This window comes from Streptomyces sp. 796.1, from assembly GCF_047525675.1.
GTDB lineage: Bacteria > Actinomycetota > Actinomycetes > Streptomycetales > Streptomycetaceae > Streptomyces.
Genome location: NZ_JBLIWA010000106.1, coordinates 146,134 through 196,832 on the forward strand (window position 1 = coordinate 146,134; position 50,699 = coordinate 196,832).

The 50,699-nt window shown below is 74.3% G+C and carries 46 protein-coding genes and 2 pseudogenes (1 of these 48 running past the window's edge); 32 read left to right on the forward strand and 16 right to left on the reverse strand.

The window, feature by feature from the left end:
* The 4 genes from ACMA1D_RS32385 to ACMA1D_RS32400 all read left to right on the forward strand — a co-directional run.
* On the forward strand, positions 1-105 hold the final stretch of the coding sequence (locus ACMA1D_RS32385; RefSeq protein ID WP_414727543.1) for an ATP-dependent Clp protease proteolytic subunit. The gene continues 531 nt to the left of window position 1, outside the view; 105 of the gene's 636 nt are visible here — the last part of the coding sequence; the start codon falls outside the window, past its left edge; it ends in the stop codon at positions 103-105.
* 6 nt (positions 106-111) lie between these two features.
* Positions 112-420: a hypothetical protein gene (locus tag ACMA1D_RS32390; protein ID WP_414727544.1), complete on the forward strand. Its 309-nt coding sequence runs from the start codon at positions 112-114 to the stop codon at positions 418-420.
* 476 nt (positions 421-896) lie between these two features.
* Positions 897-1,382 carry a C40 family peptidase gene (locus ACMA1D_RS32395; RefSeq protein WP_414727545.1) on the forward strand — a complete coding sequence of 162 codons (486 nt, stop codon included), beginning with the start codon at positions 897-899 and terminating at the stop codon, positions 1,380-1,382.
* 552 nt (positions 1,383-1,934) lie between these two features.
* On the forward strand, positions 1,935-2,915 hold the full coding sequence (locus tag ACMA1D_RS32400) for an arsenic resistance protein (RefSeq protein ID WP_414727589.1): 981 nt from the start codon (positions 1,935-1,937) through the stop codon (positions 2,913-2,915).
* 154 nt (positions 2,916-3,069) lie between these two features.
* Here the strand turns inward: ACMA1D_RS32400 and ACMA1D_RS32405 are convergent, their stop codons facing one another.
* A complete protein-coding gene (locus tag ACMA1D_RS32405) occupies positions 3,070-4,239 on the reverse strand; it encodes an 8-amino-7-oxononanoate synthase (RefSeq protein WP_414727546.1) in 1,170 nt (389 codons plus the stop codon).
* 146 nt (positions 4,240-4,385) lie between these two features.
* On the opposite strand from ACMA1D_RS32405, the gene bioB reads away from it, so the two are divergent.
* The 3 genes from bioB (at position 4,386) to bioD (ending at position 7,802) form a co-directional block, all read left to right on the forward strand.
* Positions 4,386-5,663, forward strand: coding sequence for a biotin synthase BioB (bioB, locus tag ACMA1D_RS32410; protein WP_414727547.1), 1,278 nt, complete (start codon positions 4,386-4,388; stop codon positions 5,661-5,663).
* On the forward strand, positions 5,656-6,975 hold the full coding sequence (locus ACMA1D_RS32415) for an adenosylmethionine--8-amino-7-oxononanoate transaminase (protein ID WP_414727548.1): 1,320 nt from the start codon (positions 5,656-5,658) through the stop codon (positions 6,973-6,975). The genes bioB and ACMA1D_RS32415 overlap by 8 nt, the downstream gene beginning before the upstream one ends.
* Positions 6,976-7,079: 104 nt before the next feature.
* Positions 7,080-7,802, forward strand: coding sequence for a dethiobiotin synthase (bioD, locus tag ACMA1D_RS32420; RefSeq protein WP_414727549.1), 723 nt, complete (start codon positions 7,080-7,082; stop codon positions 7,800-7,802).
* Positions 7,803-7,878: 76 nt separating this feature from the next.
* On the opposite strand, the gene ACMA1D_RS32425 is transcribed toward bioD, so the two are convergent.
* Positions 7,879-8,655 carry a glycosyltransferase family 2 protein gene (locus ACMA1D_RS32425; protein ID WP_414727550.1) on the reverse strand — a complete coding sequence of 259 codons (777 nt, stop codon included), beginning with the start codon at positions 8,653-8,655 and terminating at the stop codon, positions 7,879-7,881.
* 188 nt (positions 8,656-8,843) lie between these two features.
* Positions 8,844-9,782 (reverse strand): oxidoreductase, encoded by a 939-nt coding sequence (locus ACMA1D_RS32430; RefSeq protein ID WP_414727551.1) that lies wholly within the window; start codon positions 9,780-9,782, stop codon positions 8,844-8,846.
* A gap of 80 nt (positions 9,783-9,862) precedes the next feature.
* Here ACMA1D_RS32430 and ACMA1D_RS32435 point away from each other — a divergent pair, with 80 nt between their 5' ends.
* Positions 9,863-10,489, forward strand: a complete 627-nt coding sequence (locus tag ACMA1D_RS32435) for a TetR family transcriptional regulator (protein ID WP_414727552.1) — start codon at positions 9,863-9,865, stop codon at positions 10,487-10,489.
* A gap of 226 nt (positions 10,490-10,715) precedes the next feature.
* Here the strand turns inward: ACMA1D_RS32435 and ACMA1D_RS32440 are convergent, their stop codons facing one another.
* The 3 genes from ACMA1D_RS32440 to ACMA1D_RS32450 all read right to left on the reverse strand — a co-directional run bounded on the left by ACMA1D_RS32440 (position 10,716) and on the right by ACMA1D_RS32450 (position 12,480).
* Entirely contained in the window at positions 10,716-11,501 is a 786-nt protein-coding gene (locus ACMA1D_RS32440; RefSeq protein WP_414727553.1) for a thioesterase II family protein, read from the reverse strand.
* A gap of 386 nt (positions 11,502-11,887) precedes the next feature.
* On the reverse strand, positions 11,888-12,226 hold the full coding sequence (locus ACMA1D_RS32445) for a fic family toxin-antitoxin system, toxin component (RefSeq protein WP_414727590.1): 339 nt from the start codon (positions 12,224-12,226) through the stop codon (positions 11,888-11,890).
* 29 nt (positions 12,227-12,255) lie between these two features.
* The gene (locus ACMA1D_RS32450) at positions 12,256-12,480 is read right to left on the reverse strand and encodes an antitoxin (protein ID WP_414727554.1); all 225 of its coding nucleotides are present in this window, start codon (positions 12,478-12,480) and stop codon (positions 12,256-12,258) included.
* 272 nt (positions 12,481-12,752) lie between these two features.
* Between ACMA1D_RS32450 and ACMA1D_RS32455 the strand changes: the two genes are divergently transcribed.
* The 3 genes and pseudogenes from ACMA1D_RS32455 (at position 12,753) to ACMA1D_RS32465 (ending at position 16,657) form a co-directional block, all read left to right on the forward strand.
* Complete coding sequence (locus ACMA1D_RS32455; RefSeq protein ID WP_414727555.1) at positions 12,753-13,643, forward strand: LLM class F420-dependent oxidoreductase; 891 nt, start codon at positions 12,753-12,755, stop codon at positions 13,641-13,643.
* Between the two features lie 339 nt (positions 13,644-13,982).
* Positions 13,983-15,311: pseudogene (locus ACMA1D_RS32460) on the forward strand (hemolysin family protein); the annotation flags it as partial.
* Between the two features lie 326 nt (positions 15,312-15,637).
* Positions 15,638-16,657: a hemolysin family protein gene (locus tag ACMA1D_RS32465; RefSeq protein WP_414727556.1), complete on the forward strand. Its 1,020-nt coding sequence runs from the start codon at positions 15,638-15,640 to the stop codon at positions 16,655-16,657.
* 198 nt (positions 16,658-16,855) lie between these two features.
* Here ACMA1D_RS32465 and ACMA1D_RS32470 read toward each other — a convergent pair whose 3' ends face one another.
* Positions 16,856-17,299, reverse strand: coding sequence for a MazG-like family protein (locus ACMA1D_RS32470; protein WP_414727557.1), 444 nt, complete (start codon positions 17,297-17,299; stop codon positions 16,856-16,858).
* 139 nt (positions 17,300-17,438) lie between these two features.
* Between ACMA1D_RS32470 and ACMA1D_RS32475 the strand changes: the two genes are divergently transcribed.
* The 3 genes from ACMA1D_RS32475 to mug all read left to right on the forward strand — a co-directional run bounded on the left by ACMA1D_RS32475 (position 17,439) and on the right by mug (position 20,369).
* A complete protein-coding gene (locus tag ACMA1D_RS32475) occupies positions 17,439-18,296 on the forward strand; it encodes an SGNH/GDSL hydrolase family protein (RefSeq protein WP_414727591.1) in 858 nt (285 codons plus the stop codon).
* A gap of 91 nt (positions 18,297-18,387) precedes the next feature.
* On the forward strand, positions 18,388-19,821 hold the full coding sequence (gene purB / locus ACMA1D_RS32480; RefSeq protein WP_414727558.1) for an adenylosuccinate lyase: 1,434 nt from the start codon (positions 18,388-18,390) through the stop codon (positions 19,819-19,821).
* A complete protein-coding gene (gene mug / locus ACMA1D_RS32485) occupies positions 19,818-20,369 on the forward strand; it encodes a G/U mismatch-specific DNA glycosylase (protein ID WP_414727592.1) in 552 nt (183 codons plus the stop codon). Before purB ends, mug begins: the two co-directional genes overlap by 4 nt.
* Positions 20,370-20,426: 57 nt before the next feature.
* Here the strand turns inward: mug and ACMA1D_RS32490 are convergent, their stop codons facing one another.
* Entirely contained in the window at positions 20,427-20,762 is a 336-nt protein-coding gene (locus ACMA1D_RS32490; protein ID WP_414727559.1) for a hypothetical protein, read from the reverse strand.
* A gap of 14 nt (positions 20,763-20,776) precedes the next feature.
* Between ACMA1D_RS32490 and ACMA1D_RS32495 the strand changes: the two are divergent.
* Together ACMA1D_RS32495 and ACMA1D_RS32500 are read left to right on the forward strand one after the other, a co-directional pair.
* Positions 20,777-20,896 (forward strand): annotated as a pseudogene (locus tag ACMA1D_RS32495) (LuxR C-terminal-related transcriptional regulator); the annotation flags it as partial.
* 185 nt (positions 20,897-21,081) lie between these two features.
* Positions 21,082-22,239 carry an ROK family protein gene (locus tag ACMA1D_RS32500; RefSeq protein WP_414727560.1) on the forward strand — a complete coding sequence of 386 codons (1,158 nt, stop codon included), beginning with the start codon at positions 21,082-21,084 and terminating at the stop codon, positions 22,237-22,239.
* Positions 22,240-22,827: 588 nt separating this feature from the next.
* Here the strand turns inward: ACMA1D_RS32500 and ACMA1D_RS32505 are convergent.
* On the reverse strand, positions 22,828-23,604 hold the full coding sequence (locus ACMA1D_RS32505; RefSeq protein ID WP_414727561.1) for a GntR family transcriptional regulator: 777 nt from the start codon (positions 23,602-23,604) through the stop codon (positions 22,828-22,830).
* A gap of 413 nt (positions 23,605-24,017) precedes the next feature.
* Here ACMA1D_RS32505 and ACMA1D_RS32510 point away from each other — a divergent pair, with 413 nt between their 5' ends.
* Together ACMA1D_RS32510 and ACMA1D_RS32515 are read left to right on the forward strand one after the other, a co-directional pair.
* The gene (locus ACMA1D_RS32510) at positions 24,018-24,764 is read left to right on the forward strand and encodes an SDR family oxidoreductase (RefSeq protein ID WP_414727562.1); all 747 of its coding nucleotides are present in this window, start codon (positions 24,018-24,020) and stop codon (positions 24,762-24,764) included.
* 211 nt (positions 24,765-24,975) lie between these two features.
* Positions 24,976-25,842 carry an alpha/beta fold hydrolase gene (locus ACMA1D_RS32515; protein ID WP_414727563.1) on the forward strand — a complete coding sequence of 289 codons (867 nt, stop codon included), beginning with the start codon at positions 24,976-24,978 and terminating at the stop codon, positions 25,840-25,842.
* 75 nt (positions 25,843-25,917) lie between these two features.
* On the opposite strand, the gene ACMA1D_RS32520 is transcribed toward ACMA1D_RS32515, so the two are convergent.
* The gene (locus ACMA1D_RS32520) at positions 25,918-26,985 is read right to left on the reverse strand and encodes an EamA family transporter (RefSeq protein WP_414727564.1); all 1,068 of its coding nucleotides are present in this window, start codon (positions 26,983-26,985) and stop codon (positions 25,918-25,920) included.
* Positions 26,986-27,191: 206 nt separating this feature from the next.
* Between ACMA1D_RS32520 and ACMA1D_RS32525 the strand changes: the two genes are divergently transcribed.
* The 5 genes from ACMA1D_RS32525 (at position 27,192) to ACMA1D_RS32545 (ending at position 35,116) form a co-directional block, all read left to right on the forward strand.
* Positions 27,192-28,805, forward strand: coding sequence for a PLP-dependent aminotransferase family protein (locus tag ACMA1D_RS32525; protein ID WP_414727565.1), 1,614 nt, complete (start codon positions 27,192-27,194; stop codon positions 28,803-28,805).
* A 417-nt stretch (positions 28,806-29,222) separates the two neighbouring features.
* Positions 29,223-30,797 (forward strand): alkaline phosphatase D family protein, encoded by a 1,575-nt coding sequence (locus ACMA1D_RS32530; RefSeq protein ID WP_414727566.1) that lies wholly within the window; start codon positions 29,223-29,225, stop codon positions 30,795-30,797.
* A 175-nt stretch (positions 30,798-30,972) separates the two neighbouring features.
* Complete coding sequence (locus tag ACMA1D_RS32535; protein ID WP_414727567.1) at positions 30,973-32,262, forward strand: N-acetyltransferase family protein; 1,290 nt, start codon at positions 30,973-30,975, stop codon at positions 32,260-32,262.
* A gap of 423 nt (positions 32,263-32,685) precedes the next feature.
* The gene (locus tag ACMA1D_RS32540) at positions 32,686-34,368 is read left to right on the forward strand and encodes a DUF885 domain-containing protein (RefSeq protein ID WP_414727568.1); all 1,683 of its coding nucleotides are present in this window, start codon (positions 32,686-32,688) and stop codon (positions 34,366-34,368) included.
* Positions 34,369-34,783: 415 nt separating this feature from the next.
* The gene (locus tag ACMA1D_RS32545) at positions 34,784-35,116 is read left to right on the forward strand and encodes a hypothetical protein (protein ID WP_414727569.1); all 333 of its coding nucleotides are present in this window, start codon (positions 34,784-34,786) and stop codon (positions 35,114-35,116) included.
* A gap of 79 nt (positions 35,117-35,195) precedes the next feature.
* Here the strand turns inward: ACMA1D_RS32545 and ACMA1D_RS32550 are convergent, their stop codons facing one another.
* The 3 genes from ACMA1D_RS32550 to ACMA1D_RS32560 form a co-directional block, all read right to left on the reverse strand.
* Positions 35,196-38,213: an AAA family ATPase gene (locus ACMA1D_RS32550; RefSeq protein ID WP_414727570.1), complete on the reverse strand. Its 3,018-nt coding sequence runs from the start codon at positions 38,211-38,213 to the stop codon at positions 35,196-35,198.
* Positions 38,210-39,493: an exonuclease SbcCD subunit D gene (locus ACMA1D_RS32555; protein WP_414727571.1), complete on the reverse strand. Its 1,284-nt coding sequence runs from the start codon at positions 39,491-39,493 to the stop codon at positions 38,210-38,212. Before ACMA1D_RS32555 ends, ACMA1D_RS32550 begins: the two co-directional genes overlap by 4 nt.
* Positions 39,494-39,721: 228 nt before the next feature.
* A complete protein-coding gene (locus tag ACMA1D_RS32560; RefSeq protein WP_414727572.1) occupies positions 39,722-40,360 on the reverse strand; it encodes a YigZ family protein in 639 nt (212 codons plus the stop codon).
* A 158-nt stretch (positions 40,361-40,518) separates the two neighbouring features.
* On the opposite strand from ACMA1D_RS32560, the gene ACMA1D_RS32565 reads away from it, so the two are divergent.
* A complete protein-coding gene (locus ACMA1D_RS32565; RefSeq protein ID WP_414727573.1) occupies positions 40,519-40,938 on the forward strand; it encodes a CoA-binding protein in 420 nt (139 codons plus the stop codon).
* A 67-nt stretch (positions 40,939-41,005) separates the two neighbouring features.
* On the opposite strand, the gene ACMA1D_RS32570 is transcribed toward ACMA1D_RS32565, so the two are convergent.
* Positions 41,006-41,566 (reverse strand): YbaK/EbsC family protein, encoded by a 561-nt coding sequence (locus ACMA1D_RS32570; protein WP_414727574.1) that lies wholly within the window; start codon positions 41,564-41,566, stop codon positions 41,006-41,008.
* 398 nt (positions 41,567-41,964) lie between these two features.
* Here ACMA1D_RS32570 and ACMA1D_RS32575 point away from each other — a divergent pair, with 398 nt between their 5' ends.
* Both ACMA1D_RS32575 and ACMA1D_RS32580 read left to right on the forward strand, forming a co-directional pair.
* Complete coding sequence (locus ACMA1D_RS32575) at positions 41,965-42,768, forward strand: VOC family protein (RefSeq protein ID WP_414727575.1); 804 nt, start codon at positions 41,965-41,967, stop codon at positions 42,766-42,768.
* Positions 42,769-42,965: 197 nt separating this feature from the next.
* On the forward strand, positions 42,966-43,538 hold the full coding sequence (locus ACMA1D_RS32580; RefSeq protein WP_414727576.1) for a gamma carbonic anhydrase family protein: 573 nt from the start codon (positions 42,966-42,968) through the stop codon (positions 43,536-43,538).
* 339 nt (positions 43,539-43,877) lie between these two features.
* On the opposite strand, the gene ACMA1D_RS32585 is transcribed toward ACMA1D_RS32580, so the two are convergent.
* Positions 43,878-44,309, reverse strand: coding sequence for a MauE/DoxX family redox-associated membrane protein (locus ACMA1D_RS32585; RefSeq protein WP_414727577.1), 432 nt, complete (start codon positions 44,307-44,309; stop codon positions 43,878-43,880).
* Positions 44,310-44,392: 83 nt separating this feature from the next.
* Here ACMA1D_RS32585 and ACMA1D_RS32590 point away from each other — a divergent pair, with 83 nt between their 5' ends.
* The gene (locus ACMA1D_RS32590) at positions 44,393-45,151 is read left to right on the forward strand and encodes a TetR/AcrR family transcriptional regulator (RefSeq protein ID WP_414727578.1); all 759 of its coding nucleotides are present in this window, start codon (positions 44,393-44,395) and stop codon (positions 45,149-45,151) included.
* Positions 45,152-45,364: 213 nt separating this feature from the next.
* Here the strand turns inward: ACMA1D_RS32590 and ACMA1D_RS32595 are convergent, their stop codons facing one another.
* Positions 45,365-46,351, reverse strand: a complete 987-nt coding sequence (locus ACMA1D_RS32595) for an NADPH:quinone reductase (RefSeq protein ID WP_414727579.1) — start codon at positions 46,349-46,351, stop codon at positions 45,365-45,367.
* Between the two features lie 122 nt (positions 46,352-46,473).
* Here ACMA1D_RS32595 and ACMA1D_RS32600 point away from each other — a divergent pair, with 122 nt between their 5' ends.
* From ACMA1D_RS32600 to ACMA1D_RS32620, 5 genes are all read left to right on the forward strand, one after another.
* Positions 46,474-46,914, forward strand: coding sequence for a GNAT family N-acetyltransferase (locus tag ACMA1D_RS32600; protein ID WP_414727580.1), 441 nt, complete (start codon positions 46,474-46,476; stop codon positions 46,912-46,914).
* Between the two features lie 305 nt (positions 46,915-47,219).
* Positions 47,220-47,762 (forward strand): SRPBCC family protein, encoded by a 543-nt coding sequence (locus ACMA1D_RS32605; protein ID WP_414727581.1) that lies wholly within the window; start codon positions 47,220-47,222, stop codon positions 47,760-47,762.
* A 257-nt stretch (positions 47,763-48,019) separates the two neighbouring features.
* A complete protein-coding gene (locus ACMA1D_RS32610) occupies positions 48,020-48,508 on the forward strand; it encodes an Rrf2 family transcriptional regulator (protein WP_349996955.1) in 489 nt (162 codons plus the stop codon).
* Positions 48,509-48,654: 146 nt separating this feature from the next.
* Complete coding sequence (locus ACMA1D_RS32615; protein WP_414727582.1) at positions 48,655-49,896, forward strand: MFS transporter; 1,242 nt, start codon at positions 48,655-48,657, stop codon at positions 49,894-49,896.
* A 395-nt stretch (positions 49,897-50,291) separates the two neighbouring features.
* The coding region (locus ACMA1D_RS32620) for a thiamine pyrophosphate-binding protein (RefSeq protein ID WP_414727583.1) at positions 50,292-50,699 on the forward strand (408 nt) is incomplete at its 3' end.

The following is a 50,699-nucleotide window of genomic DNA, read 5'->3' on the forward strand; positions in this document are numbered from 1 at the left end:
GAGCGCGACAAGATCTTCGACGCCCAGGGCGCACTGGAGTACGGGATCGTGGACCGACTGACCCGCAGCCGCAAGCGCACCGCCGTTCCGCTCGGCCTGCGGTGACCCGCGGTGCTACCACCTCCGCTGCCACCGCTGCCCGCGCTGACCCGCGCCGAGGCGGACTTCGTCGACGGCTACCTGGCGGTCGTGGACCTGCTGGGCCGGATCAACCCGGTCCACGGCCATGACACCTACGGCGCACTGCGGGCCGCCCAGGCCCTGGCATCCCGGGCCGACGCGCTGCGGGACGCGCTGGCGCTGATGCACGAGCGGGGCGAGAGCACCGTGCACGCCGCCACGTTGGCCCGGGCGCTGCGGGTGCTGGACGGCGAGCGGCGCACGGCGCGCGTCATGGTGCCGCCGGAGCCCACGCCCTGATCGACGGCGAGGCCGCCACCGGAGGCACACCACCGTGCCCCACTTGGGCTCCCCCGTTCGGCCCAGCACACGGGGCCGCCGCCCGCCGCCCCGAGTTGCGCGGCGCCCGCACCTCGGGTCCGTACCGGCCAGCACCGGTCCCGGCCTGCGCCCCGCTCCGCGCCCCGGTCCGCGCGCCGGGGGCGGGGTGCGGCCGGCTCTGTCGGCATGACGAAGCACCACAATGGCGCATATGTGACGAGGTTCACATAGCGTCGTTTCGGCTCGGAATCGTCCATGCCGTGCGTGACGATCTGGGACGACAAGCCCCCGCCGACAGCGACGGGGCGGCCCGGGCGGGCGCCTGATCCCGCCACCGCGCCGGGCACCTGGTCGACGGTTACGCTCCGGCGGGAGTGGAGGTAGACCCGGGCCGCCCCGGCGGGCCGGGCCCCGCAACTCCGGCTCCTCCACCGGCGGCTGGCGAAGGGTTGCGCATGACTACGCGCACAGGAGTCACCGTCCCGCCCCTGTTCTCCCGGATCGGCACCGCCTCGGCGCTGACCGCCGCCGCGGTCGGTACGAGCCTGTTGGCACCGTGGACGCCGTCGGCCGAAGCTGCCTCAACCGGGGTGAAGGCCCTGCACGTCGCGGCCTCCAAGAAGGGCTCCCCGTACAAGTGGGGCGCCACCGGACCCCACCGCTTCGACTGTTCGGGGCTGACCCAGTACGCGTTCAAGCGGGCGGGCAAGAAACTGCCGCGCACCGCCGCCGCGCAGTACAACAAGGTCAGACGCGTCCCCACCACCACCCGCACCCGCGGCGACCTGGTCTTCTTCCGGTCCGGACGGTCCGCGAAGTCCGTCTACCACGTGGGCATCTACGCCGGTCACGGCCGCATCTGGCACGCGCCCAAGACCGGCACCGTGGTGCGCCTGGAACGCATCTGGAGCAAGCGCGTCAGCTACGGGCGGGTCCACTAGCCGTACGGCGGGCGAGTCCACCGGCCGCGGGGCACCGGCCGCGCGGCGGGTGCCACTACCGCGTGCTGGTAACGATCGACGGCGGCCGGCGAGCTGGTCTCCCCGTTCGAGACGGACACCATCGTGGCGCTGTCCCGGGGCCCTCTGGTGGCCACCCACTACGGCCTGTACGACACGGTCTCCGGCATCAGCATGACCCTGGGCAACCTGACCCCGGGGTGCCCTGTGGGACGCCGCCCACCCGGGCGCGACCTGGCTGGAGCGTGCTGGCGGCCACCGGGACCGGCTGCGCCGCGCCCGTGGCGGCCCTCTCCTCCCACCTTCCCGCCCTTGCTCGTACACCCTCCTGCCCCTTGTCGCCCCTTTGTTCCGCTTGCTCCGCGCCGCGTACGAGCGTGCCCGCGTGGCGTGGCGGTCGCGGCCTCGCGCCGGCGCGTACCGGCTGACCTGCGTGCTTGGGCAACGGTTTACCGTCTACTCGTGGGCGGACAGGCCCATCACCCGCATGGAGGAGTCCGCCCGTTGCCTGCGTCATCCGCACTGGTCGATGCCATGGAACGGCATCAGATCGCCCTCTACTTGGGCGCGCTGGCCGCCGGTGCGGCGGTCGGTTGGGCCGCGCCCGGGGCCGGGCCCGCGCTGGAGCACGCCATCAACCCCCTCCTGGCGGCGCTGTTGTACGTGACCTTCCTCCAGGTGCCGGCCGCGCACCTGGTGCGGTCGCTGCGGGAGGGCAGGTTCCTGGCGGCCGTGCTGGTGCTCAACTTCGTCCTGGTGCCGCTCGTGGTGGCCGTGCTGTTCGTCCTCCTCCCCGGTGGCCGGGCCGTCCGCATGGGGTTCTTGCTGGTGCTGCTCGCGCCGTGCATCGACTACGTGATCGTCTTCAGCGGTCTGGCCGGCGGCAGCAACCAACGGCTGTTGGCGGCCAGTCCGCTCCTGCTGCTGGTGCAGATGGTGCTGCTGCCCGGATACCTGTTCCTGTTCCTGGGCTCGGAGTTGGCCGATGCCGTGGAGGTCGGCCCGTTCGTCGAGGCGTTCTGCGTGCTGATCGTCATCCCGCTCGCGCTGGCCTGGCTCACGCAGGGGTGGGCCGCCCGGCGGGAGGCGGGGCGCCGGACGGTGGACCGGGCGAACGCGCTGATGGTGCCGTTGATGTGCGCCACCCTGGCGGTCGTGGTCGGCTCCCAGTTGCCCAAGCTGGACGACCACCTGGGCGACGTGGCCCGGGTGGTCCCGCTGTACGCGGTCTTCCTGGTGGCAATGGCCTTCGTCGGCCTCGCCGTCACCCGCGCGTTCGGCCTGGACGTGCCCGCCGGGCGGGCCGTCGTCTTCTCCGGCGCGACCCGCAACTCCCTGGTCGTGCTGCCGCTGGCGCTGGCCCTGCCCGAGGATCTGACCCTCGCGGCGACCGTGGTGGTCACCCAGACCCTGGTCGAACTGGTCGGCATGGTGGTCTACGTACGGGCCGTGCCTCGGCTGTTGCCCACTCCGCAGCCGGTGCCGGGGCCGCACCGGCCGGCGGGCACCGGCTGAACCTGCCGGCTCTGCGCCACCGAGGGGCGGGCGGCGGCTACCGGCGGCGGGCCACCGGCGACCCGCGCCCGGCACCGCCTGGCCCCCTGCCGTAGGTCGTCTGGCTCAGGCCCACCCGGCTCACGCCGTCCGGCCCCGCGCGCAGCCGCCCCGCTCAGGCCGTCGCCGCGAGGGTGGCGATCACCGTGCCCACCTGTTCGTCGGTGAGGTCGGCGCGGGCCGTCAGTCGCAGGCGGGAGACGCCGTCGGGGACCGAGGGCGGCCGGAAGCAGCCGACCACCAGACCCGCGTCGCGGCAGCGCGCGGCCCAGGCCAGCGCGCGGTCGGGCGACGGGGCACGGACCGAGACCACGGCGGCGTCAGGTCGCACCGCCGCGAGCCCTTCGGCCGCCAGGCCCGTATGCAGCGCGCGGGCCACGGCGCGGACCCGCTCGGCGCGCTCGGGCTCGGCGCGCAGCAGCCGCAGGGCGGCCAGTGCGGCGCCGGCGGCGGCCGGGTTGAGCCCGGTGTCGAAGATGAAGGTGCGGGCCGCGTTGACGAGGTGTTCGATGACGCGGGCCGGGCCGAGGACCGCGCCGCCCTGGGCGCCGAGCGACTTGGAGAGGGTGACGGTGGCGACCACGTCGGGCGCGCCCGCCACGTCCGCGGTGTGCGGGGAGCCCTGCCCGGCCTGGCCTATGACGCCGAGGCCGTGCGCGTCGTCGATGAGCAGGCCGGCCCCGCGGCGGCGGCAGACGGTGGCGAGTGCGGGCAGCGGCGCGGCGTCCCCGTCGACGGAGAACAGCGCGTCGGTGACGACCAGCTTCGACGCGTGGGCTCCCGGCTCCTGGTCCAGGAGTTTGTCGACCGCCTCCGGGTCGGCGTGCGGCGCGATGCGGGTGTCGGCCCGGGAGAGCCGGCAGCCGTCGATGAGCGAGGCGTGGTTGTCGGCGTCGGAGACGATGAGCGAGGCACGGGAGGTGAGTGCGGTGACGGCCGCGAGGTTGGCCGCGTAACCGGACGAGAACACCAGGGCCGCCTCGAAGCCGCAGAAGGCGGCCAACTCCGCTTCCAGTTCGGCGTGCAGTTCGGTCGTCCCGGTGACCAGGCGCGACCCGGTGGAACCGGCCCCCCAGCGGCGGGCCGCGTCCGCCGCCGCCGCCGTGACCTGCGGGTGTCGGGCCAGGCCGAGGTAGTCGTTGCTGGCCAGGTCGAGCAGGGGCGAGGTCGCCGGGCGCGGGCGCAGGGTGCGTACGAGACCGGCTCGCTCGCGCTGTGCGCGCTGCGCGTCGAGCCAGTCGAACGCGGCGCCTCCGGCTGCGGTGGGGCGGACGTGTTCAGGCATGGGCCATCCCTGGGTTCTGTGGGGTTAGCAAAGAACGTATCCGGCCGTGCCCGGAGGCAGGGTGTGGTGATCCACACACCTCCAACCGACGTCGTTGTGCGTTCTCTCCTTGGACGCGGGCGGTGCCATGAGACAGGATCAGCGCCATGGATCTGCTGAAGACGCTGGTGGACAAGGGGTTGCGGCGCGAGCTGCCGACCCGGGACGAGGCGCTGGCCGTACTGACCACCTCCGATGACGAACTGCTGGACGTGGTGGCCGCGGCCGGTCGGGTGCGCCGTGCCTGGTTCGGGCGTCGGGTGAAGCTCAACTACCTGGTCAACCTCAAGTCGGGACTGTGCCCCGAGGACTGCTCGTACTGCTCACAGCGGCTCGGGTCGAAGGCCGAGATCCTCAAGTACACCTGGCTCAAGCCCGATGAGGCGTCGCAGGCCGCGGCGGCCGGGGTGGCCGGCGGTGCCAAGCGGGTGTGTCTGGTCGCCAGTGGCCGCGGCCCCACCGACCGGGACGTGGACCGGGTGTCCCAGACCATCGCCGCCATCAAGGAGCAGAACGAGGGCGTCGAGGTCTGCGCCTGCCTCGGGTTGCTCTCGGACGGGCAGGCGGAGCGGCTGCGGGCGGCCGGCGCCGACGCGTACAACCACAACCTGAACACCTCCGAGGCCACGTACGGCGAGATCACCTCCACGCACACCTACGCGGACCGGGTGGAGACCGTGCAGCAGGCGCAGGGGGCGGGGCTCTCGGCCTGTTCCGGGCTGATCGCCGGCATGGGTGAGAGCGACGCCGACCTGGTGGACGTGGTCTTCTCGCTGCGCGAGCTCGACCCGGACTCGGTGCCGGTCAACTTCCTCATCCCGTTCGAGGGGACGCCGCTGGCCAAGGAGTGGAACCTCACCCCGCAGCGCTGCCTGCGCATCCTGGCGATGGTGCGGTTCGTCTGCCCCGACGTGGAGGTCCGGCTGGCCGGTGGGCGCGAGGTGCACCTGCGGACGATGCAGCCGCTCGCGCTGCACCTGGTCAACTCCATCTTCCTCGGCGACTACCTGACCAGTGAGGGCCAGGCGGGCAAGGACGACCTGGCGATGATCGCCGACGCCGGGTTCGAGGTGGAGGGCGCGGGGACGACCACGCTCCCGCAGCACCGGGCCGACGCGCTGGCCGCCGCGGGGTGCGGCTCGCACGCCGAAGCGGGAGCCGGCGCCGGTGGTTGCGGGGGGCACACCGGCGGTGGCTGCGGGCCGTGCGGCGAGGGCGCGGCACCGGCCGAAGCGGCGACCGAAGCAGCGACCGAGCCCGCTGCCGCGACCGTCGCCGCAGCGGGAGGACCGGCCGACGGCACGGACGCCGCGGGCCCCTCGCGCCCCGATCTGGTCGCGGTGCGCCGCCGCGGCGCGGGCACGGACCTGCCGCCCAATGCCTGAGCCGATGAGCCCCGCACGGCTGCTTGAGCTCGATCGGCAGCACGTGTGGCACCCGTACGGTCCGATGCCGGGCCGGCAGCGCCCGCTCCTGGTGGAGTCGGCGGCCGGAGTCAGGCTGCGGCTCGCCGAGCCGGCCGAGGGGGTCAGCGAGCTGGTCGACGGGATGTCCTCGTGGTGGTCGGCCATCCACGGCTACAACCACCCGGTGCTGAACGAGGCCGCCCACGCCCAACTGGGGCGGATGAGCCACGTCATGTTCGGCGGGCTGACCCACGAGCCGGCCATCCGGCTGGCGACCAAGCTGGTGGAGATCACCCCCGAGCCGCTCCAGCACGTCTTCCTGGCCGACTCCGGTTCGGTGTCGGTCGAGGTCGCCATCAAGATGTGCCTCCAGTACTGGCGCTCGGTCGGCAAGCCGGCCAAGCAACGGCTGTTGACCTGGCGCGGCGGCTACCACGGCGACACCTGGCAGCCGATGTCGGTGTGCGACCCGGACGGCGGGATGCACAGCATGTGGCAGGGGGTCCTGCAACAGCAGGTCTTCGCCGAGCAGCCGCCCGCCGGCTTCGACGCCGAGCCCGACCCGGCGTACGTACGGGAGTTGGGCGAGCTGATCGCCCGGCACGCCCACGAGTTGGCGGCGGTCATCGTGGAGCCCGTGGTGCAGAACGCGGGCGGCATGCGCTTCCACTCGCCCGGCTACCTGCGGGCGCTGCGGCGGGCCTGTGACGAGCACGGGGTGTTGCTGGTCTTCGACGAGATCGCCACCGGCTTCGGCCGCACCGGCGCGCTGTTCGCGGCCGAGCACGCCGATGTCGCCCCCGACGTGCTGTGCGTGGGCAAGGCGATCACCAGCGGCTACCTCACCCTGGCCGCCGCCCTGTGCACCAGCGAGGTGGCGCGCGGCATATCCGAGGGCGAGTTGCCGGTACTGGCCCACGGCCCCACCTTCATGGGCAACCCGCTGGCCACCGCCGTCGCCTGCGCCAACATCGACCTGTTGCTGTCCTACGACTGGCAGGGCGAGGTGAAGCGGATCGAGGCGGGGCTGCGGGACGGGCTCAGCGCTGCGGCCCCGCTGCCCGGCGTGGCGTCGGTGCGGGTGCTCGGCGCGATCGGCGCGATCCAGTTGGAGCGCCCGCTGGACGAGGCTCGGATGGCTGCGGCCTCGCGGGCGGCGATCCGCAACGGCGTGTGGCTGCGGCCGTTCCGCGACCTCATCTACACGATGCCGCCGTACATCACCGGCGACGACGACCTGGCCCGCATCACGTCGGCGATGGTCGCCGCCGCCCGCGCCAGCGAGAGCTGACCCGCTCCGGGGGGGGGGGGGGGGGGGGGGGGGGGGGGGGGGGGGGGGGCGCCCCCACCACCGGAACCCCTGCACGAGACCCGAGACACCTTGAGGACACCACGATGAGCACCGTGATCGTCACCGGTACGGACACGGAGATCGGCAAGACCGTGACGACGGCAGCGGTGGCGGCCGTCGCCCTGGCGCAGGGCCGCCGGGTGGCCGTCCTCAAACCGGCGCAGACCGGCGTCGCCCCGGACGAGCCCGGCGACGTGGCCGAGGTGCGCCGGCTGGCCGGCGACGCGGTGACCGGCAGCGAACTGGCCCGCTTCCCCGACCCGCTGGCCCCGGCCACTGCGGCACGTCGAGCGGGGCGCGCCCCGGTGCGCCCGCGCGAGGTGGAACGGGCGGCCCGGGCCCTGGCCACCACGCACGACCTGGTCCTGATCGAGGGCGCCGGCGGCCTGCTCGTACGGTTCGACGAGGCCGGTTCCACACTGGCGGACGTGGCCCAACTGCTGGACGCCCCGGTGCTGGTGGTGGCCCGGGCGGGACTGGGCACGCTGAACGCCGCGGCCCTGACCGCGGAGGCGCTGCGCACCCGCGGCCTGAGGTGCCTGGGCATCGTGTTCGGCAGCTTCCCGCCCGAACCCGACCTGGCCACCCGCTGCAACCTGGCCGACATGCCCGAGGTCACGGACGCGCCCCTGATCGGCGCCATTCCCGAGGGGGCCGGCGCGCTGCCCCCGGCGCGCTTCCGGTCGGCGGCGGCCGACTGGCTGGCCCCGGCACTGGCCGGCACGTGGGACGCGACGGCCTTCGCGGGCTCTCTGCACGAGGGGTGAGGGACGGGGGTTGCGACGGTTCGAAGCCTGGAACGCCGAACCGTCGCACGGCCCGCGCCCCCGGTCACGTCCTCCGTCAGATGCGCGAGTTGCGCAGCGACTGCCACACCGCGCCGGCCAGGGCCCGCGTCGCCCGCGGGCCCGACAGGTGCTCGTGTTCGCGGTACAGGGCCCAGTTGTACTTCACGAGGGACAGCTTGTTGGAGGACAGCGACCCCGGCCGCTGGGCGCGGTACACCGCCAGGGGCTCGTCGAGGCCCCTCGCGTCGGCGCCGTCCCGCATGATCGACAGCCACAGGGCGTAGTCCTGGCGCTTGCGCATCTCGGGCATCAGCCTCGTGCCGAGGACCTTGCGGTCGTACATGGCCGTGAGGGCACCGATGTGGTCGCGGACCAGCATCGCGCGGTAGTCCACGTGTTCCCGCGCCACGCGGATCACCCGGCCGTTCGGCACCCAGTCGGTGCTTTCGCCGTCGTGGTCGGCGTCCATCTTGAAGTACGAGGTGAACGTCAGGGGCGCGGTGCCCTCGGCGGCGAACGCGAGCTGCTTCTCGGTCTTCTCCGGGAGCCACATGTCGTCGCTGTCCAGGAAGGCGATGTAGTCGCCGCGGGCCCGTTCCATCGCGAGGTTGCGGGCCCGGCCCGCGCCACCGCGCTCGGGTGCCGACTCCGGCAGCACGCGCTCGTCCTGCTCGGCGAACTCACGCAGCAGGTCCATGGAGCCATCGGCCGACTGGTCGTCGGTGACCAGCAGCTCCACGTCGCTATGGGTCTGGGTGAGCACCGATCGGACGGCCGCACCGAGGGTGGTTGCCGAGTTGTACACGGGCATCACGACGGACACCAAGGGCACAGCGCTTCTCCTTGCCAGATCAGATACGAAGGTCCATTCAAGCACCGTGATCGGGTAGGAGTCGCCACCCCGGTGGTCGTCGCTGGTCAGGGCCGTGCGGGAGGCCCGTGGGGCGTCCGCGCCGCCGGGGCGGAGCACCCCATCACCTGCGGGTACGGCGTGCGCGCGTACCGCGTCCGGTGCGGGCGTCAGCCGGTGGCCGCGGGCAGTCCGTACCGCACGTCCGTCAGCTCTTCGGACCGTTCCCACAGGCGGCGGCCGGTCTCCGGGTCGAGGGACGCGGCCGACGGGGTGACCGTGGTGGGCGCTCCGCGCAGTTCGGCCGGTCCTGCCGGGCCGATGAACTGGCCGCCCGTCGCCTCGGGCGCGGTCGCCGCGTAGAGCTGCGGCAGTGCGCCCCGCTCGGGGCGCTGGGCGAGGAGCGGGTTGCCGATGCCGCCGAGCAGCACCCGCCACAGCCGGACCGCGGACCGGGTCTGGAGGTTGGTCGCGGTGTAGCCCGGGTGGGCCAGCACGCTGCGCACCGGGCTGCCTGCCGCCGTCAGCCTGCGGTGCAGTTCCTGCCCGAAGACCGCGTTGGCGAACTTCGACTGGTTGTAGAACGCCATCGGCGCGTAGCCGCGCTCGCCGGTGAGGTCGTCGAAGCGCAGATGTCCCTTGTGGTGGTTGATGGAGCTCACGGTGACCACCCGGGGGTCGGTTCCCGCGCCGAGCAGGTCGAGCAGGAGGCCGGTCAGCGCGAAGTGGCCGAGGTGGTTGCAGGCGAACTGCACCTCGTGGCCCTGCGGGCTGAGGGTCCTGGGTGGCGCCATGACGCCGGCGTTGTTGATGAGGACGTCGACGCGCTGGTGGTCGGCGCGCAGTCGGTCGGCGAACGCGTGGACCGATGCCAGGTCGGCGAGGTCGACGGTGCGCACCTCAAGGCTGGCCGCGGGCAGTTCGGCGGTGAGGTCGGCGACCGCCCGGCGGCCCTTCGCCGCGTCGCGCACGGCGAGTACGACGTGGCCGCCACGGCGGGCCAACGCCCGGGTCGTGGCCAGCCCGAGGCCGCTGTTGGCTCCGGTGACGACGAAGACGCGGGCGCTCTGGTCGGGGATCTCTTCGGCGGTCCAGTGCTGCTGCTTCATGCGGCACACACTGCCTTTGGTGTCACCAGGTGTCAAGCTGTCACCCGGTGACACGCGAGGCGCGGAGTTACCATGTGCGGGTGAATCCCCGCCCGGACGTGACCTTGGCCCAGCGCAAGCGACAGCTCGTCGCGGACGAGTTGACCGAGGCAGCGATGCGGCTGCTGGTGCGAGACGGCTTCGACGCGGTCACCATCGACGAGATCGCGACCGCCGCCGGCGTGTCCAAGCGGACCTTCTTCCGGTACTTCGCGTCGAAGGAAGACGTGGTGGTCCAGTTCCTCGCGGACATGGGCGACGACATCCGCACCGCACTCGCCGCCCGCCCCGCCGCCGAGCCGCCGTCGGTGGCCCTGCTGCACGCCGTGCGGGTTCCCCTCGCCGCCTGCGGCGATCACGTCGACCGGGCGCTGAGCGTGGTGCGGCTGATCCTGCACACCCCGGCCCTGCTCGCCCGCTTCCTGGAGCGCCAGGCGCAGTGGCGCGACGGGCTGACGGCGGAGCTCGCCGACCGGACGGGCCTGGACCCGGAGGTGGAGCTGTATCCGCGGATGGCCGCGGGGATGGCGCTGACCGCCTTCGACGCCGTCCTGCACCGCTGGTGCGCCAGCGACGGCCACGACGATCCCACCGAACTCATCGACCGCGCCTTCGCGGTCATCGCCCCGGCCCTGGATCCGGCGCCACCGCCGCCGTCCGGCGGCTGACGACCCGCCGCGGGCCCTGCTCGACCGCCCACAGGTCGCGTACGGGGAGAGCTGCGGCCCCGGGCGCGCAAGGCCGCGAGGACGGGTGGACCCGGCGCACTCGGGACAGACGAACGCCGGGCAGACGGACGCCGGGCGGCGACCCGGGTGCAAGACCCCGGTCGCCGCCCGGCGTTCCCCCTCCGACCAGGTCGGCGGGGTGGGTGGGACGCCTGCGGTACGCGGCTCAGCCGACGGCCGCGTGCGTGAAGGCTGCCACGTCATCGGCGATGGCCGCCGCCACCTGCTCCTGCTGCGGGGTGAGGAAGAAGTGGCCGCCGGGGAAGCTGCGGAAGGTGAAGCCGCCGTCGGTGAGCGGGGCCCACGCCTTGGCTTCCTCGATGCTGACCCGCGGGTCGGCGTCGCCGGTCAGCACGCTGATCGGGCAGTGCAGCGCCGGCGCACCGCCGTCCACCTCGCAGCGGTAGGTCTCGATGGCCGTGTAGTCGGCCCGGATCGACGGCAGCACCATCCGCAGCAGTTCCTCGTCGGCCAGCAGCCCCGAGTCGGTGCCGCTGAGCGCGCGGATCTCCGCGATCAGGCCGTCGTCGTCGCGCTGGTGCACCTTCTCGTCGCGGAAGGTCGTCGGCGCCCGGCGGCCGGACGCGATCAGGCCGCGGAGCTGCGGGTTGCCCTCCCGCTCAAGCCGGCGCGCCAACTCGAAGCCGAGCACGGCGCCCATGCTGTGCCCGAAGAGCACCACCGGGCGGTCGAGCCAGGGCGTCAGCGCCTCGTACAGCGCGTCGACGAGTTCGGGCACGCTGGTCAACGGCGGTTCAGCGCGCCGGTCCTGGCGCCCCGGGTACTGCACCGACAGCACCTCGGTGGTGGCCGCGAGCGCCTTGGAGAACGGGAAGAAGAAGGAAGCCGAGCCCCCTGCGTGCGGCAGGAGCACCAGGCGGTGCGGGCTGTCGGCTACGGGATGGAAGCGGCGGACCCACGGGTCGTCGGTCCTGGACTCGGTGGTGCTCATGGCTACCCTCGTTCCTTCGTCGTGCTGCGTACCGTGTCGATGGCGCCCGTCGACGCGCCGGTGGTCCGACGGGCACACCCCATCTCATCAGGCATCTCCGCAACAGGACAGCTCGGCCATGACCTTGACGCGGTGTCGGCAACGGGCTCCGCCGCCGGTACGGCCGCGCTCGGCGCCACGGCGCGCGGCCCCGGGGCCCGCCCGCACCGACACGCATCCCAACACGTTCACCCGACCGTGCGGGGCGCGCCAACCCCTGTCCCCCCACGCGCCACCCGTAACGCCGGCTCCTCGCCCCCCTCACGACCGGGCCCCCGCGGCGGAGAGCAGGCAGCGGGCGGGGCAGTCGCGCCGGCCGGGCAGGCGCGTGCGGCGCGCTGCGGTGGTCAGCGGCTCCAGGTGCGGAGTTCGGCGGCGACGTCGTGGACGCTCGCCGTGCCGCCCTTGATCAGCCGGGCCAGGTCGCGGACCTGCTCGGGCGAGACGGTGAGGGTGACGCCGCTGGCGACGAGGTAGGCGTACCCGACGGCGCTGGCGAACAGCGCGTTGGACCGTTCGAGCGCGGGCACCTGGAGCAGCAGGTGCAGCAGGGCCGCCGCCCGTTCCTCGGCGTCGCGGTAGACGGGGACGCCGAAGATCTCCGCCTGGTGCCGGCCGACGGCGGCCACCAGCGCGCCCCAGTCGGTGACGGCCGGGTCCCCCGGCGTGTGCTCCTCGGCGACCATCAGCAACCAGGCGAGGTCGACGGTGACGTTCAACGGCTCGGGTGCTCGCGGTCGAGCTCTTCGGCGAAGGTGCTTCGGTACTGCTTCATGAAGTCGGCGGCGGCCTCGACGAAGGTGTGTCCCACCTCGCCGGTGTCCTTGCGGACCAGGTCCTCGATGTAGCGGTTGACGCTCATGCCCCGTTGCAGGGCGCGCGCCCTGGCCGCCTCGGCGGTCGCCTCGTCCACACGCACGTTCAACTGTGTCTTGGCCACGCTTCACGCTAGCGCGCGGGCGCTAGCGGGGACAACCGGTGGCGGGCCCTCCTCCCCCGGCCGGACCGGGCGCTCCCTCCCGCACCGACCGGTCGGGCTGCGGTGGGGCGGGCGGCGCCTGACAGCGGTACGGAGGGGGCAGGCCGGCGGTACGGGGCGGCGGGAGCAGGTTGTACGAGCCCAGGCAGGTCGGCCGCACGGGGGGGGCGGGCCGGTCCGCGGAGGGGCGGGCGGGGTAGCTTTCCCTCATCTGCGATCAAGGAGGCTTGGCCATGTCCCGTCCCTTCCGGTTCGGCGTCAACATGCTTGCGATCGAGACTGGTGAGGCGTGGCGCGCTCAGTGCCGGCGCGCCGAGGAGTTGGGCTACGACGTACTGCTGGTCCCGGACCACCTCGGCATGCCCGCCCCGTTCCCCGCCCTGATAGCGGCGGCCGAGGCCACCGAGCGCCCGCGCGTGGGCACCTTCGTACTGAACGCCGGCTTCTGGAACCCCGCGTTGCTGGCGCGCGAGGTGGCCACCTGTGACCAGCTCACCGGCGGCCGTCTCGAACTCGGCCTCGGCGCCGGCTACGTCAAGGACGAGCACGACAGCGCCGGACTGCCCTGGGGCACCCCGCGGGAGCGCGTCGACCACCTGGAACGTACGGTGACCGAGTTGGAGCGGCTGCTCGCCGACGCCGAGCACCAGCCCCGGGCCGCCCAGTCCCCCAGGCCGCCGGTGCTGCTCGGCGGCAACGGGGACCGGATGCTGCGGCTGGCCGCGCGCCACGCCGACGTCGCCGCGTTCACTGGCGCCCACCAGGCGCCCGACTCCCCCACCGGCACCCTGACCATGATCACCGCGGACGCGCTGGCGGAGCGGGTGGCCGCCTACCTGTCCTTCGCCGCCGACCGCACGACGCCCGCCGAGCTGAACTACCTCGTCCAGCGCGTGGTCATCACCGAGGACCGGCGGGCGGTCGCGGAGGAGTTCAGCCAGTACACCAACGGCCTCTCGGCCGACCAGGTACTCGAACACCCCGCCCTGCTGGCCGGCACGGTGACCGAGATCGCCGACCAGATTCGCGCCCACCGCGAGCGGTTCGGCTTCACCTACTTCACCGTCCTCCACCCGTACCTGGAGGAGTTCGGCACGGTGATCGCGGAGCTGCGCGAGCACTGAGCGGAGCTGCGCGAGCACTGAGCCGATGCCGGACGGCGGCGCGCGACCTGGACGTTCGGGGTGCCGCCGCCGCCCGGCCCTGCTCGGCCGACCGGCCCCTCCTCCCGGCCCCGGCCCCACTCGGCCGGCCGCTCCCCTCCCGAGGGTGCCGGGGTGCCGCGCAGCAGCCAGAGGCGGGCCCCGCACCCCGCTTTGCTGATCCTTTACGATGGGTGTTCGATCCTGTCCGTGTAGAACTTCCAGCGAAAGGTGTGAGCGTCCGCCCATGGGCGAGCCTCCCAGTAGCCGCTATCGCGCGATTCCTCCGCTCCTGTCCGACCATGGGACGGAGGTGACCCCATGATGGAAGTGCTGCTCCTGGCCGTGGCGCTGTTGCTGTCGCTGGCCTGTGGGGCCTTCGTCGCCGCGGAGTTCTCGCTCACCACCGTCGAGCGGGCCGAGTTGGAACGGGCCGTCGACCGGGGCGAGCGGGGCGCGGAGAGTGCGCTCAAGGCGGTGCGCAGCCTCACCTTCCAGCTCTCCGGGGCCCAGCTCGGCATCACCGTCACCAACCTGATCGTCGGCATGCTCGCCAAGCCGTCGATCGCCGCCCTGCTCGGTGGGCCGCTGGAGGCCGTCGGAGTGCCCTCGTCGGCCGTCGGGTCGATCGCTCTGGTGGCCGGGACCGTGCTGTCGACGCTGGTGCTGATGGTGGTCGGCGAGCTCGTTCCCAAGAACTGGGCCATCTCCAAGCCGCTGCCGGTGGCCAAGCGCGTCGCCACCCCGCAGCGCGCCTTCAGCGCCGCCTTCCGGCCGCTGATCTCCCACCTCAACAACACGGCCAACCGTGCGGTGCGCCGCCTCGGCCTGGAACCGGCCGAGGAATTGGCCTCCGCCCGCGGCCCGCAGGAGCTCGTGGCGCTGGCCCGGCACTCCGCCCGTGCGGGCGCGCTCGACCGGGACACCGCCGAGCTCTTCGTCCGCACCCTGAACCTGGCCGAGCTCTCCGCGGAGAACGTCATGACGCCGCGGGTGCAGGTGATGGCGCTCGACGCGCAGGCCACCGCCGAGGACGTCGCCAACGCCACCCGGGCCACCGGGCTCTCCCGCTTCCCGGTCTACCGCGGCAGCCTGGACACGGTCGTCGGCGTCGCCCACATCAAGGACGTGCTCGCCATCCCGGCCGAGCAGCGCCCCCGCCACCCGGTGTCCAAGCTGCTGCGCGAGCCGCTGCTGGTGCCGGAGTCGCTGACCGTGGACCGGCTGCTGGACCGGCTGTCGGGCAAGCGCACCATGGCCGTCGTCATCGACGAGTACGGCGGTACGGCCGGCGTGGTCACCCTGGAGGACATCGTCGAAGAGGTCGTCGGCGAGGTGCGCGACGAGCACGACCCGCTGGAGACCCCCGACCTGGCCCCGCGCGGCACCGACGAGACGGGCCGGGCACTGTACGACGCGGACGGCGCCGCCCGGATCGACCAGCTCAGGTCGATCGGCCTGCGCGCGCCGGACGGCCCGTACGAGACGCTGGCCGGTCTGGTCGCCACCGAGCTCGGCCGCATCCCGGCGCTGGGAGACGAGCTTGAGGTGGCGGGCTGGCAGCTCACGGTGACGGACGCCGCCGGGCGCCGGGCCGCGGGCCTGCGGCTGCGGGCCCCGCTCGCCGACCCCGACGAGGACGAGGAGGCGGCCGAGCACCACGGGCAGCACCGCGGCGGGCGCGCCCACGGCCGTGGCCGGCGCCGTCCCGGTGGCCACCACCGGGACGAGGCCGCCGCTGCCGATCAGGCCCCGGGCGCGGCGGGCGACCCCGCGCCACAATCCGCCGGGGGGCCGGCCGCCGGCGACCGCACCGGGGGCGGTGCCGCAAACGGCTCCGCCCCCGGTGTCGGCACCGGCACCGAATCCGAGCCCGGCACCGGCCCCAGCACCGCCCCCGACAGCGACCGGCGGTCAGCCGATGACCGGTCCGGTCCCGCCGGGGACGCGGCACCACAGCGAGAGGAGCACCGCCGATGATCGTGGTCCAGTTGTTGATCGGCCTGCTCACGCTGGTGGTCAACGCGTACTTCGTGGGCGCCGAGTTCGCGCTGATCTCGGTGCGCCGCAGCCAGATCGAGCCGCACGCCGAGCAGGGCGACCGGCGGGCCCGCAGCGTCCTGTGGGGCCTGGAGCACGTGTCAGCGCTGATGGCGGCGGCGCAGCTCGGCATCACGCTGTGCACCCTGGTGCTCGGCATCGTCGCCGAGCCGGCCATCGCCCATCTGCTGGAGCCGGTCTTCCACGCGGTGGGGGTGCCGGACGGGCTGACCCACCCGATCGCCTTCGTGATCGCGCTTGCGGTGGCCACCTACCTGCACATGCTCTTCGGCGAGATGGTGCCGAAGAACATCGCGCTGGCCGAGCCGGTGCGCTCCGCGCTGCTGCTCGGGCCGCCGCTGGTGGCCATGTCCCGGGCGCTGCGACCGGTGATCTTCACCGTCAACGCGTTCGCGAACACGCTGCTCAAGCTGTTGCGGGTGGAGCCGAAGGACGAGGTGGCCGCCTCGTTCTCGGACGCCGACCTGGCGCGGATGGTCGCCGACTCCAGTGAGGCGGGGCTGTTGGACGACCGGGCCACCGAGCGGCTGCGGGACGCGCTCGAACTCGGTCAGCGGCCGGTGCGGGACGTGGTGCTCTCGGTGGACCGGGTGGTCACGGCCAGGCTCGGGGTCACCCCCGAGCGGCTGGAGCGGCTCTCGGCCGAGTCCGGGTTCTCGCGCTTCCCGGTCATCGACGGCAGCGGGCGCATCCTCGGCTACCTGCACGTGAAGGACGCGCTGGACGCCAGGCCGCGCGACGTGGCCTTCCGCCCCGAGCAGTTGCGGCCCATCGCCCGGGTCCGGGCCGCGACCCCGCTGGACGACGTGCTGACCGCGATGCGCGGCACCAGCACGCACCTGGCCGCCGTCATCGACGAGCAGAGCCGGCTCGCCGGCCTCGTCACCATGGAGGACGTGCTGCGGGAACTGGTGGGCCCGGCGCCCACCGCCTGACGGGCGCCCCGGGGGCACGGCCACGCGGCCGTGCCCCCGCAAGGCCCCGCCCCAGCGCTCGTCACCGGCGTGCTGGCAGCACCCGCCCCGGCGCCCGCAGCCCTCCGGGACGCGGTCCCGCACGGCTCCTCTCGGGACCGCGCCCCGCGCCGTACGACCGCACCACAGCGCTGCGGCGGCGCCGGGCCACTCCGCGCGCTACGCCCGGTCCGGTTGGGCCAGCATCCGCTCGGTGACGCCGCGTAGGTGCGCGTCCAACGTGGCGGCCGGGTCGTCGCTGAACCCGTACAGCGCAACAGCGGCCGTGAGGATCACGTCGCACAGTTCGGCGGCCACGTCGGCCCGGCCGTGAGTGACGCCCTTGCGCGGGTTCTGGCCGGTCAGCCCGGTGTACGCGCTCATCACCTCGCCCGTCTCCTCGGCCAGCTTCAGCAGCCGCAGCGCCCGTTCCTCCGCCGGGTCGCGGTCGGCGTTGGCCGCGTCGAGCCAGCCGACCGCGTGCCGGGCGGTCTCCCACAGCACCGATCCGGCCGGCGCGGGCGGCTTCTCCGCACCGCCCTCCGCGGCGGCGTGCGCCTCGCGCTCGTGCAGGGCGTCGAGTTGGTCGGCCCTGATCTGGTCGGCGCTCACGCGCTCGCTCATGTGGCGGTCTCCCCATCGGTACGGTGCCTTGGCCCGGCTGCGGTCCGGGGCCGGAGCAACAGGACAAAGGCGGGCGGGTGGGACGGTGCGGTGCCGGGCCCGAGATGCGGTCCGGCCTGCCGATATGATCGCGCTCGCCATGCAGATGAACGCCACGTACTCCAGTTTCGTCGCGGTCGGCGACTCCTTCACCGAGGGCATGTCCGACGAACTGCCCGACGGCACCTACCGGGGCTGGGCCGACCTCCTCGCTGCGCGGCTCGCCGCCCGGGACCCCGGATTCCGCTACGCCAACCTCGCCGTGCGCGGCAAGCTCATCGGCCAGATCGTCGACGACCAGAGCGGCCCGGCGGCGGCGATGGACCCGGACCTGATCACCCTGGTCGGCGGGTTGAATGACGTGCTGCGCCCCAAGTGCGACATGGCGCGGGTGTGCGCCAGGTTCGAGGAGGCCGTCGAGCGACTGGCCCCGCGCTGTCGCCAGCTCGTCCTGATGCACAGCCCCGGGCGGCACGGCCCGCTGCTGGAGCGGGGCAGGCCGCGCATCGAGCGCCTCTACGCCCACATCGACGCGGTCGCGGCGCGGCACGGCGCGCTGGTGGTGGACCTGTTCGGGGCGCCGGTGCTGGGCGACGCCCGGATGTGGGCCGATGACCGGCTGCACCTGAACACCGAGGGGCACCGGCGGGTGGCGGAGGCCGTGTGGCAGACGATCGGGCTGCCGGCCACCTTCGACTGGCGGGAGCCGCTACCGCCGCCGGTGCTGCCCGGCTGGCGCTCGCGGCGCAGCGCCGACCTGCGGTTCGCCCGCGTACACCTGGCCCCCTGGATCGGCAGACGGCTGACCGGCCGCTCGTCCGGTGACGGCCGCGCGCCCAAGCGGGCCGAGCTGCTGCCCCTCGTACCCGCCGACATCGCGACCGATCACGCCGCCGGCGATGCGGTGGGCGGTGCCGCGGGCGGCTCGCCGGCCCGGCCCCCGGCGGCCGAGGGCTGAGCGGCAGCCCCCGCGGCGGCGGGCCCACGGGCGGTTGCCGCCCGCCGCGGGCCCGGCGCTGGCCTGCGGATACCGCCAGTAGACTGCCCCCGTGACTGTTAAGCCGCGCATCCCGAACGTCCTGGCCAGCCGCTACGCCTCGGCGGAGCTCGCCGTCCTGTGGTCCCCCGAGTACAAGGTGACGCTGGAGAGGCGGCTGTGGCTCGCCGTGCTGCGCGCCCAGAAGGACCTCGGCATCGAGGTGCCGGACGGGGCGATCGCCGACTACGAGCGGGTCCTGGAGACGGTCGACCTGGAGTCGATCGCCGAGCGCGAGAAGGTCACCCGGCACGACGTCAAGGCGCGGATCGAGGAGTTCAACGCGCTCGCCGGGCACGAGCAGGTCCACAAGGGCATGACGTCCCGCGACCTGACCGAGAACGTCGAACAGCTTCAGCTCAGGCTCTCCCTTGAGCTGGTGCGCGACCGGGTGGTGGCGGTGCTCGCCCGGCTCGGCAAGCTGGCAGCCGACCACGCCGAGCTGGTCGTGGCCGGGCGCTCGCACAACGTGGCCGCCCAGGCCACCACGCTCGGCAAGCGGTTCGCCACCGGCGCCGATGAGCTGCTGGTGGCCTTCGGCCGGCTTGAGGAGTTGCTGGGTCGCTATCCGCTGCGCGGTATCAAGGGCCCGGTCGGCACCGCCCAGGACATGCTGGACCTGCTCGGAGGCGACGCCGGCAAGCTGGCCGAGCTTGAGCAGCGCATCGCCGGCCACCTCGGCTTCGCCCACGCCTTCACCTCCGTCGGCCAGGTCTACCCGCGCTCGCTGGACTACGAGGTGGTCAGCGCCCTGGTGCAGGTGGCAGCCGCCCCGTCGTCGATCGCCAAGACGATCCGCCTGATGGCCGGGCACGAGCTGGTCACCGAGGGGTTCAAGCCGGGGCAGGTCGGCTCCTCCGCGATGCCGCACAAGATGAACACCCGCTCCTGCGAGCGGGTGAACGGCCTGACCGTGATCCTGCGCGGCTACGCGTCGATGGCCGGCGAGCTCGCCGGCGACCAGTGGAACGAGGGCGACGTGTCCTGCTCGGTGGTGCGCCGCGTCGCGCTGCCGGACGCGTTCTTCGCGCTCGACGGACTGCTGGAGACGTTCCTGACGGTGCTGGACGAGTTCGGCGCCTTCCCGGCCGTCGTCGCCCGCGAGCTCGACCGCTACCTGCCGTTCCTGGCCACCACCAAGGTGCTGATGGCCGCGGTACGGGCCGGGGTGGGCCGTGAGGAGGCGCACGAGGCGATCAAGGAGAACGCGGTGGCCGCCGCGCTGGCCATGCGCGAGCAGGGCGCCGAGCGCAACGAGCTCCTGGACAAGCTCGCGGCGGACGAGCGACTGCCGCTGGACCGGGCGGAACTGGACGCGCTGATGGCGGACAAGCTGTCCTTCACCGGCGCCGCGTCCGACCAGGTGGCCGCGGTCGTGGCCCGCATCGAGGAGATCGCCAAGCGGTACCCGCAGGCCGCGGGTTACGCGCCGGGGTCGATCCTCTGACCCCCGAAGAGCTGGCCGCCGCCCGCGACCGCGTCGTTCCCGACGTGGTCGCGGCCGGGCTGCGGGTGCTGTTCTGCGGCATCAACCCCGGCCTGCTGTCGGCGGCCACCGGCCACCACTTCGCCCGCCCCGGCAACCGCTTCTGGCCGGTCCTGCACGACAGCGGGTTCACCCCGCGCCAACTGCGCCCCGCGGAGCAGGAGGAGTTGCTGACGTACGGCCTCGGCATCACCAACGTGGTGGCCAGGGCCACCGCGCGGGCCGACGAGCTCAGCGCCGAGGAGTACCGGGCGGGCGGCGAGGTGCTGCGCGCGAAGGTCGCCCGGCTGCGTCCGGCGTGGCTTGCGGTCGTCGGCGTCACCGCCTACCGGGTCGCCTTCGCCGACCGGACCGCCCGCATCGGCCCCCAGCCCGGCACGCTGGGCGAGACCCGGGTGTGGGTGCTGCCCAACCCGAGCGGGCTCAATGCGCACTGGAGCCGGCAGGCCATGGCCGAGGAGTACGGGCGACTGCGCAGCGCGGCCACGGGGCAGCCGGGCGCGGAATAGGGCGCAGGCCCGCCCGCGAGAGCTGCTCCGTGGCCGGGCCCGCCGCGGATCGGCCCGCTACGCATCGCGCCGCTCCAGCACCCACCACCCCGTCAGCACCGCCGCCAGCGTCCACGCGGCGAGCACCGCAAGACCGCTCCACGGGCCGAGGCCGTCGGTCGCCCTGGTGTGCAGAACCGCCTGGCCCGCGGCGTCCGGCAGCAGGCGGGTCAGCCGGTACGCGGCCGACGTCGTGCCCACCACCGGCTGGACGAGGGTGAGCAGCGGCACCAGCAGGCCGAGGGCCGCGACCTGGCTGCGTACGGCGGTGGCGACGCCGGCGGCCAGCACCGTCAGCAGCCCCAGATAGAGGCCGCGGCGCGCAACGCGCAGTCGGCGCCGATGCCCCTGCACCCGGGCCGGACAGCACCAGGACGGTCAAGACACACGTCAGCGCGGTGCTCGCCAAGCTCGGCGCGCGTGACCGCACCCAGGCGGTGATCGCCGCGTACGAGTCGGGGTTCGTCGCGCCGCAGGAGGGAACCTGAGCTTGGCACGGCGCGCGCACCCCCGCCGCGCCCGGTGGCGGCGATCGCCGACCGGTGGCCGCCGCCGGCGTCTGCGGGGCGGGTGACGTGCACGGAGATGGCTCATTGTGAGGCTCGAAGAGGAGTCGCCGGGACCCGCGGTAGCGGATACGATCCGGCAGACACTCACAGGTAGGGAGGCCGGATTGGGGCGGCTCACCGGCGGGGACCCGTCGTTGCTGCGGCGGATCAACTCCGCCGTGGTGTTGCAGGCGCTGCGGGCGATCGACTCCGCGACCCTCACGGACCTGGTGCGGGACACCGGGCTGTCGCGGCCCACGGTCGAGGGTGTGATCGAGGGGCTGACGGAGAGCGGTCTGGTGGTGGAGACGCCCGCCGAGGAGGGTGAGGCCCGCCGGCAGGGGCGTCCGGCGCGCAGGTTCCGGTTCCGCACCGAGGCGGGGCACCTGTGCGGCATCGAGATCGGCCCGCACCGCGTCTCGGCGCTCCTGTCCGACCTGGGCGGTCGGCTGCTCGGCTCGATGTCCCGGGAGGTCACGGTCGAGGCCACGGCCGACGAGCGGCTGGGGCGGCTGCGCGAGGGCGTGGCCGACATGTTGAAGCGCGCCGGGGTGGCCCGCAGTTCGCTGCGGGCGGTGGGCGTGGGCAGCCCCGGCATCGTGGACGCCGACGGCACCGTACGGCTGAGCACGGCGCTGCCCGGCTGGACCGGGCTGCCGCTCGGCGAGCGGCTGCGCCGGTCCTTCCGCTGCCCGGTCCTGGTGGAGAACGACGCGAACACGGCGGCCGTCGCCGAGCACTGGCAGGGCGCGGCGACCGACTCCAACGACGTCGTCTTCGTGCTGGCCGGGCTGAGCCCCGGGGCCGGGGCGCTGATCGGCGGGCGGCTGCACCGCGGCTTCGGCGGCGCGGCCGGGGAGATCGGCGCGCTGCACCTGCTGGGCGGCGAGGCGTCGCCCGAGGAGGTCCTCTCGACCACGGGCGAGCCGCTGCACCCGCTGGACGAGGAGCAGGTGGCCCGGGTCTTCGCCCTGGCCAGGGCGGGCGACCCGGGGGCCAGGGCGGCCGAGGCGCGGTTCACCCGCCGGCTGGTGCACGACGTCACCGCGCTGGTCCTCGCGCTGGACCCGGAGTTGGTCGTGGTCGGCGGCTGGGCGGCCGGGCTCGACGGCCTGCTCGACCCGCTGCGCACCGAACTCGCCCGCTACTGCCTGCGCCCGCCCCTGGTCGACCAGTCCATCCTCGGCGAGGCCGCCATCGCCACCGGCGCACTGCGCCTGGCGCTCGACCACGTGGAGGAAGAACTGTTCGCGGTGGAGAGCACGGTGACGGCCCGTCGGTGAGGCGGGGCGCGCGACCGCGGGGCTGGCTTGCTCTGTGGGGGCGGCGGTGGGGGGTGTGCGGCTTCGTGGTCCGTCTGCCGGCTCCGGCCCGCCTCGTCAGCCGGCTTCCCTCGCTTCCCCACCCACTGACGGTCCTGCCCCTTGCCGGCTCCGTTCCGCCGTATCTGCGAGCTCTGCCCCCGCCGCGTCTCCCGCGCCACGTACGGGTCCGGCTCCGCGTGCGGCTCTGCGTACGGGTTCACTCCCGCGGAGCGCCGGCACGTGGCGCGGCGTTATCGCCTGATGTTATGGGCCCGGCGGTGCACGGAGCGGCGAACCGGCGTCGGAGCGAGCCCGTCCCGGGCAGGGCCCCGGGCGCAGGCCACCGCGCGGGGCGCAACGGCCCACCCCTGGCCCGGCGAGTACGGAAGCTGCGGTACGGCACCGGCCCCGGCCCCGCCGGAGGCCCGTAACGACCGGTGGCCGGGCGCCGCCCTCACGAGGAGGGGGCACCCGGCCACCGTACGAAGAGGTACGAAGTCGTACCGAGATGCTTGACGGGCCGTCACGAGGCGGCCGGCGGGCCCGGTGTGGGCCCGCGCAGGTCTCTCAGCCGGCCAGCAGGTCGGGGCCGCTGTCGCCGAACGTGAGGCGGCAGGTGTCGGCGCGGTAGGTGGCCACGCCGACGGCCGCGGTGCGGCCCGCCGCCAGATAGCGGGTGGTGACCACGAGGACCGGCGCGCCGGGCAGGCGGTCCAGGGCCTTGGCGTCGTCGGCCCTGGCCGAACCGAGCTCCACCGTCCGCTCCTGGCCCTCCAGTTCGCGCTGGTGCAGTTCGCGCAGGATGGCCCGGGCGCGGGCCGCGCTACCGGCCGGCCAGGCCGTTCCGCCGCCCGCCGGGGCGAGCGGGGCCTCGTTGAGGTTCAGGCCGGGGACCGAGCCTGCCGGCACGTACAGCAGCTCGGCGGCGACCGGCTGACCGTCGGTGGTCAGCGCCCGCCGGACCGTGTGCACCTCGGCGTCGGCGGGGACGTCGAGCAGGCGGGCGACGGGGGCCGGCACGCTGCCCACCGTGCTGCCCAGCGTCTGCCACGGGTCGGCGACCGCTCCCGGCCAGGCGTGCCGGCTGTCGCCGACGGCCACGCCCATCCGGGGCGGGGCGACGGTGGTGCCGACGCCGCGCCGGCGCTGGAGCCTGCCTTCGAGCTCCAACTGCTCCAGGGCCTGTCGGAGCGTGGCCCGCGCGACGCCGAACCGCGCGGCGAGCTCGCGCTCGTTGGGCAGGATCTCGCCGACGGCGAACTCCGAGTCGAGCGCCTTGCTGAGCACTGTCTTCAGGTGCCAGTACTTCGGCTCCGGCACCCTCTCAAGCTGCGTGGTCCCCACCCTGTCCTCCACGATCGCCGTGTCCGGCCGGCCTCGCACCGACCGCGCGTCCCCACTGGGTCAAACGCGCGACAGTGCGTGGCCGACGCCCTGTCCACTCCGCTCGTTCCGCTCCGAGAGCCGAAGTTATGCGCGCTTCTTTATTAAAGGTTGTTTCAGTATGGGTGTGACGATAGGACGGTGGGCGACCTTGGTCAAGACCAATCCCGCTGCCGGTCGCCGCAGACCTCTCGGGTAGCGTCTGGCCACGCACGGACGGGGGTGCCCGCGGACCGTTCGACACCGGTCGTGTCCGCCCCGTCCGCGGCCGTCCGGCAGCGGACGGTGGGGGCCGCGCCCGGCGCGCGGCGGTGGCGCCGGCCGGGCGGCGGCGGCGCGGCGAGCAGCACTGCGAACGACGCAAGGAGCGTGCAATGGACCAGGTCACCGTGGTCACGGGGGGCAGCAGGGGGATCGGCGCGGCCGTCGCCGTACGGCTGGCCAGGGCCGGGCACCACATCGCCATCGGGTACGAGCGCAACGCCGAAGCGGCCGAGGCCACGGCGGTCGCCGTGCGCGCGGCGGGGGTGCGGTGCGTGACCGTACGGGCCGACACGAGCGACGCCGACCAGGTCGAGGCGCTCTTCGACACCGCGCAGCGCGAGCTCGGCCAGCTCACCGGGCTGGTCAACAATGCCGGCATCACGGGCCTGTTGGGCCGCTTCACGGAGACGTCCCCGGAGGCCGTGCGGCGCGTGGTGGACGTCAACGTGACGGGGGCGCTGCTGTGCGCGCGGCGCGCCGCGCGGGCCATGTCCACGCAGTACGGCGGGGCGGGCGGCGCGATCGTCAACGTGTCGTCGGCCAGCGCGACCACCGGCAGCCCGGGCGACTACGTGCACTATGCGGCGAGCAAGGCCGCCGTGGACGCGATGGCCGTGGGGCTCTCCAAGGAGCTGGCCGCCGATGGCATCCGGGTCAACTCGGTGCAGCCGGGCATGACGGTCACCGACATCCATGCGTCGATGGGCGACCCGCAGCGGCCGTGGCGGGTCGCGGACCGGATACCGATGGGCCGCCCCGGCGAGCCGGACGAGATCGCGGCGGCCATCGTCTGGCTGCTGTCCCCGGACGCCTCGTACACCACGGGCGCGGTGCTGCGGGTGGCCGGCGGTCTGTGATCGAACGGCACGGCGCGGGGCGGGGCCTCCCCCGCCACGTGCGGCGTGTCCACGGCGCCCCGCCGTGGGCACGGCGGGGCACTTCGCCGGCGCGGCACCCGCCGACACGCTGCCGCGATCCCCGGTCTACCGCTGGGTAACCGGTCCTGCCATGCTCTCCCCCGACCGAGCCCCGTGGCCCGGCTGTCAACGGATGATGAGGGAGCGCCCGATGGTCGAGATCCTGTCCTTCGCCCATGACGTCGAGGGGGGCTGCGCGCCGATCTCGCTCGCGTACGAGCGGCGGGGCGCGGGGGAACCCGTCGTGCTGCTGCACGGCATCGGTCACCACTGGCAGGCGTGGGAGCCGGTGCTGGGCATCCTCGCCGCCGAGCGCGAGGTGATCGCCGTCGATCTGCCGGGGTTCGGCGCGTCGGCCGCGCTGCCGCCCGGGGTCGGCTACGACTTGCCGGAGCTGCTGGCCGTACTCCACCGGTTCTTCGACGAGCTGGGGCTGGACCGGCCGCACGTGGTGGGCAACTCGCTCGGTGGCCTGCTCGCGCTCGAACTGGGTCGCACCGGGCGGGCGCGCACCGTCACCGCGGTGTCGCCCGCGGGGTTCTGGACCGAGGTCGAGCGGCGGTACGGGTTCGGCATGCTCCGGGTGATGCACCGGGCGACCCGCACGCTGCCGGACCCGCTGGTGGGCCGGCTGGCCGGGACGGCCGTGGGGCGGGCCGTTCTGGTCGGCGCGGTCTACGCGCGACCGGGCAGGCGGGCCGCGCACCGGGTGGTCGCCGAGGCCCGGGCGATGCGGCAGGGCCCGGGTTTCGCGCCGACGCTCGCCGCCGGACTGCGGGCGCGCTACACGCACGACGTGCCGGGGGTGCCGGTGACCATCGCCTGGGGCAGTGCGGACCGACTGCTGCTGCCCCGGCAGGGCCCGCGGGCCAAGCGCACCATCCCGGCGGCCCGGCTGATCCGGCTGCCGCGCTGCGGCCACGTACCGATGAACGACGATCCGGCCCTGGTCGCCCGGGTCATCCTGGACGCCACCCGACCCACGGCCACACCGCCCCGGCCGGACGCGGCCTCCTGAACGCCGCCGGGCCGTACCGCTTCCGCCGGCGGGGCGGGCCGGACGGCGCGGCCGGCGTCGCGCCCGAGGAAGGTGTCACGGGGGCGGGGTGCGGCCCGTGTCGTCCTTCGATTCGCTCGGCGGGCCCGGGGCGCGGGCCGGTGTGGTGGCCGGCTGCGCCGGCGCGGGCCCCGTGGCGGCGGGTTCAGGCGTGCCGGTGGGCGCCGTGGTCCGGTGCGCCGGGCCGGACGCGACGACCGGGCCGCGCCCGGTGCGGTGCCGGGCCGCGAGCACCCCGGAGCCGACCGCGACGCCGGCGCCGACCAGAAGGCTCCCGACGCCCTGCGGGAGGCCGAAGCCACCGGTGCCGACGGCCGGGGCGGTCAGGGCCGCGCTGACCGGGATCAGACCGGAGAAGAGCGTGGCCCGCTCGGGGCCGATCCGGTGCAGCCCCTGGTACCAGCAGACGAAGCCGATCACGGTGACCACCAGCGCCTGCCACAGCAGGGCCGCTGTCTCCTGGCCGTCCGGTACGCGCAGCCAGTCGCCGCCGTCCACGACCAGCGCGAGGCCCAGCGCCTCCACCGCCCCGAGCCCGCACGCGGTGGCCGACAGCAGCACCGGCCCCACCGTGCGCAGCACCGGCACCGCCAGCACTGCGAACGCCACCTCGCCGACGAGCGCCGCCAGCGACCAGGCGATGCCCTGCGCGTCGGCCCGGCCCCAACCCTGTACGGCGCAAGCGCCGGCCGCGACCAGGAGTGCGCCGAACAGTACGGGCCGGGCCGGGCGGCGACCGTCGGCCAGCGGCACCAGGACCGCGACGACCACGGGCGCGCAGCCGACGAACACCCCGGGCACGGCCGGCTCCGAGGTGCGTTCGGCGGCCAGTACCGCCAGGTTGAAGCCGACCATGCCGATCCCCGCCAGCACGGCCAGCCGCACCCAGCCGCGCCTGGTCAGCTTCCGCAGCGGCGCCAGGCCGCCCCGCCCGACGAGCGGCAGCAGCAGGAGACAGCCGAGCGCGTACCTGACGGCCTGGCCGCCGGCGTGCGGGAAGTCGTTCAGGACGCTGTTGGCGGTGAAGGATGCGCCGACGAGCGTGCAGGCGACGGCGGCGAGTACGGCGCCCTGCCAGGGCGGTGCGGAGTTGCTGTGTTCCATGGGGGTGACGCTAGGCAGCGCTGCGGTACGCCTTAAGGTCCAATTCGATGAGTGCTTCGCGGACCACTTCTGCCTCTGCTCCGGCTTCCCTTTCCGATTCCCCCACGGCTTCCGCTTCTCCCCCTGCTCCGCCGGCCGCTCCCCCGCCGTCGGGCCCGCCCGGTCCCGGCGGTCCTTCGGGCGCTGCGGCGACGCCGGCCTGGGAGTTGCTGCTGCCCAGTGCCGCGCTGCCGGCGCGCCGGCGGGGCCGGGCCCTCCAGCAGGCGCTGCGCGACGCCATCACCTCCGGGCGGATAGCGGGCGGCACCCGGCTGCCGGCCAGCCGTGAACTCGCCGCCGACCTCGGCGTCTCGCGCGGTCTGATCACCGACGCGTACGAGCAGTTGACGGCCGAGGGGTACCTGCGCAGCAGCCGCGGCTCCGGCACCTGGGTCAGCGGCGCGGTGCGCTGTGCCAAGCCCAGCGCGCGCAAGCCGGGCGCGGGCCCGGCCGGGCCGCCGGCAGGCTTCCTGCCTGGCACGCCCGACCTCGCGCTCTTCCCTCGTACGGCGTGGGCAGCCGCGCACCGCAGGGTGCTGGCCAGGCTGCCGCACCACACGCTCGGCTACCCCGACCCGTGCGGACTGCCCGAACTGCGCGAGGCGTTGGCCGGGCTGCTCACCCGGCGGCGGGGCGTGGTCGCCGATCCCGAACGGATCGTCATCTGCTCCGGCGTCGCCCAGGCCCTCGCGCTGCTCGGTGCGGTGCTCGCGGCCCACGGCGACCGGCCGCTCCTCACGCCCGAGGGCGCCGCGCCTACGGGGCTCCCCCGGGGGCGGGACGCCGCCGACGCCCGCGGCGGGGCGGCGGTCGGGCCCGATGCCCGCCGCGGGGAGCGGTGGTGGGCGGGCGCGGACTCGGTGGGGCACCTGCCGCGGGTCGCGCCCACCGGCGCCGGCTGGAGCGAGGTGCCGCCGGGCGGTGGCGGCCGGCCGCGGCTGGCCCTGGAGGACCCGGGCACCGCCTACCAGGGGCTGTTCGCCTCGGTCGGGGTGGAGGCGGTGCCGCTCCCGGTGGGCGGTGCGGGGCTCGACCCCGCTGCGCTCACCGCCGCCGGGGTACGGGCGGCGGTCCTCACGCCCTCGCACCAGTTCCCCTCCGGCATCGCCTACTCGCCCGAGCGCCGCGCGGCCCTGCTCGACTGGGCCAGGGCCACCGGCGGACTGCTCGTCGAGGACGACTACGACGGGGATTTTCGCTACGACAGGGCACCCGTTGGCGTGCTCCAGGGGCTCGATCCGGCCCGGGTCGCCTACGCCGGCTCGGCCAGCAAGTCACTCGCCCCCGGGCTGCGGCTGGGGTGGCTGGTGGTGCCGCAGCACCTGGTGGGGAGGGTCGTGGAGCACAAGCGGGCGATGGACCTCGGCCACCCCGTACTGGACCAGGCGCTCTTCGCCGACCTGATCGAACGGGGCGAGTACGACCGGCATCTGCGCCGCTGCCAACGGGCCTACCGGGAGCGCCGGGACGCGCTGGTGGCGGCGTTGGCCGCGGAGTTCCCCGGCACCGAGGTGACCGGCATCGCCGCCGGCCTGCACGTGATCGCCCGGCTGCCCGCGCGGTACGGCCCGCAGCGTCGGTTCCTGGCCAGGGCCCGGGCGGCGGGCGTGGCGCTCGCGCCACTGACCTCGTACGCGTGCACGGCCGGGGCCGGCGAAGGTGACGAGCGCGGGACCGATGACGGTGACGGCGACGGGGTGCGGCTGGTGCTCGGCTACGCGCACCTGTCGCCGGGGCGCATCGCAGCCGCGGTGCGCCATCTGCGCGACCTCCAGCGCTGACCGTCACCGCGCACCGCAACCCGCCGGGGTGGCCGCCCGGCGCGCTCGCCGGCCCGGCGGCGGTGCCCGGGGTGGGCGGCGGCGCACGCCGGGGAGCGCGTCGACGCACCGGACCGCACGCCCGGTCACGGCCCGTGTCCGCAGCGCCGAAGCCGGGCCCGGCCGTCGCGCCGGTGCGTATCCACCCCGTACGAAATCCGTACGCGTCGTGTGACGACCCTCGCCCTCAGCGGCGAGCGGGGGTGCAATGGAGCAGCCACGCGGGCCGGTGCCGCGGGGGGGGGCGAACCACCCCCAGGTGCTGGCCAGTAGTTCACCTGGCGTTGCGGTTCCATCCGTATTGCCCAAGATTCCTCGGGCGATACTGCGGCGACAGGCGTGAAGTAGGCGCGGCATGGGAATAGCAGGAGGTTATGCATGAGCCGGGACCCCGGGAACACGATCGGGCGGCGTACGGTGCTGCGCGGATCGGCGGTCGCTTCCGCCGCGCTCGCCCTGCCGGCCGCCGCCACGGCGGCGCCGGCGCTCGCGCTCGGTGGGCGACCGCAGGCCCGTTGGGGCACCCAGGCCGGTGACATCACGTCGACGTCGGGCCTGGTGTGGGTGCGTTCGGACCGCCGTGCCCGGATGCTGGTGGAGACCTCGGCGACCGATTCCTTCCGCCGGGCCCGCCGTTGGTACGGCCCGCTGGTCGGCCCCGGCACCGACTACACCGGCCGCACCGCGCTGCACGGTCTGCCGCCCGGTGAGCAGATCCACTACCGGATCACGCTGGCCGACCCGGACGACCCGCGGCGCACCGGCAAGCCGGTGTACGGCACCTTCCGCACCGCCCCGGCCAGCCGCCGGCGCGACGTACGGTTCCTGTGGTCGGGCGACCTGGCCGGGCAGGGCTGGGGCATCAACCCGGACCGCGGCGGCTTCCGGATCTTCAGCGAGATGCGCGACCTCGACCCGGACTTCTTCCTGTGCAGCGGCGACAGCATCTACGCCGACGGCCCGATCGAGCCCACCGTCACGCTGCCCGACGGGCGGATCTGGCGGAACATCACCACCGAGGAGAAGTCGAAGGTCGCGGAGACCCTGGCCGAGTACCGGGGCAACTTCCGCTACAACCTGCTCGACCACAACCTGCGGGACTTCAACGCGCAGGTGCCCTCCATCATCCAGTGGGACGACCACGAGGTACGGAACAACTGGTACCCGGGCCAGATCCTGGACGACAGCCGGTACACCGAGAAGAACGTAGACGTCCTCGCGGCCCGGGCCCGGCGGGCCTGGAGCGAGTACTACCCGATGTCCACGCCGCGCACCGACGGCTCGGGCCGGGCCTACCGCGTGGTGCGGCACGGTCCGCTGCTCGACGTCTTCGTGCTGGACATGCGCACCTACCGCAACGCCAACTCGCCGGGCCGGCAGACCAAGGACCCGGTCGGCATCATGGGCCGCGAGCAGCTCGCCTGGCTCAAGCGCGAGCTCGCCCGCTCCCGCGCCACCTGGAAGGTGATCGCAGCGGACATGCCGCTGGGACTCGTGGTCACCGACGGGGCGACGAACTTCGAGGCCGTGGCGCAGGGCGACCCCGGCGCGCCGCTCGGCCGGGAGCTCCAGATCGCCGAGTTGCTGCGGTACGTCAAACACCGTCGGATTACGGGAACAGTGTGGCTCACGACCGACGTTCACTACACGTCGGCACAGCGGTACTCGCCGGCGAAGGCCGCGTTCAAGGACTTCGAGCCGTTCTGGGAGTTCGTGTCGGGGCCGCTGCACGCCGGTGGCTTCCCGGCGGTGAAGCTGGACGGCACGTTCGGCCCCGAGCAGATGTTCATCAAGGCTCCGGACCGGGCGAACGTCTCGCCTGCCGAGGGTGGTCAGTACTACGGCGAGGTGGAGATCGACGGGGGCAGTGCGGAGCTGACGGTCCGGCTGCGCGAAGAGGGCGGCGCGACCCTCTTCACCAAGACCCTCCAGCCGGGCCGCGTGGGGCAGTGAGCTAGCTGCGACGGCGGCGCACGACTGGGACAAGTGCGGAGAAGGCGAACGAGGGACGGGGACATCAGTGGTTGACCATCGAACAGAATCGGGCGATAGCTGCCCAGAACCTCCCTTAACTCATCAGTCACACACCGTTTGCGATCACGCAACACCGCTCCCGGAGAGTGGAGCTATGCGTGACGTGACCTTGACCAAGCGTGCCCAATCCCGTCGTACCTGGCGGCAGCGCCTGGCGGAGCGGATCACCGCGCCGCACGGCCTGCCGTGGGGCCCGGGACGGCATAGCCACGCCCCGCCCACGGAGCCGGATTCCGATACCGGCGCCACGGCGGCCGTGCCCGCCCCGCCCGCCGCAGCAGCGGTGGGCGGCGGCGGCACGGCGCTGTGGCGGATGCGTACGACCGTGCAGGACCGGCCGGGCAGCCTGGCCGCCCTGTGCGCCGCGCTGGCCGTGCGGCAGGTGGACATCCTCTCCCTCCAGACCCACCCGCTGGCCGACGGCACGGTGGACGAGATGCTGCTGCGCGCCCCGGCGGAGCTGCCGGCCGAGGTGCTCAGCGCCGCGGCGGCCACCGGTGGCGGCCGGGACACCTGGGTGGAGCGGGCCGACGCGCACGACCTGGTAGACGCGCCGACCCGGGTGCTCGGCCTGGCCACCAGGACCGCCCTGGACGCGGCGGAACTGCCGGTGGCCCTGCGCCAGTTGCTAGGGCGCTGCACGATCCGCTCCCAGCCCGCCGAGCCCGCACCCGCGCAGCTCGACGGCGCCGGCGCGGCGCCCGCCGAAGGCGTGCTGGAGGAAACGGTCATGCGACTGCGCGACCCCGCCGGTGGTTCGGTCACCGTCGAGCGGCCCCATCTGCCGTTCACCCCGACGGAGTTCGCCCGCGCCCGGGCACTGATCGAGCTGGACTCACAGCTCGGCCCGCGCGCAGCGGCCGACCAGGGCGCCCCCGCGCTGCCCGCGGGCGACGGCATCGTCGTGCGCGGCGCCGACGCCTCCGACCTGGAGGCCGCCCGCGCGCTGCACGCCCGCTGCTCCCGGGCGACGCTGGCGCTGCGCTACCACGGCCCGGTCCACGAAGCGGACCGCTATCTGGAGCACCTGCTGAGCCCGCGGTACGGCCGCACCCTCGCCGTACAGACCGCGTCCGGGCAGCTCGTGGCGCTCGGTCACCTGCTGTGGGACGGGGAGGAGGCCGAGGTGGCGCTGCTGGTGGAGGACGCCTGGCAGCGGCGCGGCATCGGCACCCGACTGCTGCGGCACCTCGTGGAACTCGCCGCCGAGACCGAAGCGGCCGACGTCTACGCGGTCACCCAGTCCACCAACACCGGCATGGTCGCCGCCATGCGCGGCCTCGGGCTGCCGCTCGACTACCAGGTGGAGGAGGGCACGCTGGTCATCACCGCCCAGTTGACCGCCGCCGCCCTGCCGGCCAGGCCCCGCAGCGAGGGCTGCTGAGGCCACCCCCGGTCCGGCGCCCCCCGATCGGCCGCGCCGCTGGCGGCCAACCGGGCATCGCCGGCCGGGCCACATGCCCGGCCGGACCAGGTGCACCTGTGCGCCGCAGATGGCGCACCCGGCTCGTACAGCTTGCGCCGGCCGCGTCCGGGGCAGCCCGGATCGGCCGGGCGTGAGCGCCCGCGCCGACGCGGTGGCCTGACGTACCCGTCGGCCGCGACGGGCGGCTGCGAAGGCCCCGCCCCACGCCGGCGCACACCCCGCAGGCAGGCCCGACCGGCACCGCCGGGCGGGTGGTCGTCGGCCGGCCGGGGCAGGCGCGCCCGGCCATCCGGCCGCCGGGGCGGGTGGGGGTTCGAGCCGTCTGGGACCGTGCCTCGATTCCTAGTGACGCGACGGCGTCCGGCATACGAGGATGACCACATGTCCGAGATCATCAACGCACCCCTACCGCGCCAGGTCGCCGACGCCTACGTCGACGCCCTCGTCGCACTCGACCCCATCACCGGCACCTACCTGGGCGTCCCGGAGAGCGCCCGGCTGTTGCCCGACTTCTCCCCGGCCGGGCAGCAGGCGCTGGCCGAGTTGTCGCGTACCACCTTGGACCGGCTCGCCGAGGCCGAGGCGCGGCCGGGCGCCGACAGTGACGCCGAGCGGCGCTGTGCCCGGCTGTTGCGCGAGCGCCTGACGGCCGACCTCGCCATCCACGAGTCCGGGGAACACCTGCGGGCCGTCAGCAACCTGTTCTCGCCGCTGCACTTCGTGCGCGATTCGTTCACGCTGATGCCCACCGAGACCGAGGAACACTGGGCCGACATCGCGGCCCGGCTGCGCGCGGTGCCGGACTCCCTGGAGGGCTACCGGGTCTCGCTGGCGACCGGTCTTGAACAGGGGCTGCCCGGTGGCCCGCGCCAGGTCTCCACCGTCATCGAGCAGTTGGGGCAGTGGATCGGCACCGACGGCGGCTGGTTCGCCGACTTCACCCGGGAGGGCCCGGCGGAGCTGCGCACCGAGTTGGACGCGGCGGTGGCCGGGGCCACCGGTGCGCTGGTGGCGCTGCGCGACTGGCTGCGGGACAGCTACGCGCCGGGCATCGCGGGCGCGCCCGACGTGGTGGGCCGCGACCGCTACCGCCGCTGGGCCCGCCAGTGGAACGGTGCCGACCTGGATCTGGACGAGGCGTACGCGTACGGCTGGGCCGAGTACCACCGCATCCACGCGGAGATGCGCACCGAGGCGGCCAAGATCCTGCCCGACGCCACGCCCTGGGAGGTGCTGCACCACCTCGACGAGCACGGTGCCGCCATCGAGGGGGCCGAGGAGACCCGGGTGTGGCTCCAGAAGCTGATGGACGACACGATCGAGGCGCTGGACGGCACGCACTTCGAACTCGCCGACCGGATCAAGCAGGTCGAGTCGATGCTGGCGCCGCCGGGATCGGCCGCGGCGCCGTACTACACGGCCCCGTCCATGGACTTCTCCCGCCCCGGCCGCACCTGGCTGCCCACCATGGGCGAGACCCGGTTCGCGGTGTACGACCTGGTGACCACCTGGTACCACGAGGGCGTGCCGGGCCACCATCTGCAACTGGCCCAGTGGACGCACGTGGCCGACCAGCTCTCCCGCTACCAGGCGACGGTGGGGCAGGTCAGCGCCAACTGCGAGGGGTGGGCGCTGTACGCGGAGCGGTTGATGGACGAGTTGGGCTACCTCACCGACGCCGAGCGGCGGCTCGGCTACCTGGACGCGCAGATGATGCGGTCGCTGCGGGTGATCGTGGACATCGGCATGCACCTGGAGCTGGAGATTCCGGACCACTCGCCGTTCCACCCGGGCGAGCGCTGGACGCCGGAGCTGGCTCAGGAGTTCGTCGACCTGCACAGCGGCCGGCCGTCGGACTACGTGGAGAGCGAGTTGGTCCGCTACCTCGGGATGCCGGGCCAGGCGATCGGTTACAAGCTGGGCGAGCGCGCCTGGCTGGCGGGCCGCGACGCGGCTCGGGCGGCGCACGGCGACTCCTTCGACGCCAAGAAGTGGCACATGGCGGCCCTCTCCCAGGGCTCGCTCGGTCTGGACGACCTGGTGGCCGAGCTCGCGGCGCTGTGAGCCGGGCGCTCCCGACACCGTGATCCCCGACGCACGGTGAGCGGCGAGTACGGGGGTGGCCGGACGCCAGCGGGGCGCCCGGCCACTCCGGGGCCGTTTCGGCTCCGCCCGCACCGCTTCGACCCCGTCCGCATCGGCCCGGCCTGGTCCGCGTCTGATCGGTCCGGCCCTTGCTGGTGGTCCCGGCCGCGCTCGCGTCGCCCGGCCGTCCTCACCGACGGGTAGGTCCGTACGCGTACGAGCCGAGCGCGGCGGGCTCTCCCCGCTCCGCTCCCCTGCGGAGGAGTGTCCCCCGGGCCCGCGCTCCCGGCGGCAGCCCTCCACGACGACTCCGCGGCCCGCCGCCGACCGCCGATGTCAGACCCCCGTGCCATGCTCGGTAACGACCCAGAGGCCATGCGGGGAGGGGCGTGCGGTGCCTGCGGAGTACTACGTCGCGGACAGTGCGGACGGCGATCACATCGACGATCCGTCCGAGGACGCGCTGTTCCTGCTGTTCGGCGACCTCAATGCCACGGACAACAGGTTCGTCCGCATACGGCCCGTCGCGGACGCAGCGACGTGGCGGGTGTCCGTGACGCTCCGGGGCCCGGGGCGGTACGAGGTGGTGCGACGTGACGCGGCCCGGGGCGAGCACGCCACCGACGTCGTCGCCGACATCGGGCACCTGGCCCAGGACCTGACGCGCTGGCTGGCGGCCAGGGACGCTCCGGGGCTGCGGCCGGAACGGGTCGACGGCGTCAGCTAGCGGCGGCCGGGCGGCTACGGCTACGGCTACGGCTACGGCTACGGCCAACGGTGTCCCGGCCGCGGGCCCGTCCGGACAGTCAGCCGTTCAGCCGGTGCCTGACCACCGAGCCCGCCCTGCCCTTGCCCACCTCAAGCTGGGTGGGGATGCGTTGGCGCAGGTCGGCGACGTGGCTGACGATGCCGACCGTGCGGTCGCGTTCGCGGAGCGAGTCGAGGACGTCCAGGACCTCGTCCAGGGTCTGTTCGTCGAGGCTGCCGAAACCCTCGTCGATGAAGAGGGTGTCCAGGCGTACGCCACCGGCCTCGTCGGTGACGACGTCGGCGAGGCCGAGGGCGAGGGCCAGTGAGGCGAAGAAGGTCTCGCCGCCGGAGAGCGTCGCCGTGTCGCGTTCGCTGCCGGTCCAGGCGTCGATGACCTGGAGGCCGAGGCCGGCCCTGCCGCGGCCACTGGTGCGGGCGTCGGAGTGGACCAGCGTGTAGCGGCCGGCCGACATGCGTTCCAGGCGGGTGCTGGCGGCGGCGGCGACCTGTTCCAGCCGGGCGGCCAGCACGTAGGACTCCAGCCGCATCTTGCGTTCGTTCTCGGCCGAGGTGCCGGCCGTCAGGGAGGCGAGCGCGGCGACCCGGTCGTACTCGGCGCGCAGCGGGCCAAGCGCGCGGGCGGCGCGGGTGGCCTGGGTGGAGAGTTGGTCGAGTTCGGCGCACCGGCGCTGGGTCGCGGCCTCGCGGGCTGCGGCGTCGCGCAGGCCCTGGGTGGCGCTCGCCCGGGCGGCTTCGGCCGCCGCGAGACGGGCCGGCGGCTGCTCGGCCGCGGCCCGGCCGGCCGGGTCGGCCAGTTCGGCGGCGAGCGCGGCCTCTTCGGTCTGCCACTGTTCCAGGGTGTCTTCGAGCGCGGTCCTGCGGGATGCGTCGAGCACGGCGTCGGCGGCGTCCTCCGCGGTCGTGAAGCCGGCCCGGTGGGCGGCTGCGGCCAGCCGGTCCTCGGCATCGCGCAGCCGCTCGGCCGCGGCCCGGGCCGCAGCGGTCGCCTCCACGGCGTCGGCGAGCAGCGTCGCCTGCCGGTCGAGCCGGTCGGCGCGGTCGGCGATGGAGCCGGCGTCGCCGGCTGCTTCGGCCACCTCGGTCCACAGTGCGGCGAGTTCGCTGGCGAACGCCTCGCGGCGCGAGGTGCGGGCGGCGCAGCGGCGTTCGGCGTCCTCGCGCTGGGCGCGGCGCTGTTCGTACTCGCGCTCGGCGCGGTCCAGCTCTTCCTTGGCGGCGTGCGTGCGGGCGCCGGCTGCCTGGGCGGTGGCGTGTTCGCGCCGCAGGTCGGCCAGGGCCGTGGCCAACTCGGCGGTCGGTACCTCTCCCGCGCTCGCGGTCGCCGCGGCCAGCGCCGCGTCGACCGCCGCGAGTTGCGCGTCGGCCTCCTCGCGTACCGCTTCGTCCTGTTGGAAGGCGGTGTGCGCCGCTTCCTCGGCCGCCCGGTCCACGTGGCCGGCGCCGGCCCGGGCGGGCCTGGGGTGGTCGGCGCTGCCGCAGACGGCGCAGGGTTCGCCGGGGCGCAGCGCGGCGGCGAGTTCGGCGGCGATGCCGCGCAGCCGACGTTCCTTCAAGTCGAGCCAGTGGGCGCGGGAGGCGGTGGCCCGTTCGGCGGCGTGCAGCCGCTCGGCGCGCAGGGCGGTGCGGCGATCGGTGAGCCGGTCCCGTTCGGTGGCGGCTTCCAGGGCGCGGGCGGCGGGCTCGATGCGGGCCGCGAGTTGGTCGGCGCGGGCGGCTCCGCTCTGGGCCGCTTCGATGCGCTGTTGGTGGCCGTGGCGGCGCTCGGTCCAGCCGGTGAGCCATTCGGCGGACTCGGCGATGATCTCCTCGTCGGCGCGGAACTCCCGGTCCAGGGCGTGGAGTTCGCTTTCGATCTGCTGGGCCCGCTGTTCGGCGCGGCGGGCTGCGGCCAGGGCGCCGATCTCCTGGCGGCGCTGCCGCTCCAGGGTCGCGAGGTGCTGGCCGTCGGCGGTGGCGAGTGAGGCCGGCAGGTGGGTGCGGCTGCGGGCCTCGGCGGCGCGGGCCGCGTGGTGGTCGCGCTCGGCGGCCTGGCGCAGTTCGATGGCGGGGGTGACGGCGTCGGCGGCGCGGGCGCGGTGCAGCCGTTCCCTGACGCGTTCGCGTTCCGGGGCGCGGCCGGCCAGTTCGGCGGCGCGGGCGGTGGCCTCGGCGTACCGGCGCTGACGGCGGTCGAGTTCGGCGGCCTGCTCGGCGCGGCGGTCGGCTTCGGCGTGGGTGTCTTCGGCCGCTCGGAGGGCGGCCAGCGCGATGTCGCGCCGTTCGCGGGCCCCGCTGCGGGCCATGGCGGCCCACTCCAGGACAGCGCCGGTCAGTCCTGGTTCACCGGCGCTGAGGTCGGGCAGCGGCTGCTGGCGCGTGTCCGCGTACGAGCCGGCTTCCTGGGCGATCCGGTGGGCCAGGCGCAGCAGTTCTTCGTCGCCCTGGACGACCCGGCGCTGGGTGCGGCGCCGGCGTTCGGCCAGGTGTTCTTCGACGGCGGCGAAGCGGCCGGTGTCGAAGAGCTTGCCGAGGAGTTGGCCGCGCGCCTGGTCGTCGGCGCGCAGGAAGCGTGCGAAGTCGCCCTGGGGCAACAGCACGACCTGGCAGAACTGTTCACGGCTCATGCCGAGGAGTTGACCGATCTCCTCGCCGACCTCCTGGTGGGAGCGGCTGAGCGGCTTCCACTCCGGCCCTTGCGGCCCGCTGCCCACCTGTTCGCGCAGCAGCGTCTGTGCCTTCTCGCGGGTCATGCCGTCGCCGCGCTTCTTGGGGCGCAGTTGCTCGGGGTGGCGGGTGATCTCCAGCCGGCGGCCGGCGACGGTCAGTTCGAGCAGCACGCTGGTGGGGGTGTGCGCCGCGGCGTGGTGGCTGCGCAGGCTGAGCGCGCTGCCCTGGCGGGCCCCGGGGACGGCCCCGTACAGCGCGTAACAGACGGCGTCGAGTACGGAGGTCTTGCCCGCGCCGGTCGGCCCGTGCAGTAGGAAAAGGCCGGCGGCCGACAGGGCGTCGAAGTCGATGTCGTGGCTGCCGGCGAAGGGGCCGAAGGCGGTGACGGCGAGTCGGTGCAGCCTCATCGGACGGCCTCCTGCTGGTCGTCGGTGCCGGGCCGGGTGCCGGGGGTGCCCGCCCGCATTCCGGGCACGCGGGCGCGGCCGGCGCCCGCGGTGCCCTTGGCTGCGGTGCGCGTCGACTCCCCCGCCTCCTCCTGATCGGCCGCGACGCGCACCGCGTCGAACACCTCACCCAGTACGGCCCGCTCGGCGTGGTCGGCGCCGCGCCCCGGGCGCACGTGGGCCACGAAGTCCTCGGCGACCTGCTGGTCGGTCCGGCCGTGCAGCCGTTGGGCGTACGAGGCGTGGGCGTCCGTCTCGCTGCGCTCGGGCGCGAAGACGAGGCTGAGCAGGTGCGGGAAGCGGCGCGCGAGCCGGGCCATGGGTTCGCGGGGGCGGGCCGGGTCGGTGAGGGTCGCTTCCACCCAGGACTCCTCGTACGGCTCGTGCCGAGGGTCGGTGAGCAGGTCGTCGAGCCGGCCGGTGATGCGGGCCAGCGGCCGGGGCACCGGGCAGTCGATGCGTTCGGCCTGCACGGAGCCCGCCGCGTCGAGGTCGATGAGCCACATGGACTTGCGGTGGTTGACCTCGGAGAAGGAGTAGGCCAGCGGCGAGCCCGAGTAGCGGACCCGGTCGGAGATGCGCTGGCTGCCGTGCAGGTGGCCGAGGGCCACGTAGTCCACGCCGTCGAAGACGGCGGCGGGGACGGCGCTGACGCCGCCGACGGTGATGTCGCGCTCGCTGTCGCTGCCGATGCCGCCGGCGACGAAGGCGTGGGCGAGGACGACGGACCTGGTGCCGGCCGGTCGGTCGGCGAGGTCGGCCCGCACCCGGTCGAGCGCCGCGCCGAGCACGTCGGTGTGCCGGGCCCGGTCGGCGCCGACGGCGGCGCGGGCGAGGGAGGGCTCCAGGTAGGGCACCCCGTAGAAGGCGACGTCGCCGTGCGCGTCGGACAGGACCACCGGTGTTCCGCAGCGCGCCGGGTCGGTGTGCAGGTGGATGCCGGCCTGCTTGATCAGCCCGGAGGCGACGCCGAGGCGGCGGGCCGAGTCGTGGTTGCCGGAGATCAGGATGGTGGGGACGTTGCAGTGGGCGAGTTGGTGCAGTGCGTCGTCGAACAGTTCGATCGCCGCGAGCGGCGGCACCGCACGGTCGTAGACGTCACCGGCGACGAGGACGGCCTCCACCTCGCGCTCGTGGACCGTGCGGACCAGGTGCTGGATGAAGGCGCGCTGGGCTTCGAGCATGCTCACGCGGTGGAAGGAGCGGCCCAGGTGCCAATCGGAGGTGTGCAGCATTCTCACGTGGTCGCCCCGCCCCGCATGTCGCTCCCCTTCCGCCTTCGGCCACCGGCCCCGCCCCGGCGCCCGACCGCTGCCGGGCCGGTGCCGCTGCGTGTCCGGCCCCTCACCCGACACAGTTTTCCATCCTCGCCGGACGGCGGTGACGGGAGGGCCCGTACGCGGCTGCGGAGGGGCCTCCCGGCGAGGGCGCTGCGGTCGCCGGAGCGCTGGCGCCACGGAGCGCTGCGGTCACGCGCCGTCGCGTACCTCGCCGTACGCCTCGCCGCCGATCTCCAGGCGGGCGGTGCCCGCCGTGCTGTCCGCGAGCCAGGCCCGGAACGCCTCGACCTCCGCGTTCGGCAGCCCCACCTCGATGGTGACGCCCTCGCCGTACGTGACCTCCCGCACGGCGCGGCCCATGGCCCGTAGGTCGTTCTCCAACTTGCCGGCCCGCTGGTGGTCGGTAACGACCGTGACCAGCCGGAACCGTTGCCGCACGACCGTGCCGAGCGTGTCCAGCGCCTCCCCGACCACCCCGCCGTAGGCCCGGATGAGGCCGCCGGCGCCCAGTTTCACGCCGCCGTAGTAGCGGGTGACGACGGCCGCCACGTAGCGCACCTCGCGGCGGACCAGCATCTGGAGCATGGGGACGCCGGCCGTGCCGCCGGGTTCGCCGTCGTCGCTGGCCTTCTGCACGTTGCCGTCGGCGCCGATGACGTAGGCGAAGCAGTTGTGGGTGGCGGTCGGGTGCTCGCGCCGGATGCGGGCGATGAACTCCTGTGCCTCGCTCTCGCTCGCCGCGGGCGCCAGCGCGCAGCGGAAGCGGGACTTGTTGATCTCGATCTCGTGCACGCCCTCGCGGGCGACCGTGTGGTACTGCTCTGCCATTCGGCCAGCCTATGCCGCCGACACCGGGGCCCCGCGCGCCGGGCGGCCGAGCGTCAGCCGGGGCGGGGATCAGCCGGGGCGGGCCGCGCGGGGGCGGCTGGCGGTGGTGCCCGTACGGATGGTGGGAATGGCGGCCGGGCGGGACGGGTTGAGCGGGCATGAACGCAAACGACGAGACGGTCCGCGCGATCCTGCGGGACGCCGGCGACACCTGGGCCGTGGTCGGGCTCTCCCGCAACACGGACCGGGCGGCCTACGGCGTGGCCCGGGTGCTCCAGGAGTTCGGCAAGCGCATCGTGCCGGTCCACCCCAGGGCGGAGTCGGTGCACGGCGAGCCCGGTTACGCCACGCTCGCCGACATCCCCTTCCCGGTCGACGTGGTGGACGTCTTCGTGAACTCCGTACTCGCCGGAGCCGTCGCCGACGAGGCGGTGGCGATCGGCGCGAAGGCGGTCTGGCTCCAGCTCGGTGTCGTCGACGAGCAGGCGTACGCGCGGACCCGCGCGGCGGGCCTGTCCATGGTCATGGACCGCTGCCCGGCGATCGAGATCCCCCGTCTGGACGCTCCGCGCGGTTGACCGGCCACCCGTCCCCGGCCACGCACGCACCCGCGCGTGGCCGGGGACGGGCCTGGCCCGGGCCGGGTCAGCCGCCGAGGCCCTCCAGGACCCGCGCCCCCGGCAGGGTGGCCAGCGCCTTGCCCGGCACGATGAGCTTGCCGCGCCGGGCCCCGCTGCCGAGGAGGGCGTAGGGCAGGTCGACGACGGCGGCGTCCACCAGCAGCAGCCAGCCGGCGGGCAGGCCGACCGGGGTGATGCCGCCGTACTCCATGCCGCTCTCGCCGACCGCGGTCTCCCGGGCCGCGAACGACGCCTTGCGGGCGCCGAGTTCGCGGCGGACGACGCCGTTGACGTCCACCCGGGAGCTGGACGGCACCACGCAGGCGACCAGGGTGGCGGTGCCGCCGCGCTTGCCGACGACGATGACGCAGTTCGCGGAGTGGTCGAGCAGCCAGGGCCCGTAGTGGGCCACCAGACCCGCGGTGTCGGCGTGTGCCGGGTCGGTGTCCACGTACTGCACCTCGTCGGCGGGCACGGGCCCGCTCCAGGCACGTACCGCGTCGGCGACGGGCGGCACCAACAGGTCCAGGCAGGCGCTGGCGGGACGGACGTCGGCGAAGGCTTCCTGAGGTGTGCGCAAGGTCATGCGCGTCAAGCTAACAGCCCTGCCGTCAAGGGCAGATGACACCCTCCTCGACTCCCGGCCCCGACGCACCGGGGCCGTTCGGACAGCCCCACAGCCGGGGCCAACCGGTCAGGGGGCCAGCCGGCAAACGGTCAAACGATCAACCAACCAGCACGAACCAACCGTCTGAGACCGATCCCCCTGGGAACCCGTACGCGCCGGGCCCGGTGCCCCACCTCCCCGCCGGTCGTGCCGGGTCCGGTCCCGGGCGGGTGGGCGCGCGCCCGTGGCGTACGGCCGGGCCGAGGTGCGTGGCCCCGGTGGAGCTGGCAAGGTGACCCGCGGGGGCGGGTCACGGCGACAGCGAGCGAGTTTCTCGGTGCCGGCCCACCGGGAGACGGGAGTGAGGCGAGAAACCCATGTCGGTCTCCACGCACCAGCCGGCTGCCCGGCACGCCGTGCCGGGCGCGCCCTGCTGGGTCAGTCTGCTGGCCCGCGACCTGTCGGCCGCCCAGGAGTTCTACGGGGCCGTGCTCGGCTGGTCGTTCCGCTCCGCCGACCTGGGCAGCGAGTTCACCGTGGCGCACCTGGACGGGCAGCCGGTGGCCGGACTCGGGGCGCTCGCCAGCACGCTGCACGTCTCCGTGGCGTGGACCCCGTACTTCGCGGTGGCCAGCGCCGATGAGACGACCGCACGCATCCGTGAGCGCGGCGCGACGGTGGCGGTGGGGCCGCTGCGCCTCGGCCACGGCCGGGCGGCGCTCGCGGCAGACCTCGACGGGGCGACGTTCGGCCTGTGGGAGGGGACGGTGTTGCCTTGGTCGGTGGGGCGCGGCCGGGCGCCGGCCTGGCTGGAGCTGCGGACCCGCGACGCGTTCGCCGCCGCCATCTTCTACGGGGAGGTCCTGCGGTGGGCGATTCCCGGCGAGGCGGGGTGCGACGTGGACTACGCGCAGGGTCAGGTGCTGCTCAAGGACGGCGGACACGCCGTCGCCGGGCTGCGCGGCGGCGCCGTGGAGGCGGCCCCCGACCCCAGCATCCGCCCCCGCTGGCACGTGTACTTCCCGTGCCCGGACGTGGACCGGGCGGTACGGGTCGCCGTCGACGCCGGCGGCTCGGCGGTGGCGCTCCCGACGGTCTCACCGCACGGTTACGAGGCGACGCTGCGCGATCCGGACGGCGGCCTGTTCACCGTGGTGGCGGCCGACGGCCAGGCTGCGTGACCCCGCGGCCGGCCGGCCTGCCCCACGCCCCGTTCGGCCGGCCCCGACCCTCCCCCGCCCGGTGCGCGGGCCCGGCGTACGGGCTGTGAGGCGTGCCCGCAGCCCCGGGTACGAGCCGGCCGGCACGGCCGCGGGGCGCGCCGGGGCGTGGCATACGGTGCGGGGTGCACGCACCGGGTTCGTGGAGGGGATCAGCGATGGCACAGCAGGCATTGATCGCGGCGTTCGGCGGCAAGGAGCCGCAGGTGGGCGCCGACGCGTTCACCGCCCCCTCGTCGGTGATCATCGGTGAGGTGACGTTGGCCGCGGGGGCGAGCGTCTGGTACCACGCCGTGCTGCGGGCCGACTGCGGCCCGATCGCGGTGGGCACCGGCAGCAACATCCAGGACAACTGCACCGTTCACGTCGATCCGGGCTTTCCGGTGACGGTCGGCGCGCGCGTGACGGTGGGGCACAACGCCGTCCTGCACGGCTGCACGATCGAGGACGACTGCCTGATCGGGATGGGCGCCACCGTGCTCAACGGAGCGGTGGTGGGCGCAGGTTCGCTGGTCGCGGCCCAAGCGCTGGTCCCGCAGGGGATGCGGATCCCGCCCGGCTCGCTGGTGGCCGGCGTGCCCGCCAAGGTCCGGCGCCCGCTGACCGACGAGGAGCGCGCGGGCATCCGGGCCAACGCCGATGGCTACACCGAACTGGCCCGCCACCACCGCGCGGCCTTCACCACTCCGGCCACCCCGGCCACCCCGGCCGCCCCGGCCCCCGCGGACTGATTGCCGAGGCCGTCGGCCGAAGGCCGCATCGGCCGACGGAGGCGCAAGGCCGAGCAAGGCCGACCACCTTCGGCGCGCGTCGGCGACGCAGCAGCGTACGGAAGGGGCCGTACGGGGCGGCGCCGCATGGGCGGGGCGGCGCAGGAGGTGCAGCACAGGAGGGGCGGGGCGGGAGGCACGGTGCGGTACGGGCTCGCCGCAGCGCACGGATGCAGCAGCGCCCACCACGGAACACGGAAGACACAGCCCATCCACAGCCGCGTACGGCGTACGCCCGCTCCCCCGCCGAGCGGGCGTACGCCCGTATCGATGTGCGCGAACCGGCGGGCCCGCGGGCCCTCAGAGCGCCGCCGCGAGGGCCGCGACCGCGACGTATCCGGTCTGGAGCGCCGAACGACGGGCGAGCGGGTCGCCCTGGGCGGTCCGACGGCGGGCCGCGGAGACGTTGGCCGGGAACATGGCCACGAGCAGCAGCGCCAATCCGGCAGCCGCCCACCGTGCGGACGTCGGCACCAGCAGGGCTGCGGCGCCGGCCGCCTCCAGCAGACCGGTCAGGGTCACCAGCAGGTCGGGACGGGGCAGCCGTGGCGGGACCATGTCGATGAGGTCGGCACGGAGTGCCGGGTGGAAGTGGGCGACCGCGGTGAAGGCGAACATCAGGGCCAGCCCGATGCGCACCGCGGGGTGCCACCCGTCCAGCGCGTCCACGCCGAGCAGTCCGGCCAGTCGCGCCCCGAGGAATCCGACGACCAGGGCCACGAGAGGTTCCATGACATCCTCCTCGGATCGAACTTGACACTGCCAAGATACGCCCGATTTGCCCCATCTTGTCAATAGCAAGATAAGCTGGCCGCATGGCTACCCGCCCGTACCACCACGGAGATCTGCGCCGCACCCTGCTCGCCGCCGCTGCCGCGACGATCGCGGAGCGTGGTGTGGCGGGGCTGAGCTTGCGCGCCCTCGCGCACAGCGCGGGCGTCTCGCACGCCGCGCCCACCCACCACTTCGGCGACAAGCGGGGGCTGCTGACCGCGCTCGCCGCCGAGGGGCACGGCATGTTGGCCGATGCGCTCGGCAGCGCCGGCGGCGATCTGCTGGCCGTCGGCGTGGCGTACGTCCGCTTCGCGGTCGAGCACCGGGCCCACTTCGCGGTGATGTTCCAACCGGACCTCTACGACACGAACGATCCGCAGGTCAGCGCCGCGCGCGAGCGCGCGAACCGGTCCCTGACCAGCGCCCTGGCCCAGCACTCCGCGTCAGCACCCGCGGCGGTAGCCGTGCCGCCGGCACCGGCGCCCCCGCCCGCGGCGTCCTCATCGCCGGCGCCCTCGTCGCCAACGGCCCCGCCGTCACCTCTCCACGCGGATTCCGCGGCGGCGGATGCCACCGCCTCGGACCCCGCGGCTGCCGAGCTCGCGGCCTGGTGCCTGGCCCACGGCTTCGCCGCGCTCTGGCTCAGCGGCGCGCTGCCCGCCGCCGTCAGTGCCGGTGATGGCGGCGGTGCCGGTGATGGCGATGGTGCCGGTGATGGTGGCAGCGGCAGCGGCAGCGGCTCAGCCGACGTCGAAGCCACCGCGCGCCGCGTACTCGCTCAGCTCTTCACGCCGCGCTGAGCCCGGTGGCGGGGCCGCGCCGCAACCGGCCGGCCGGCCGGTCCTTCCAAGCCCACCGGTCCCACCAGCCCCGCGTGGGCCGTCAGCCTCGCCAGCCCCGCAACTCCGGCCGTCAGCACCGCCGGCGCACCACTCCACCGCACCAGCGCCTCCCGGCGCCCGGCGCGCCCCGCCGCCCGCCGGGACCGGCCGACCGCCCGGGTCGGAGCGCGCTCAGCCGTCCAGATCGGGGCGGAGGACCACGCGCCGGCCGTGCAGTTCGCCGCGTTCCAGCCGGGTGTGCGTCTTGGCCGCCGCGCTGAGCGGTTCGTGCTCCAGTTCGCGGGGGCGCAGTCCGCCGCGGGCCAGCAGCGTGCCCACCGATCGGGCGGCCTCGGCCAACTCGGCCGTCGTGGCGTGCGAGATGACCACGCCGACGATCGAACCGTCCTTCATGTACAGCGGCCCGACGGGGAGTTCGGGCCGGCTGCGGGCCCCCGCCAGCAGCACGATCCGGCCGCGGAAGGCCAGCAGATCCACGGCGAGGGGCAGGTCGTTGTGGCCCGAGGTGTCCAGGAGTACGTCCACGCCGTGCGGGGCCACCGCGCGGATGCGCTCGGCGAGCCGCGGGTCGCGGTAGTCGAAGACGTACCGGGCGCCGAGTTCCTCGCAGTGCGCCCGGTCCCCGGCCGACGCCGTCGCCACGACCGTGGCACCGGCCCGCACGGCCAGTTCCACCAGGGAAGATCCGACGTTGCCCGCGGCCCCCGCGACCAGCACCGTCTCGCCGGCCCGCAGCCTGCCGTGGGTCAGCAGGGCCAGATGGGCGGTGACGGCGGGGTGCACCACCGCGACCGCCGCATCGGGGTCCACGCCCGGCGGCAGGTGGTAGAGGCGGTCGGCGGACACCACCGCGCGCTCGGCCGCGGCACCCTGCCGGCCTCCGTGCCCCAGGCTGTTGCACCAGACCGCGTCGCCGACCGCGAAGCCGTCGACGCCGGGGCCCAGTTCGGCGACCGTGCCGACCAGGTCCCGGCCGATGACGAACGGGAAGGGGGTGGGCGTGCGGAAGAGCCCGGAGCGGACGAAGGTGTCGACCGGGTTCACCGTGGTGGCCGCGACCTCGACCAACACGTCGGTGGGGCCGGGGCGGGGGTCGGGGAGGGTGCCGTACTCGATGGCCTCCGGCGGGCCGAGCCGCCGGATGAACGCTGCACGCATGGCCGCGAGTCTGACAGCCCACGGCCCGGCCCTCACCTTCCGCGGGCCGAGTGCGTCAGGTCGGCCCGCCGGGGGCTCAGCCGGGCCCCGCCCGTACCGGCGCGCCAGGCGCGCGGCCTACGATGCGCGGCGTGGAGCTGACGACGACCGACATCGCCCCGACCGACGCCGCCATGGCCACCGACGTGGCCCCGCTCATCCGCACCCTGCGCCCCGGCCTGACGGAGGACGCGTTCACGACCTTCGCCACCCGGGCCCATGCCCAGGGCCTGGTCTTCACCGCCGGCTACGACCCGGTGGGCACCTGCCTGGCGGTGGCGACGCACCGGGTGCTCGCCACCAGCCGGGGGCTGCTGCTGTACGTGGACGACCTGGTCACCGCCGAGCACGCGCGCTCCGGCGGCGTCGGGGCCCGGATGTTCGCCGTGCTTGAGGCGCGCGCCCGCGCGGCCGGCTGCACCCGCATCGAACTGGACTCGGGGGTGACCAACCACCACGCCCACCGCTTCTACCACGCCCATCGCATGGCGATCACGGCCCTGCACTTCGGCCAGGCACTGTGACCACACCGCCGCCCGCCCCGCGCCCGCGACCGTGCGGGGTACGCGCAGCAGGCAGCAGGGTGCAGCCGCCGACACACCCTCAGGTGACGGACCATCACCACCCGCTGCCAGACCACCGCACCGGGCCGAGTACGGGTCGCCGTACGGTCGCCGTACTCGGCCCCCACCAACCCACCCCGCCGGCCGGCGAGGCCACGCGTGCCGCGGCGGCCCCGGCAGCTCCCCGCGCCACCCCCGGGCACCGACCTGACGGACCCCGAGCGCACACTTTGACCTGCGGGAGCCGCCCCCCGAGCCTGTTGCCCATGAGTGAATCCAACGCCGCTCAGGCGCCCCTCCTCCAGGCTCGGGCCTCGGTGCTCGTCTCCGCCACGCCCAGCGAGGTCTACTCGGTCATCAGCGACTTGCCGCGCAGCGGCGACTGGAGCCCCGAATGCGTCGGCGGCACCTGGATCGCCGGCGAGCCGGCCACCGTCGGAGCGGTCTTCCGCGGTGACAACGAACGCAGCCCCGACGTGGTGGCCTGGGCGCCGGTGGTGCGCGGGAGGTGGTCCACCGAGTCCGAGGTGGTGGCGGCGGACCCCGGACAGACCTTCCGCTGGGCGATGCGCGACAGCAAGGGCGCCCGGCAGGAGAGCGTGTGGGGCTTCGACCTGGAATCCACCGCCGACGGCTGCGTCCTGACGCACCACTTCTGGATGGGCTCCGCCACCGAGGGCATCCGGGGCATCACCGCGGAGATGGACGACGCGGAGCGCACCCGGTTCTTCACCGAGTGGCAGGCCAAGCTCGGCGGTGACCTCGCCAGCACGCTGGAGCGGATCAAGACGGTCATCGAGAAGTCCTGACCCGGTCCCGACCCGGCGGCGCCGGAGCCGCGGCGGGCGCGACACCCCGCCGCGCCCCCGCACCGCACATCACGCACCACGCACACCCAGGCCACGTCGTACGCCCAATACCACGCCGGAAGCCCCGGGCCATGCCGTACGTCCCCTGTCGCGTACGGCATGCCGCACGCCACCCGCCGAGCTGACGGCCCGACAACTTGACGTACTTTCGCGGAGGTTGGCGCGCGAACGGAATCTGGACGTGTAACATCCAGGTTATGCAACTCGCCAAGGGGATCGAGTGGGGACTGCACTGCTGCTTGACGTTGGCATGGCTGGCCGATGAGGGTCCGGTGCCGACGTCCAAGCTGGCAGCGTGTTTCGAGTTGCCGCAGCCGTACCTGAACAAGCGCCTCCAGGCGCTTGTTCGGGCCGGCATCCTCACGTCCACCCCCGGTCTCCGGGGAGGATTCCAACTGGCCCGCCCGCCGGAGGACATCACCTTCATGCAGGTCGTGGCCGCCATCGAGGGGCCTGAGAGCCCGTTCCGCTGCACGGAGATCCGGCAGCGGGGCGCGGGCGTCGAAGGCAGCGCCATGGAGTTCCGCCAGCCCTGCGGGATCTCCATCGCCATGCGCAAGGCCGAACTGGCCTGGCGGCGCGAGCTCGCGGCACACACCCTGGCCGACCTCATGGACGCGACCCCCAAGGCGACCGCGGAGCGCACCCGGCAGTTCTACGCCCGGTTGAACTCCACCGTCGTCTGATCCGCCGGCCACCCCCGGCTTCCGCACCGCTCCACCGGAGCGCGGGCACACCCCTGCCCGCCGCCCGGTCACCACACCCGCACCACCCAGCGCCGGTCAAAGATCATTTCCTTTGCGCTCGGCGCGAGATTCTAGGGAGAATCTGGATGTCCAATGTCTCGGTTTCGACCGGGGGCCAGTCGACGACCAAGGAGGCCAGCCCGGGCGGCGGCCTCACCTCCACACTCGTCCTCGCGCTCGGCACCTTCGCCGTCGGTACGGACGCCTTCGTGGTCGCCGGATTCCTCCCCGACATGGCCGACTCGCTCAACGTCTCTTCGGCCGCTGCCGGGCAGTCGATCACCGTCTTCGCCGCCGCCTACGCCGTCCTCTCACCGGTGCTCGCCACCCTCACCGCCCGGCTGCCGCGCCGCGCCCTGCTGGTCGGCGCGCTGATCGTGCTGGGCCTTGCCAACCTCGGCTCGGCCCTCGCACCCAACTTCCCGATCCTGATCATCACCCGCGTCCTGGCCGCCGCCGGTGCCGCCGCGTACACCCCCAACGCCGGCGCCGTCAGCGCCGCCCTGGTCCGCCCGGAGTTGCGCGCCCGCTCCCTCGCGGTGGTCGTCGGCGGGCTCACCATCGCCACCGCACTCGGCGTGCCGCTGGGCAACGTGACCAGCGAGGTCCTCGGCTGGCGCACCGCACTCGGACTGGTCGCCGCACTGTGCCTGGTGATCGCCATCGGGGTGGCGTGGATCATGCCGCACCTGCCGGGCAACCCCCGGGTGCCGCTCAAGACCCGGCTCGGGGTGCTGCGCCACCCGGCCGTGCTGACCGTGCTGCCGCTGACCGTGCTCGGCATGGGCGCCAGCTACACCGTGTACGCGTACAGCGTCGAGGCCCTGGACGCGGTCGGCATCCCCGACTCGCGCCACGTGTGGATGCTCTTCCTGTACGGCATCGGCGCCGTGCTCGGCAACTTCCTGGCCGGCTTCGGCACCGACCGCTGGGGCTCCACCCGGGCCCTGACCGTCGGATACATCACCATGGTCGTCTCGCTCGGGGTGCTCGGCTGGCTCGCCGCCGCCGATGCCTCGCTGCCCGTCGTCGTCGGTCTGATGATGATCGGCTGGGGCGCCAGTAGCTGGTGCCAGACGCCCCCGCAGCAGCACCGGCTCATCGCGGTCGCCCCGCAGGAGGCCCCGCTGGTGGTCTCGCTCAACTCCTCCGGCATCTACCTGGGCATCGGCCTCGGCACCCTGCTCGGCGGCGCCACGCTGCACGCCGGCGTGGGCACCATGTACGCCCTGGGCACCGGTATCGCCGTGATCGCCCTGGTGTTCCTGCTGGTCACCTCCCGGACCGTCGACAAGCAAGAAGACGCGTCCGAGGAAGCGACCGCTTAAAGACCCCGCGCGGGGGTGGTCTGACAACCCCCCGGGCCTCCCCCGCGCGGCCTACCCGACCGGGCCACCACGTCCGGCGCGCACCACAGGCGCCGGACGGACCGCCCACCCGCTGCCGTACGCGCCCGCCCCGCCGCGGCGGGGCTCCACCGCAGTTCCAGCACCCCCCCGTCCTTCCGTGACCGTCCCCGACGGCACGTCACCCCCAACGCACAGGGGCGCCGGATGACCTCCGGCGCTCTGCTCCACCGCCCGCTGAAACACCGCTCGGCACGGCGACGAGGCCAGGAAGTACCGCTACCGCGTACGGCCCGCACAGGCCGGGACCGGCTCACAGGGTGCGCCGGCTCCCCCGCCTCGACCTCCATCACCGGCCGGACGAAAGAAGCAGGCACATGACCGACCAGATCGAACACACGGCTATCGAGGAGACCACCATCACCGGAGCACAGGCACTGATCCGCTCCCTGGAGGAGGTCGGCGCCGACACCGTCTTCGGAATTCCGGGCGGGGCGATTCTGCCCGCCTACGACCCCATGATGGATTCCTCCCGGATGCGCCATGTGCTGGTGCGTCACGAACAGGGTGCGGGGCACGCCGCGACGGGTTATGCGCAGGCAACCGGAAAGGTCGGCGTGTGCATCGCCACTTCCGGTCCCGGCGCCACCAATTTGGTCACCCCCATCGCCGACGCACACATGGACTCGGTGCCACTGGTCGCCATCACCGGTCAGGTCCCCACGCACTGCATCGGTACGGACGCCTTTCAGGAGGCGGACATCTGTGGCATCACCATGCCGATC

Excerpts from the sequence above, each read along its gene's own strand:
- ACMA1D_RS32575 (WP_414727575.1), top strand. The coding sequence starts at position 41,965 with ATGTCGGTCTCCACGCACCAGCCGGCTGCCCGGCACGCCGTGCCGGGC.
- ACMA1D_RS32535 (WP_414727567.1), top strand. The coding sequence starts at position 30,973 with ATGCGTGACGTGACCTTGACCAAGCGTGCCCAATCCCGTCGTACCTGG.
- bioB (WP_414727547.1), top strand. The coding sequence starts at position 4,386 with ATGGATCTGCTGAAGACGCTGGTGGACAAGGGGTTGCGGCGCGAGCTG.
- ACMA1D_RS32590 (WP_414727578.1), top strand. The coding sequence starts at position 44,393 with ATGGCTACCCGCCCGTACCACCACGGAGATCTGCGCCGCACCCTGCTC.
- ACMA1D_RS32530 (WP_414727566.1), top strand. The coding sequence starts at position 29,223 with ATGAGCCGGGACCCCGGGAACACGATCGGGCGGCGTACGGTGCTGCGC.
- ACMA1D_RS32430 (WP_414727551.1), bottom strand. The coding sequence starts at position 9,782 with ATGAAGCAGCAGCACTGGACCGCCGAAGAGATCCCCGACCAGAGCGCC.
- ACMA1D_RS32605 (WP_414727581.1), top strand. The coding sequence starts at position 47,220 with ATGAGTGAATCCAACGCCGCTCAGGCGCCCCTCCTCCAGGCTCGGGCC.
- ACMA1D_RS32470 (WP_414727557.1), bottom strand. The coding sequence starts at position 17,299 with ATGAGCGAGCGCGTGAGCGCCGACCAGATCAGGGCCGACCAACTCGAC.
- ACMA1D_RS32475 (WP_414727591.1), top strand. The coding sequence starts at position 17,439 with ATGCAGATGAACGCCACGTACTCCAGTTTCGTCGCGGTCGGCGACTCC.
- ACMA1D_RS32595 (WP_414727579.1), bottom strand. The coding sequence starts at position 46,351 with ATGCGTGCAGCGTTCATCCGGCGGCTCGGCCCGCCGGAGGCCATCGAG.
- ACMA1D_RS32580 (WP_414727576.1), top strand. The coding sequence starts at position 42,966 with ATGGCACAGCAGGCATTGATCGCGGCGTTCGGCGGCAAGGAGCCGCAG.
- ACMA1D_RS32570 (WP_414727574.1), bottom strand. The coding sequence starts at position 41,566 with ATGACCTTGCGCACACCTCAGGAAGCCTTCGCCGACGTCCGTCCCGCC.
- ACMA1D_RS32415 (WP_414727548.1), top strand. The coding sequence starts at position 5,656 with ATGCCTGAGCCGATGAGCCCCGCACGGCTGCTTGAGCTCGATCGGCAG.
- ACMA1D_RS32560 (WP_414727572.1), bottom strand. The coding sequence starts at position 40,360 with ATGGCAGAGCAGTACCACACGGTCGCCCGCGAGGGCGTGCACGAGATC.
- ACMA1D_RS32395 (WP_414727545.1), top strand. The coding sequence starts at position 897 with ATGACTACGCGCACAGGAGTCACCGTCCCGCCCCTGTTCTCCCGGATC.
- ACMA1D_RS32510 (WP_414727562.1), top strand. The coding sequence starts at position 24,018 with ATGGACCAGGTCACCGTGGTCACGGGGGGCAGCAGGGGGATCGGCGCG.
- ACMA1D_RS32400 (WP_414727589.1), top strand. The coding sequence starts at position 1,935 with ATGGAACGGCATCAGATCGCCCTCTACTTGGGCGCGCTGGCCGCCGGT.
- bioD (WP_414727549.1), top strand. The coding sequence starts at position 7,080 with ATGAGCACCGTGATCGTCACCGGTACGGACACGGAGATCGGCAAGACC.
- ACMA1D_RS32600 (WP_414727580.1), top strand. The coding sequence starts at position 46,474 with ATGCGCGGCGTGGAGCTGACGACGACCGACATCGCCCCGACCGACGCC.
- ACMA1D_RS32405 (WP_414727546.1), bottom strand. The coding sequence starts at position 4,239 with ATGCCTGAACACGTCCGCCCCACCGCAGCCGGAGGCGCCGCGTTCGAC.
- ACMA1D_RS32465 (WP_414727556.1), top strand. The coding sequence starts at position 15,638 with ATGATCGTGGTCCAGTTGTTGATCGGCCTGCTCACGCTGGTGGTCAAC.
- ACMA1D_RS32565 (WP_414727573.1), top strand. The coding sequence starts at position 40,519 with ATGAACGCAAACGACGAGACGGTCCGCGCGATCCTGCGGGACGCCGGC.
- ACMA1D_RS32550 (WP_414727570.1), bottom strand. The coding sequence starts at position 38,213 with ATGAGGCTGCACCGACTCGCCGTCACCGCCTTCGGCCCCTTCGCCGGC.
- ACMA1D_RS32585 (WP_414727577.1), bottom strand. The coding sequence starts at position 44,309 with ATGGAACCTCTCGTGGCCCTGGTCGTCGGATTCCTCGGGGCGCGACTG.
- ACMA1D_RS32610 (WP_349996955.1), top strand. The coding sequence starts at position 48,020 with ATGCAACTCGCCAAGGGGATCGAGTGGGGACTGCACTGCTGCTTGACG.
- ACMA1D_RS32520 (WP_414727564.1), bottom strand. The coding sequence starts at position 26,985 with ATGGAACACAGCAACTCCGCACCGCCCTGGCAGGGCGCCGTACTCGCC.
- ACMA1D_RS32515 (WP_414727563.1), top strand. The coding sequence starts at position 24,976 with ATGGTCGAGATCCTGTCCTTCGCCCATGACGTCGAGGGGGGCTGCGCG.
- ACMA1D_RS32440 (WP_414727553.1), bottom strand. The coding sequence starts at position 11,501 with ATGAGCACCACCGAGTCCAGGACCGACGACCCGTGGGTCCGCCGCTTC.
- ACMA1D_RS32540 (WP_414727568.1), top strand. The coding sequence starts at position 32,686 with ATGTCCGAGATCATCAACGCACCCCTACCGCGCCAGGTCGCCGACGCC.
- ACMA1D_RS32455 (WP_414727555.1), top strand. The coding sequence starts at position 12,753 with ATGTCCCGTCCCTTCCGGTTCGGCGTCAACATGCTTGCGATCGAGACT.
- ACMA1D_RS32445 (WP_414727590.1), bottom strand. The coding sequence starts at position 12,226 with ATGGTCGCCGAGGAGCACACGCCGGGGGACCCGGCCGTCACCGACTGG.
- ACMA1D_RS32615 (WP_414727582.1), top strand. The coding sequence starts at position 48,655 with ATGTCCAATGTCTCGGTTTCGACCGGGGGCCAGTCGACGACCAAGGAG.